44 protein-coding genes (1 of these 44 only partly in view) are annotated in these 42,078 nt (G+C 63.7%); 14 read left to right on the top strand and 30 right to left on the bottom strand.

The window, feature by feature from the left end:
* A protein-coding gene (locus ACODTJ_RS19810; RefSeq protein WP_488849694.1) for a hypothetical protein crosses the window boundary here: on the bottom strand, nt 1-471 show its beginning. Its footprint begins 528 nt before the window's first position; 471 of the gene's 999 nt are visible here — the first part of the coding sequence; it begins with the start codon at nt 469-471; its stop codon lies off the left edge, out of view.
* 185 nt (nt 472-656) lie between these two features.
* Here ACODTJ_RS19810 and ndk point away from each other — a divergent pair, with 185 nt between their 5' ends.
* The 3 genes from ndk to ACODTJ_RS19825 all read left to right on the top strand — a co-directional run bounded on the left by ndk (nt 657) and on the right by ACODTJ_RS19825 (nt 3,427).
* Entirely contained in the window at nt 657-1,076 is a 420-nt protein-coding gene (gene ndk, locus ACODTJ_RS19815) for a nucleoside-diphosphate kinase (RefSeq protein WP_488849695.1), read from the top strand.
* 142 nt (nt 1,077-1,218) lie between these two features.
* Complete coding sequence (locus tag ACODTJ_RS19820; protein ID WP_488849696.1) at nt 1,219-1,857, top strand: hypothetical protein; 639 nt, start codon at nt 1,219-1,221, stop codon at nt 1,855-1,857.
* Between the two features lie 670 nt (nt 1,858-2,527).
* Nucleotides 2,528-3,427 (top strand): OmpA family protein, encoded by a 900-nt coding sequence (locus tag ACODTJ_RS19825; RefSeq protein ID WP_488849697.1) that lies wholly within the window; start codon nt 2,528-2,530, stop codon nt 3,425-3,427.
* 2 nt (nt 3,428-3,429) lie between these two features.
* Here the strand turns inward: ACODTJ_RS19825 and ACODTJ_RS19830 are convergent, their stop codons facing one another.
* The 4 genes from ACODTJ_RS19830 to ACODTJ_RS19845 all read right to left on the bottom strand — a co-directional run bounded on the left by ACODTJ_RS19830 (nt 3,430) and on the right by ACODTJ_RS19845 (nt 6,276).
* On the bottom strand, nt 3,430-4,473 hold the full coding sequence (locus ACODTJ_RS19830) for a hypothetical protein (RefSeq protein WP_488849698.1): 1,044 nt from the start codon (nt 4,471-4,473) through the stop codon (nt 3,430-3,432).
* Between the two features lie 55 nt (nt 4,474-4,528).
* Nucleotides 4,529-5,248: a hypothetical protein gene (locus tag ACODTJ_RS19835; RefSeq protein WP_488849699.1), complete on the bottom strand. Its 720-nt coding sequence runs from the start codon at nt 5,246-5,248 to the stop codon at nt 4,529-4,531.
* A gap of 334 nt (nt 5,249-5,582) precedes the next feature.
* Entirely contained in the window at nt 5,583-6,131 is a 549-nt protein-coding gene (locus tag ACODTJ_RS19840) for a hypothetical protein (RefSeq protein WP_488849700.1), read from the bottom strand.
* Nucleotide 6,132: 1 nt separating this feature from the next.
* Nucleotides 6,133-6,276 (bottom strand): hypothetical protein, encoded by a 144-nt coding sequence (locus tag ACODTJ_RS19845; RefSeq protein ID WP_488849701.1) that lies wholly within the window; start codon nt 6,274-6,276, stop codon nt 6,133-6,135.
* Between the two features lie 242 nt (nt 6,277-6,518).
* Between ACODTJ_RS19845 and ACODTJ_RS19850 the strand changes: the two genes are divergently transcribed.
* Together ACODTJ_RS19850 and ACODTJ_RS19855 are read left to right on the top strand one after the other, a co-directional pair.
* Nucleotides 6,519-6,890, top strand: a complete 372-nt coding sequence (locus ACODTJ_RS19850) for a hypothetical protein (protein ID WP_488849702.1) — start codon at nt 6,519-6,521, stop codon at nt 6,888-6,890.
* Between the two features lie 19 nt (nt 6,891-6,909).
* Entirely contained in the window at nt 6,910-7,677 is a 768-nt protein-coding gene (locus ACODTJ_RS19855; protein ID WP_488849703.1) for a metallophosphoesterase, read from the top strand.
* Here the strand turns inward: ACODTJ_RS19855 and ACODTJ_RS19860 are convergent.
* The 4 genes from ACODTJ_RS19860 to ACODTJ_RS19875 all read right to left on the bottom strand — a co-directional run bounded on the left by ACODTJ_RS19860 (nt 7,674) and on the right by ACODTJ_RS19875 (nt 10,446).
* Complete coding sequence (locus ACODTJ_RS19860) at nt 7,674-7,889, bottom strand: hypothetical protein (RefSeq protein WP_488849704.1); 216 nt, start codon at nt 7,887-7,889, stop codon at nt 7,674-7,676. The genes ACODTJ_RS19855 and ACODTJ_RS19860 overlap by 4 nt on opposite strands.
* 30 nt (nt 7,890-7,919) lie before the next feature.
* Nucleotides 7,920-8,825, bottom strand: coding sequence for a hypothetical protein (locus tag ACODTJ_RS19865; protein WP_488849705.1), 906 nt, complete (start codon nt 8,823-8,825; stop codon nt 7,920-7,922).
* A gap of 51 nt (nt 8,826-8,876) precedes the next feature.
* Nucleotides 8,877-9,167 carry a hypothetical protein gene (locus ACODTJ_RS19870; protein ID WP_488849706.1) on the bottom strand — a complete coding sequence of 97 codons (291 nt, stop codon included), beginning with the start codon at nt 9,165-9,167 and terminating at the stop codon, nt 8,877-8,879.
* A 505-nt stretch (nt 9,168-9,672) separates the two neighbouring features.
* On the bottom strand, nt 9,673-10,446 hold the full coding sequence (locus ACODTJ_RS19875; protein ID WP_488849707.1) for an HD-GYP domain-containing protein: 774 nt from the start codon (nt 10,444-10,446) through the stop codon (nt 9,673-9,675).
* A gap of 138 nt (nt 10,447-10,584) precedes the next feature.
* On the opposite strand from ACODTJ_RS19875, the gene ACODTJ_RS19880 reads away from it, so the two are divergent.
* Complete coding sequence (locus ACODTJ_RS19880; protein ID WP_488849708.1) at nt 10,585-11,541, top strand: ATPase, T2SS/T4P/T4SS family; 957 nt, start codon at nt 10,585-10,587, stop codon at nt 11,539-11,541.
* On the opposite strand, the gene ACODTJ_RS19885 is transcribed toward ACODTJ_RS19880, so the two are convergent.
* The 6 genes from ACODTJ_RS19885 to ACODTJ_RS19910 all read right to left on the bottom strand — a co-directional run bounded on the left by ACODTJ_RS19885 (nt 11,504) and on the right by ACODTJ_RS19910 (nt 17,557).
* Nucleotides 11,504-12,625, bottom strand: a complete 1,122-nt coding sequence (locus tag ACODTJ_RS19885) for a hypothetical protein (RefSeq protein WP_488849709.1) — start codon at nt 12,623-12,625, stop codon at nt 11,504-11,506. The genes ACODTJ_RS19880 and ACODTJ_RS19885 overlap by 38 nt on opposite strands.
* A gap of 1 nt (nt 12,626) precedes the next feature.
* The gene (locus tag ACODTJ_RS19890) at nt 12,627-13,391 is read right to left on the bottom strand and encodes a hypothetical protein (protein WP_488849710.1); all 765 of its coding nucleotides are present in this window, start codon (nt 13,389-13,391) and stop codon (nt 12,627-12,629) included.
* A gap of 177 nt (nt 13,392-13,568) precedes the next feature.
* Complete coding sequence (gene dnaQ / locus ACODTJ_RS19895; protein WP_488849711.1) at nt 13,569-14,291, bottom strand: DNA polymerase III subunit epsilon; 723 nt, start codon at nt 14,289-14,291, stop codon at nt 13,569-13,571.
* Between the two features lie 95 nt (nt 14,292-14,386).
* Nucleotides 14,387-14,779 carry a RusA family crossover junction endodeoxyribonuclease gene (locus tag ACODTJ_RS19900; RefSeq protein ID WP_488849712.1) on the bottom strand — a complete coding sequence of 131 codons (393 nt, stop codon included), beginning with the start codon at nt 14,777-14,779 and terminating at the stop codon, nt 14,387-14,389.
* Nucleotides 14,780-15,003: 224 nt separating this feature from the next.
* Nucleotides 15,004-15,399: a hypothetical protein gene (locus ACODTJ_RS19905; RefSeq protein WP_488849713.1), complete on the bottom strand. Its 396-nt coding sequence runs from the start codon at nt 15,397-15,399 to the stop codon at nt 15,004-15,006.
* Between the two features lie 40 nt (nt 15,400-15,439).
* Nucleotides 15,440-17,557, bottom strand: coding sequence for an ATP-dependent helicase (locus tag ACODTJ_RS19910; protein WP_488849714.1), 2,118 nt, complete (start codon nt 17,555-17,557; stop codon nt 15,440-15,442).
* Nucleotides 17,558-17,649: 92 nt separating this feature from the next.
* Between ACODTJ_RS19910 and dnaE the strand changes: the two genes are divergently transcribed.
* Entirely contained in the window at nt 17,650-21,354 is a 3,705-nt protein-coding gene (dnaE, locus tag ACODTJ_RS19915; protein WP_488849715.1) for a DNA polymerase III subunit alpha, read from the top strand.
* A gap of 227 nt (nt 21,355-21,581) precedes the next feature.
* Here the strand turns inward: dnaE and ACODTJ_RS19920 are convergent, their stop codons facing one another.
* From ACODTJ_RS19920 to ACODTJ_RS19945, 6 genes are read right to left on the bottom strand one after another with little or no spacing between them, the layout of a single operon-like run.
* Complete coding sequence (locus tag ACODTJ_RS19920; RefSeq protein ID WP_488849716.1) at nt 21,582-22,997, bottom strand: hypothetical protein; 1,416 nt, start codon at nt 22,995-22,997, stop codon at nt 21,582-21,584.
* Between the two features lie 7 nt (nt 22,998-23,004).
* Nucleotides 23,005-23,754: an HNH endonuclease gene (locus ACODTJ_RS19925; RefSeq protein WP_488849717.1), complete on the bottom strand. Its 750-nt coding sequence runs from the start codon at nt 23,752-23,754 to the stop codon at nt 23,005-23,007.
* Between the two features lie 5 nt (nt 23,755-23,759).
* Nucleotides 23,760-24,971: a hypothetical protein gene (locus ACODTJ_RS19930; protein ID WP_488849718.1), complete on the bottom strand. Its 1,212-nt coding sequence runs from the start codon at nt 24,969-24,971 to the stop codon at nt 23,760-23,762.
* Between the two features lie 2 nt (nt 24,972-24,973).
* A complete protein-coding gene (locus ACODTJ_RS19935; RefSeq protein ID WP_488849719.1) occupies nt 24,974-26,173 on the bottom strand; it encodes a DotG/IcmE/VirB10 family type IV secretion system protein in 1,200 nt (399 codons plus the stop codon).
* A gap of 12 nt (nt 26,174-26,185) precedes the next feature.
* Entirely contained in the window at nt 26,186-27,139 is a 954-nt protein-coding gene (locus ACODTJ_RS19940) for a DotH/IcmK family type IV secretion protein (RefSeq protein WP_488849720.1), read from the bottom strand.
* Nucleotides 27,140-27,145: 6 nt separating this feature from the next.
* Entirely contained in the window at nt 27,146-27,853 is a 708-nt protein-coding gene (locus ACODTJ_RS19945) for a DotI/IcmL/TraM family protein (protein WP_173049854.1), read from the bottom strand.
* Between the two features lie 120 nt (nt 27,854-27,973).
* On the opposite strand from ACODTJ_RS19945, the gene ACODTJ_RS19950 reads away from it, so the two are divergent.
* The gene (locus ACODTJ_RS19950) at nt 27,974-28,528 is read left to right on the top strand and encodes a hypothetical protein (protein WP_488849721.1); all 555 of its coding nucleotides are present in this window, start codon (nt 27,974-27,976) and stop codon (nt 28,526-28,528) included.
* An 11-nt stretch (nt 28,529-28,539) separates the two neighbouring features.
* Here ACODTJ_RS19950 and ACODTJ_RS19955 read toward each other — a convergent pair whose 3' ends face one another.
* Complete coding sequence (locus tag ACODTJ_RS19955) at nt 28,540-29,268, bottom strand: hypothetical protein (protein ID WP_488849722.1); 729 nt, start codon at nt 29,266-29,268, stop codon at nt 28,540-28,542.
* 149 nt (nt 29,269-29,417) lie between these two features.
* Between ACODTJ_RS19955 and ACODTJ_RS19960 the strand changes: the two genes are divergently transcribed.
* Nucleotides 29,418-29,837, top strand: a complete 420-nt coding sequence (locus tag ACODTJ_RS19960; protein WP_488849723.1) for a DUF805 domain-containing protein — start codon at nt 29,418-29,420, stop codon at nt 29,835-29,837.
* 120 nt (nt 29,838-29,957) lie between these two features.
* On the top strand, nt 29,958-30,188 hold the full coding sequence (gene acpP / locus ACODTJ_RS19965; protein WP_488849736.1) for an acyl carrier protein: 231 nt from the start codon (nt 29,958-29,960) through the stop codon (nt 30,186-30,188).
* Between the two features lie 141 nt (nt 30,189-30,329).
* Here the strand turns inward: acpP and ACODTJ_RS19970 are convergent, their stop codons facing one another.
* The 7 genes from ACODTJ_RS19970 to ACODTJ_RS20000 form a co-directional block, all read right to left on the bottom strand.
* Nucleotides 30,330-30,872 (bottom strand): HNH endonuclease, encoded by a 543-nt coding sequence (locus tag ACODTJ_RS19970; RefSeq protein WP_488849724.1) that lies wholly within the window; start codon nt 30,870-30,872, stop codon nt 30,330-30,332.
* Nucleotides 30,873-30,929: 57 nt separating this feature from the next.
* Nucleotides 30,930-32,534, bottom strand: a complete 1,605-nt coding sequence (locus ACODTJ_RS19975; protein ID WP_488849725.1) for a hypothetical protein — start codon at nt 32,532-32,534, stop codon at nt 30,930-30,932.
* Between the two features lie 412 nt (nt 32,535-32,946).
* Complete coding sequence (locus tag ACODTJ_RS19980; protein ID WP_488849726.1) at nt 32,947-33,201, bottom strand: hypothetical protein; 255 nt, start codon at nt 33,199-33,201, stop codon at nt 32,947-32,949.
* 9 nt (nt 33,202-33,210) lie between these two features.
* Nucleotides 33,211-33,810 carry a hypothetical protein gene (locus ACODTJ_RS19985; RefSeq protein ID WP_488849727.1) on the bottom strand — a complete coding sequence of 200 codons (600 nt, stop codon included), beginning with the start codon at nt 33,808-33,810 and terminating at the stop codon, nt 33,211-33,213.
* 42 nt (nt 33,811-33,852) lie between these two features.
* Complete coding sequence (locus ACODTJ_RS19990) at nt 33,853-34,968, bottom strand: hypothetical protein (RefSeq protein ID WP_488849728.1); 1,116 nt, start codon at nt 34,966-34,968, stop codon at nt 33,853-33,855.
* On the bottom strand, nt 34,968-35,978 hold the full coding sequence (locus ACODTJ_RS19995; RefSeq protein WP_488849729.1) for a hypothetical protein: 1,011 nt from the start codon (nt 35,976-35,978) through the stop codon (nt 34,968-34,970). Before ACODTJ_RS19995 ends, ACODTJ_RS19990 begins: the two co-directional genes overlap by 1 nt.
* 357 nt (nt 35,979-36,335) lie before the next feature.
* Nucleotides 36,336-36,869, bottom strand: coding sequence for a cold-shock protein (locus ACODTJ_RS20000; protein WP_488849730.1), 534 nt, complete (start codon nt 36,867-36,869; stop codon nt 36,336-36,338).
* Between the two features lie 208 nt (nt 36,870-37,077).
* Here ACODTJ_RS20000 and ACODTJ_RS20005 point away from each other — a divergent pair, with 208 nt between their 5' ends.
* Nucleotides 37,078-37,500 (top strand): hypothetical protein, encoded by a 423-nt coding sequence (locus ACODTJ_RS20005; RefSeq protein WP_488849731.1) that lies wholly within the window; start codon nt 37,078-37,080, stop codon nt 37,498-37,500.
* Here the strand turns inward: ACODTJ_RS20005 and ACODTJ_RS20010 are convergent.
* Nucleotides 37,490-38,620 (bottom strand): DNA cytosine methyltransferase, encoded by a 1,131-nt coding sequence (locus ACODTJ_RS20010; RefSeq protein WP_488849732.1) that lies wholly within the window; start codon nt 38,618-38,620, stop codon nt 37,490-37,492. The genes ACODTJ_RS20005 and ACODTJ_RS20010 overlap by 11 nt on opposite strands.
* A 52-nt stretch (nt 38,621-38,672) precedes the next feature.
* Between ACODTJ_RS20010 and ACODTJ_RS20015 the strand changes: the two genes are divergently transcribed.
* From ACODTJ_RS20015 to ACODTJ_RS20025, 3 genes are read left to right on the top strand one after another with little or no spacing between them, the layout of a single operon-like run.
* Nucleotides 38,673-39,767 (top strand): hypothetical protein, encoded by a 1,095-nt coding sequence (locus ACODTJ_RS20015; protein WP_488849733.1) that lies wholly within the window; start codon nt 38,673-38,675, stop codon nt 39,765-39,767.
* Between the two features lies 1 nt (nt 39,768).
* Nucleotides 39,769-40,791 carry a hypothetical protein gene (locus tag ACODTJ_RS20020; protein WP_488849734.1) on the top strand — a complete coding sequence of 341 codons (1,023 nt, stop codon included), beginning with the start codon at nt 39,769-39,771 and terminating at the stop codon, nt 40,789-40,791.
* Entirely contained in the window at nt 40,788-41,912 is a 1,125-nt protein-coding gene (locus tag ACODTJ_RS20025; RefSeq protein WP_488849735.1) for a hypothetical protein, read from the top strand. The genes ACODTJ_RS20020 and ACODTJ_RS20025 overlap by 4 nt, the downstream gene beginning before the upstream one ends.
* Nucleotides 41,913-42,078 lie beyond the last annotated feature (166 nt).

Below are 42,078 nucleotides of genomic sequence, written 5' to 3' on the forward strand. Positions count from 1 at the left end.
GAAAACCGGCGCGCTCTCCGAGCAAACCAACTGCCCGGCGACGATCGCGACGTTCTCCCGTACATGCTTCAGGGCCGTCGCTCTCGCGCTCTCACGATTTGTCTCGACCCACTCGATACCCGGCTTGTCGGCTTGGAATTGAGCGAGCGTAGGCGCCTTCAGGCTACCGAAAAGGCTCGCTACCGGCTCCTCCAAGCCCAAGATGTATCCCGGGTCCGCGAACTCGACTTGACCGTGGCGCTTGATATGGGGCTGAGCCCACAGCTTCCCAGCCACTCCATTCAGGATCAGCTCGCTGAACTCCGGCCGGCGGTACTGGGCGTACTGGATATGGAGCGCGCCTGGATCATCAAAGCGGGCGAAGCTCGGGAGATCGACCTCCTCGACCTCTGCCACCTCGACATGCTGGGGGTTGCGCGCCCGCTTCGCGCGATACGCGGCACCATAGACGTACCTGATGAAGGTCTTCACGCCAGCCATCCACCTTTGCTCATGTCTTCAGAGAAGCCGCCGCTTCCGAAAGTCGCAAATCGCACCCCCGCGTCGCCGCTCGAACGCCTTGCCCCATCCACACTCTGGCGCCGGCGAGCGCAAGAAAATGCATGCGCGATCCATGAATCGAGATATCATTCCTTGTAAATTCGGAGAATCGAGCTTTGTCGACTGAACGCACTTTCGCGATGATCAAGCCGGACGCGACACGCCGGCACCTGGTCGGCCAGATCCTGGAGATGGCAGGAGCAGCGGGGCTTCATGTCCGTGCGATGAAACGACTGAGGCTCGACGATCAGGACGCCTCCCTCATGTATGCCGAGCACGAGGGCAAGCCGTGGCTTCCCGAACAGATCGCCTACATGACCTCCGGGGCAGTCGTGGCGATCGTCTTCGAGGGCCAGGACGCCATCACCCGCTGGCGGTCCCTGATGGGACCCACCGACCACACCAAGGCGCCGGCCGGTACGATCCGGAACAAGTTCGCGATCTCCTATCGTGAGAACAGCGTGCACGGCTCTGACTCGCCGGAGGCGGCGAAGCGCGAGATTCCGTTGTTCTTCGCCAGCTCCGAGATCGCGTGAGCTCCACGAGCCGATGCAAGATGCCTTGAACATCCTGACCGACCCCGCCGACAACTGGCCGTGGCTGCTCGCCCTCATCCTCGTGGTCTCGGCGGGCGGCTCTCTCGTCATCATCCTGTCCGCCAAGTTCGCGATGCAGGGCATGGCGAAGGAGGCTGCGCGCGCGATTACGCAGCTGACGAAGACGCCGGTCGCTACCGATTCCAAGCCGAGCATTATCACGGTCGGCGAGGGGCTCTCGCGCTGGCGACCGGGCGCTTTCACGATGCTTCTCCAGCGTCGTGAAGCTGCAGCCGATATCGACAGCGCCTACAGCGCCGGCGAAGAGGCAATCGAGCGCCTCTCCCTACATCTCGTCGACCATCTTGGCGAAATCGGGCTGGCCGAAACCGATATCACCGGGAAGACCTCCGCGGCCGACGCGGCAGATGGCGGTTGCGCAGCGACGGTCGAAGTTCAGGTCGCGCTGATGGATCCATCCCTCCAGCCGAAGATCGCGCAGCTCGCTCTGGCCATCGGCTTCACCGAAAACCGCCGTGGGCAACGGGAGGAAGTCACGCTCGATGATGCCCACGAGCGCGCCGGTCGCCTGGCCTTTGACGAGGCCACCATCAACATGCGGGCGGCGGCCGCGAGCCTCTCCCGTGCCGAGAAGGTGAACTTCGAGGAGATGGCGCTCGTCGACGTCAAGATCGAGAGCGTCTCGTCGCTGCCTGGTGAAGACATTCGCAAGCGAGCGACGCTTGGTTGGCGTTCGACTGCACCCGCTCCGGCGGCCTGATCACCCGATCTTGCCTTCTTCGGGCGATCAGACCAGGCTCTGGGCCCAATTCGGAGTCCGAATGAGACCTCTGATTGTCGCTGTAAGCCTGCTGGCATTGAGCACTGCCCAGGTCGCTGCGCAAACATCCGTTCCTGCGTGGCAACTCCCGTTGCGCGGTCGGGAACAGCCGCAACCGGCTCCGGCTGATCCGGCCCCGCCTCCTGTGGCCCCAGCGCCCCCCTCCGCACCCGTCGCTCGTCCACCAGCGCCTCAGGTCGTCCCGCCATCGGCGCCGATCCAGACCGCTCCATCCCCGGCGCCGCGGCAGCCGCCTCCGGGGCTCAATTGGCAGCCGGGGCAGGGGACCGTCATCGTCACGCCGCCTGCACCTACCATCCATGTCGCGCCCCAGCCAATGCCTGAGGCACCGCGTGTGTCGCCGCAGACGCCGGTTCCGCGGGTCTCCCCGCAAAGCGTCGTGCCGCGGGTCTCCGCTCAGCCTGATTACAGCGCGCCCCCGCCTCCGCAGCAGCAGCCATCTCCGGGCCTGAACTGGTATCCAGCACCGAACCAAGCGCAGCGATGGGTGCCCCCGCCTGCGCAGACTGCTCCCGCACCGGCCCCGAGCACGGCGCCACGCGCGCCTCGTCAGATGAATCCGGCTCCCGCCGGAGGAACGAGCGTCTTCATGCCCGGCGCTGGCGTTCGCCGGATCGAGGATGTTCGAGCGCGACGCCAGCGCTTCGAGGAAGCCGGGACGACCATCATCCGCGAGCCAGGACGCGTCATCACGCGCGAGCGCGGCCAAACCGTTCTCCGCCATGACGAGAATGCTCGCTTCCAAAGGTTCGGCGCGCCGATCTCGCAGGAGAGACGGGGAGGGGAGATCTGGACGACATGGGCCCGCCCGGGCGGGGGGCAGCTCGTCTCGATCACGGATTTAGACGGACGTCTCCTGCGCAGGATCCGCCGCCCAGCCAATGGCGGCGAACACATTATCGTCGACAACGGGTGGCGCCGGCCGCGCCATGGAGTACGCCCCGCCATCGTGATCCTGCCGCCGATCGAGATGCTCAATCCGGGAGAGCTGACCATCCTGAACGATGGCCGCGAGGCCGAGACTTTGAGCTCGACCTGGTCGCTTGGTCCAGTGGTGCCACTTGATCAGCTCTACGAACTCGATCAGGTCCGCTTCAGCCCAACCTTACGGTCAAGGATGCGCGCGGTCGAGCTGGGCGGTGTAAGCTTCGACACCGGCAGCTGGGCGCTCGACCAGACCGATCTCAACGCACTCTCCCTGGTCGCCTCTGCGATCCAGAGCGTGCTCGGAGCAAGCCCCAACGAGATTTTCCTCGTTGAAGGCCATACGGGGAGGAGCGGTAATGAGATCGACAACCTCTCGCTGTCCGACCGGCGAGCGGAAGCCGTCGCGGAGGCGCTGACCCAGATGGGCGTCCCGCCGGAGAACCTCGTCGTTCAGGGTTATGGCGATGCGGTGCCTCGGGATGAGGGTCGCAGTCGTTCAGCGCGCGACGACAATCGTATCCTCGTCCGCCGGATCACGCCGCTGCTCGCTCCGGCCGGCTGACGTCAGAGCTTCAGCTCGCTCAGCTCCGGCGCTTCTATGCCGGCATCCATAGCGACCGTGGACGCTTCCAGCTGAGCGTAGGGCCTGCTGAGCCAGACGCGGGCGTGATCCGGTAGCGAGCTTCTCAGCCGCATTGCTGCCTGCGTACCGGCCTCGACGTCGATATTGTCGGGATTGAGCGACTGGGCCAGGAGCCCGAGGCTGATGATCATCGAAACGGGGACGTCGTCCAGCGCCAGGTGAGCGATCGAGGACCCCATGTATTCATACAGGTGCTTGACGACTGAGAACCGTGGATCATCGACGCATTCACGGGACACATCGATCTCGCCAACGACCTCGACATCAAGCTTGTCGATGTCCAGATCTCGCAGGGACTCGTGCGTCGAGGCGAATGTGTCCGCATAGGCGAGCGCGCCCGCCAAGTCATCGGCCCGAAACGCAGCATGTTGGGCGGTGTAGTGGTGCTCCGGAATGCTGGCTTCGACAACGATCCGTGGCGGGCCGAAGGTATAGCGCACCATCCATATCGGCTCTCGGGCGGGAACGAGCAACGCGCCGTTCAGCTCGCGCAGGCGGCCGGCCATGGCTTGCAGGCTTGCGACCTCAATCGCGCGCTCGTCGTCGACGAAAGCCTGGAACTCGCGCCCTTGCAGTGTCCGGTACCCGGGCACGGCATCTTGCCGCCTCATCGCCGTCCCTGCGGTGCGAACCCGGCGGCTCTGCCGGGCCGCAACCTTGAGAGCCTGGAGATGATCCGGCGGCCATTCCGCGTTGAAGAGGCTTGCGCCGGCCAGGGAGAGTCCGTCGTCGCCGGGGCTGCCGTCCTTGCAAAGGGGAGCACGTTTGAGACCGCCGTCGATATCGAAGAACTCGATGCGCTCGCCGTGGCAGACCGCAGTGAAAGCCGGCTCTGGCTTGGTTTCGAGAACAGCAATGCGCACCGGCTCTGTATCGGTGACGAAGCCCGTCTGGATGTGGCGATTCTTCCGCTCGCGAAAACGCGCCTCGTAGATCAGATCCATCCAGCGAATGACGTCGGCCATATCCGCACCCTTTCCTGCTCACAGCTTAGGGCCGGAGATCGCAAGAGAGGATAGGCTAGGCGGCCTTGTCGAGCGGCAGGAAGGGCAGGAGCGCCGCTTGCGCACCGGGGACGAGGGAGAACCCTTTCATCATCGCCCCTGCTATGACTGGGTCTTCCGCCCGACTGGCAGAGAGCAGGACCGGGTTGGCGGCGGGCAAGCGCCCGAAGATGATCGATGCGAAGGTCGGCGATTTAGACACTGCCTGCTGGATCGCGAGCTTTGGAGACCGGAATGAAGCGCAGACTTCGAGAACGCCTGACCAGGCTAACTCAACTCCGAAGTCGATGGCGCTTCGAGACGCGAGACGGACCATTGCAGGCGACGGCCGCGAGCCGACCGCCCAGCCCGCTCCGAGCCCCAGGCGCGCCGCAGAAGCGATAAGCGCAGGCGCTGCCTGATCCGCCTGCCAGACGCACGCCTCAAGCCTCTCCAGGGCCCTGTGGGGCCGGCCAGCACAGTGATCCACGAGCGTCGCCACAAGGAGCCGAAGCGGCGTGTTCATCATTTCTCCACGAAGCGTCGCCTTTCTGGCAGCGAGGCGGGCGAGATAAACGGCGTCGCTGAACTCATCAGCGAGAACGGCTCGAAGCGCGATAACGTCGGGATGATCGGGCGCCGCGTTTTCCGCGTTTTCAACCAACGCATTCCTGCGGCTGTCGCTCGGACACCAGAGCGCCGCGAGAACGTGCTCGATCGCGTGGCGGGCGCCGTCTGATACAGAGTGCTCCATCATAGGCCGGAGCATTGCGCAAAACTCTTAAGGTTCGATTGAGTCGACTGAAGGATTCGTACGGACCCGCAGACGAGAAGGTTTGTGAGTCCGTTCCTTAGAGCGTGGGAAAGTCGTTCGTCCTGAACTCGGGGAACCGGTCTCGAACGCTGGCACACCACTGCGCCTTCGTGGGCACCTCAGCAGGGTCCCTGACCTCGGAGCAGCTCAGACAGACCGCCACGTCCTTCGGCGCGTACCAGTACCCGGTGGGACGAAAGCAGAAGCAACAATGCTCCCTGACGCGGCCAGGGGCGTTATCGGGATCCGGCGTGAGCTTGATAGCCATAATCGAGATTTACATACGCAGGACGGGGGCGAAAGAGGCTAGTTCCACCTCTTTTCCATTGAGGATCACGCGCTCGAAGAGCGGCCCATCGATGAAGGGCGGATCAGGCTCTTGGGCGGAGCGCTGCCGCCGCGCTCCGGAGGCCATCCGCGCCACGTTTTCAATGCGGACATGACGGGCCCGATCGCCCCGAGAAAGCAGGACAGCGACCGGCATCTCGGCATCGTTGGTGATGCTGCGGACACAGTGCGCCCTGTGCCGGCCCTCGTGAGAGCGAATCTGGATGGTCTCATCCTCCTGATTGATCGCCAGGAAAGGCATCCCGATCGGATCGCCGGCGCGCAGCTTCGCTTCCATGCCGTTGAATTCGAGCTTCAGGGGAGGGCAGAGGTCGAGGTAGACCGACGGCCGCATCAAAACCACGAACCCGGTATAGGCGATTTGGGCCACATCCGGCACGGCTCCCATCCCGTCCCTTTGGTGGTAGATCACGCCATTCAGTGCGAAGTACCCGAGGCTCTTCGGCGAAAATGCTGGGACGTCGCGCGCGCCGGTCATCTCAGGCTGCCCGACCGATGTGGCAGGCGAGCTCGAAGGGGACCGTTGTCGGGCGCGTGATGATGACCGGCACTTCGTCCGCCGACTGGCACCCGCGAAGGATCTCAGCGAACACCTCGCGCTCGTCGCTGCGGCGCGCGGTCATGGAACGGCGCCTGCCACCCTGGTCCTGCCACTCAACGGCAACCGCTGCGATCTTGATAATCCTATGGCTCTGCATTTCAGCAGCCTCTTGTTCAACAACTGCTCACCCATCACAAGGAGCGCAGCACGATGCAAGGATCTAGAGGGAATCAATCCTTGGCCGTCCACCGTCAATCCTTAATACTGGCAGCGGCAGAAGCGAAACTGCTCATCTGATGCATCGGAAGGATTTTCGCCGTGCCCATGCCGACCTACCGCAACCTTCACGGAACAATCTTCTTCGGGAAGGACGGGGAATTCCGGCACGTCTGCGACGAAGGGCAAATGCTTAGTCTGGTCTTCGACAGCGAGAACGGAACCGTTCACAAGCACGGCGTCGCTGATCGGATGAGGGCTTGGCTTGATGCGACCCAGGCAAAATTGCGGGCGAGTGGTGATTTCGGAGAGTTGATGGCGAACAACCTGGAGATCGCGAGCTTTCCCGCTTGCGACGCCACGCTCAAGGTGCTGAATGAGCGGGTGATCGATCAGACTCCGGCTCTGCCCAGCCTGCTCGAAGCCCTTGCCGAAGCGAGCGCCGAAGCTCCCGCCTCAAAGGTTCTTCCCGGCCTTTGAGCCTCTTGGTTTGATTTTCTTGAAGCTCTGGATCCTGTCTGACCTTCATTTTGAATCGGTGCCGTTCCCGGGCGCGTTTCGCCCAACGGCGCCAGATTTCGACGTGCTTGTTTCGGCCGGCGATATCTGGTCTGGCGACCCGAAGCGTGGCTTCGAGACACTGCGAAAGCTCGCAGGCGACAAGCCCGTCGTCACCGTCCTCGGCAATCACGAGTTTTTCAAGGGCGAGGTCGAGAGCACGATCGCCTCGGCGCGCCTTGCGGCCAAGGCGTCCCGTGTCTTCCTCCTTGAAGGAGATGCGATCGAAATCCGCGGCGTGCGCTTTGTCGGTTGCACGCTCTGGACCGACTACGCGCTCGGCGGCGACCTCAACCTGGATGCACCAACCGGCGAGGCGGTCACAGTCTGCGTCGACGGCGTCCTGCGTCCGCTCCGGATCAGCGACGTCCAGGTCCTGCATCGTCCCGCGCGTGAGCGCCTCTCAGCCCTGCTCGACGCACATAAGAGCGCTCCTAAGGTCGTCGTGACGCACCACGCGCCGCATCCAGCCTGCTTGACACCCGCAGAGCTCGGGACCTGGGCCGCCGGAAACTGCGCGTCGGATCTCTCTGAGCTGACAGACTCCGGACGCGCTGCGCTCTGGATCTATGGTCACATCCATCGAAGCGCTGGCGGAAGGCGCCCAGGCGGCACGCGCCTCCTATCGAATCCAGCTGGCACTCGCTTCTCGAACCAAGCCTTCGATGAACACCTAGTCGTCGAGTTGGATCGAGCTCAGACTGCCTAGGGCGTCATCGACTGCGAAGGCTGCGAGGCGAGATGTTCGAGCGCATCGGCAAGCGCAGTTGCCTCGTCGCATTTCCCGATCAGCAGGCCCTCTCCAGGCTCGCTGTAGAGGATGACATCCGGGGGTCCCATGAGGACCCAATCGCCGTCGCCGTCCTGCTCAAGCGAATAGCCGACAGGAAGCGCCCCCGGCCGATCGTTTTCAGTGCTCATTGGATCCAATTGCATTCTCCGGATTGAGCCTCAGGGAGATGGAGAAGGACCGGCCGGGACCGGCGCGAAGTGCTCGGCTCGATCGATCGCCTTCGTCGCCGTCTGCCTGACCCAGCCGCGGTCAATCCAATTTCCCTCGGAAGCCAGCTTCTCCTCGATCGCGGTCAGGCCGGCGCGGAGCGCGACATTGCGATTGAACTCTACCAGCACGGCATCGCGGTCGTGCTCGCTGATCACGTCGTCACCCGCGATGGCATAGCTCACCATCTGCCTCAGCAGCGAAGACGAGGTCGCATGGCGATCGAAGCCGCCCTCAACGGCGAGAAGTGCCAAGTCCTCGATGCTGGTGCCTCGATGATCGTTGGCGACTTTTTCGATCTCCTCAAGTGCCTCCCGGTGGACCGAGTTCGCCTTGGCGAGCTCCTCGACGAGCGAACCGAAAGCGAAAGCAGAGAGATCGACGCCGAGCTCGCTGGCCATGTCCCGGGCCCTTCGCTGAACGCTCTGCGCGTCGTCGCCGGGCCTGAACCCATTGAAGAACCCGGAGACGGCCTCGAGGCCCGGCACGGCCGAGGGGCCGAAGTTCAGCTCGCCGCGGGAGGGCGCGTTCGCCAGGGTATCGGATGCCATCTGCTGAAGAGTGCGCAGGGCCGTCCCGGCAGGCATCTTCGAAAGATCGGCAGCTGCCATCGCGCGGATCGCGCCCTGGTAATAGTTCAGCGCGACCCGATCGATCTCGACCTGCATCTCGGCCATTCGCTCGACCGACGTGGTGGCAACCGCGGCTGGGCGCACGGCGTCCAGCGTCTCAGCGCGGGCTACCGCCATTCCGGTGACCACAAGCCCGCACACCAGGGCGCCGGGCAGGACGCCCCGTGCCATCACATCCTTGAGACTGGCGACTTGCCTGACGAGATCTGCAAAGCGCGTGGTCATAAATGCCTCCTGAAGCTGACCTGGAAACGTACCGAGTCGGGATGCAACCGACTAATGTCCGCCCAAGGACCTCTGGATGTCGCGGACACGCGACTGGGTCAGCCGTCCAGAGCTGGCCTTCACGACTTCCTCCACCCGCTTGCGCGCGGCCAACTCCGCATCCTTCGACGCGGCTTCATCGACCCGCTCATCAAGCGCCAGGAGAAACTGGGCGTACCCTTCGGCATCTGTTCGGCCCGCAAGCTCCATGGTTTCGAGGAAATCCTCTGCCTCCTTGGGCGTCACGCCTTCATGGATCACGAGGTGATGCTTTCGACGCTCGCGAATGGACTGGTCTGACATCTGCTCCGGCCAAGTGGTTTGGATTCGGTAGAATAGGATTGCTCGAATGCCACGACGGGTCGAGGCCCGAACGCCTCATTCAGCCTTCAGAGTCCAGGAGCGGAGTTTACTCGTCGGGTTGGCCAGACTTCGTCGATGGGAACGACCTCGATCTCCTCCCAGATCAGTCGAACCTCGCGCATCGGTGTCAACAGAGGGTGTTGGCAGGAGGGATCGAATTGACGGGCCGTCAGGTCAATGGCCTGACCATCAACCTCCACGACGTAGTGGATCCACCACGACGGTTTACCGAGCTTCAGCCATCGAGGATCTGCATCAGGGAAGCTCTTCGCAGCCTCCGTGAGGCGTAGCACCTTGAAATCGACTCCGGCGCGCTCAAGCTGCGTCCCTAACGCAGCCGCTACCTGCTTACATTTGCTGAAGGCGCCTCGTGGGGTAGCGAGCCCGCGGTGCGCGCGAAGGACAGCGTCGATCGCGGCCTGAACCTTTTCTGAAGGAGCTCCCATTACAGCCTCAGGCTCGGCCCAGCGGCTACAAATTCAGGCAAATCAGGCGTGACCGTATCCTGCCGGGCGTTCGGCTGATCCAGCCTCGGCTCGGTGGCAACGAAAGCCTCGATCTCAGCCCGCTCGGGCGCCGTTGCCGCGAAATCAGGGTCCGCCAAACGGAGTTTCGAGAACAGGCGGAGGAAGAAGGGGTCGAACTGCGCGCGCCCCAGCCCGCTGCGGGACGGTCGGATCATCGCACAGATGATCTTCCCTTCAGGCTCGCCCGGCTTGTAGACCCGCCGGGAGCAGAGCGCATCGTGAACATCCGCGATCTGAACGATCCGGGCTACCGCCGGGATAGCGTCGCCCTGCAGCCCCTCGTAGCCCTTGCCGTCGAAGCTCTCATGGTGGAAGCGCGCGACCAGCGTGAAGACGGCCGGCAGATCTGGGATCGCTCGGAGAGCCAGAAAGCCATAATGCGCGTGCTTTCGCATCTCGGAACGCTCGATGTCGGTCAAGATGCCGGGCTTGTTGAGAATGGAACTCCCAACATCGAGCTTGCCAATGTCGTGCGTCAGGCATGCCGCGCCGAGCTCTAATACGTCCCGCTGGGCAAATCCGGCCTGACGGGCGATCGCCATGGCGCTCCTGGCAACGCGACGAGAATGCCCGGTTAGGTCGCTGTCTGGAAACGCCGCGTCGAAGCCGACGATTTTCGCCCAGGCACTTTCGATCGCCGGGAGAAAGGCTTCGTCATCGTCTACCAGGTCTCGCGGGCTCAGAAGGCTCATGGGTGCTCAGTTTCAACCCAACTCTCCCGGCGGGACATGAAAGCGACAAGGACCGCTATCGAAAATCTTGCTGGATCCCAAAAACCATAGGATCGTCTACTTGAACCCTTTAAGCGATCGAATCTCTGCGACGGCGGAATGAAAGCTGATCTCGTCGACCTGAACTTCTCGGACCTCTACCTGCGCCTCGATAAGGACGGGCAGGCGATCTACCGGATCGGTCCCAACAACGAGGGCAAGTCGGGTCTGGCTGCCGTGCCGGATGGCCATGACAGCGACCTCGCTGCCGTCCGGAACGCGATCAATGACGACGGAACGAACTCCGGCACGGTCACGTACGACGAGATGAGGCTTCGCTTCGTGCGGATGCCCACCGTCGAGGATCAGGTTTGGGCGGCCATTCGTCGTATCCCTTTGTCACCACCGACGCTCGACGAGCTTGGGCTGCACCCGGACGCGGTGACGATGATGCGCGGCTTCGCGGCCAGGCGAGGACTTGTGCTTGTCGGCGGCGCGACCGGAGCCGGAAAGACGACCACAGTGTTCGGCGCACTCCACGACTACCTGAAGATCCGCGGAGGCGTCGCCATCACTCTGGAGGACCCGCCCGAGCTGCTGCTGCAGGGACCCGTCGGTGCCGGCATCTGCTTCCAGATGGGTATCTCGGAAACCTACACTTGGCAGATGGCTGTAATGGCTGCGCTCAGGTCGCGGCCGCGATACATCCTCATCGGTGAGATCCGAACACCGGAGGCGGCGCAGCAGGCTCTCATTGCGTCGCAAAGTGGCCACCTCGTTCTCACGACCGCTCACGGCGGCTCGGTGGAGGAAGCTGTCGAAACCATTATCGGCTTGGCCGAGGTCCGGCTCGGCGAACAGGCGGCACGCCGGCTCATGGCCGGAAATCTGCTCGCCGCCATCCATCAATCACTCGGCCACTACGGGCCGAGCCTGGAGGTCGTTCAGACCAAGTCTGGCGGCACGCGCGCCCAGGATCCCGTGCGCTCGGGGATCATCGACAATCGCCCCGACGTGCTGCGCCAGAACTTGGTGAAGTTCACTGCGCCGCCGCCGAGAGCAGCGGCAGCTGAATAACCTTGGCGCTGCGCAGGGGCATCGCCGGGATGTCCTCCGGCTCGCCCGAGTTCAGCTGACGCATCGAAGCCATCTGCCCGATCTGACGAAGAGCGCCGAGATCGTTTCTGGCCACTTCGATCAGCCGGTTCATGGATTCGTTGAGACGTGCAACGCTCCGCTCGCTGTCCGCGAGCTTCTGACGCAGCACGGCGTTTTCGTCCTGGCTCGCGCGCAGCAGACCCTCCTGGTCGTCGAACCGCTTCTGGATCTGCAGAGCGAGGTCGCGCCGGCGCTCGGCATGTGCCGCGTTATTGGCTTCCAGCTCCTGCTGGTGGCGCACCTCGGCTGCTGCGAGAGCATCACGTCCGCCGATCAGCGTGCTTTCCAGCTCCGAAGTCAGCGAACTGACCTGCTGCTCATGTGCCTGCACGAGTGCGACGCGGTCCACACGGGCCGTCTCGATGACGCGGGCGAGCTCCGCCTCCAGGGTGGCGATGCGATCGCTAAAGGTCGCCGCCGTTTCGGAGCGAACCTGTTCGGTCACCGCGACGAGGCTCTGTCTCTCCGTCTCGTGTCCTTCGATGAGAGCGGATCGCTCCGCCTCGAAGGCCGAGATCAGGCCGCGTTTGTCGGCTTCCACACGCTCCAACAGCGCGTTCTGAGCCGCAGACGACTCTTGCTGGACGCGAAGAACTTCCGCGTCGCAACGGTTGCGCTCGGCTTCGAGTTCGTCCCGGACCTTCTTCATCAGGCCGGCGAAGCGTTCCTGCAGGCCCTTCAGCTCGTCGCTATGCGCGCTGCCGAGGCGACGAACCTCGTCCGCGTGGAGCTGATTGAGGCGCTCGGTCAGAGCCGCGATTTGCTCGTTGTGCTGGGTATGGATCGTGGTCAGGTGGCGACGGGCATCGTGCCCTTCCACCTTTGCCATCATCAGGTCCTTCTCCAGCTCGACGATCCGCTCACTTTTGGTCTGGATGGTCGCTTCGAGCTGCTGGAGGATCGAGGACAGCGCCCCGCGCTGGCGCTCAACAGCCGCTTCCATGATCGCCTCGGTCAGGCCGCGCGCGTCATGGAGGAGCTGGTTCGTGTCGGTATCGCTCATGTCAGGCTCCAGTCGCGGTCATCGGTTGGGCGCCGACCCGCTGCGTAAGGGTGCGCAGCGAGGCTGCAAGATGTTGTTCTGAGGTTTGCTCGCCACCTCGGCCGCCACGCTGAAGGGAGAAGTCGGGCATCGGCTCGAAAGCGTCAGCCGGCTCTGCGGGCGGAACGATCGCCGTCTGGGACGAGGTCATGACAGGCCGCGGCGCGGGGCCGACTTCGACGATCGTGCTGTTGGTGCCGGGGGCGGCTGGGAGATTGGCGGCAACCTCCGGCTCGGCGGCAGAGCGGAAACCGCGGAAGTTCCGGAGCATGGTTTCCGTCGCCACCTGGAGTTCGCCATGGGCGCTGACAGCGTTATCCCGCTCAGCCGTCAGCAAAGCGTTTGCCTGCAGTGCGGCAGCCAACGAAGCAGTCGTCTGCTCAAGCTCTGCCTGCAGCGCCTCCGAGAGACGCGTGGTCTCGCGCAGCTGGACGAGAATGTTGTGCGCACGCTGCTCGGCCTGGTGCAGTTCTGCAGAAAGCCGCTTCACGTCAGCCTCACGCTGAGCCGAAAGCTGCTGCAAGGCATCCGTCAGCCTGGCATGGTCGACATTCTTGTCGCAGGTCACCTGTCGGAGGTCCGCAGCAACCGCGTCGCGCTCTCCCTCGACGCGGGCCACTCTCTGGCTGAGCTGCCCGATCTGGTCGTCTTTCCGCGCGACGAGCTCCTGAAGCTCGGCGATCTGCCGGTCTCGCTGGGAGATTGAATCCATCACGGCATCGACCATCGCCTGCCGGCGCTCGTGGATGTGATCACACAGCGCACCGACACGCGAAAGCGTGTCCGCAGCGGCGGCATCCCCTGTCGGGTTCGGATCGGGATTGGGCGTCACAGTCACTGGCACGATCACCACATCAAGAACAGCATCAAGGATTGAAACTCAAAACCATCACAAGGTCGGCGGTCAAGCGTTCAATCCTTGATCCACCGTGCTCGCCCACCGTTTCCACACTGCCTCGTCGCCGAGCTTCCCGATGAAGGCCTTGTGCTGCTCCATCTCCTCCGGCGACGGCTGGATGACGCCTCGCCGCGGAAACCACGATTGAAGGGCGCCGGCGGCCGCGACGATCTTGCGCTGCTCGGGCTCAGCCTTCTCGGCCGTGAGCTGAAGCTGATCGAGGCCGAGAAGCTTGAAGTAGACAGGAATAAGCAGCTGGCTGTCGAGCAGGGCCCCGTGAAGCGTGCGGGAGGACCGGTCGATATTAAACCGATCGAGAAGTGCATTCAGGCTGGCAGGGCTGCCAGGAAAGCGTTCGCGCGCGAGGAGTAGTGTGTCCACAGTCCCGCTCCAGGGCACATCACCGATGCCGCATCGACGCAGCTCCGCCAGGATGAACTCGACGTCGAACTTGGCGTTGTGGGCGACAACCTTGGCGCCGCCGATGAACTCGACGAGATCCAGGGCGATCTCGTTAAAAAGGGGCTTGTCGGCGAGGAACTCATCGCTCAACCCGTGAATTTCCTGGGCCTCAGCGGGCATCTTCATCTGGGGATTGATGTAGCGATGGAAGACGTTCCCGGTTTCGACCAGGCCGACGGTCTCGATGAGGCCAACCTCGCAGATGCGGTCGACATTCTTGTTCACGCCGGTCGTCTCGGTATCAAAAAAGATCAGCCGTTCGTTCATCACTGGCCCGCGGAAGCGAATTAAGGATTGATTGCGCAATCCTTATCACCCGCACTCGCATGCCGAAATGAAGATGCGGCGCCCGTCCCCGCTTTTCAGGCAGGCGTCACAATGACCGTCGTACGGGGCGTCCGCGAGCAGATTTTCGAGACGACGGCGCGGCAGACAAGGCGGTCATCCTTCCAGACGATGCGGTTGCAGCCATCGAGGATCGCCTTCTTGGCGTTGTCGAGGTCCGGATCGGTGACGTCGGTCGGCCATGTGTCGGGATCGCCTTCCATCTCGAAGGCGATCTCAACGCAGACGGGCCGCTCGATAGGAGCTGTGCTCCGCATTGCAGCCTTCGCAATCTGTGCGACCAGGTCCTCGTACTCCTTCGTCTCCTTCGGAGTGAAGCTACGGCTCGGCACCGCCTTCAGAAGCCTTTCGAACTCGGAATACGACCCTCTTGCCCGGCTGAACGCCTCGAGGATCGCGCGGCTCGACATTTGTGTCCTCGCGCGCTGCTTCGTTCGCGGTTCACAATCGATGACGAACCTGATTTCGAACGGCTCTGCCGCCCCGATCACGCCACGCTTGGCTCGCCCGCCCTTGTGGGCGCGCCGCGGCGCGGACGGAACACCGGTGAGATGCCGCGGAGCGGGGCGCCGCGGGGCCTCGCCATCCTTGATGATCCCGAGCCTGCGGGCTTCTGCGAGAGAAAGGCGACTGGTCACCTGGCTGCCCTCGCGACGCGGCTGGAGCGGTCACCCTCGGCCTTGTCGGCGACAGACTGTCGGACCGCGAGAAAGGCGCCGGCAGGGCATTGCTCGTCGAAGTAGTCCTGACCCGCCTTCTCACGCCCTTCGGCAAACCGCCCATGGGTGAAGAGCCCGCGCGCGAACTGTTCGCGCATCATCGCGTCGCCCAGGCTGTGGAGAGCGGTGAGGCATGCTTCCGACAGGCCGGCGCCCTCTCGTTCAACGATTGCCCCGGCGGGGCTCTCGATGGCAGAGCGCCCCGAGAACGAGGAATGCGGCCACAGAGAAGTGACGATCCAGAGATCGCAGCCTGCAGCCACCAGCAACAGCGCGCCACCGACCCAGGTTCGAAATCTCTGCGTTCCCATCTTTCCAGGCTCGACGCCTGATCCGAAAGTCACAACGCCCTCACAGAACCGGAGCAATCGGCTTCGCGCGCGAGAACCCTTTGCCCCGCATCCCCGCCTTCGGCTTGTCGTCAACGAAGGGGTCGAAGAAGCTGTCGATGGTGAGGCCGCTCTCGGCAAAGAACGGCGACGGGTTCACCGCCCGCCCATTGCGGATCGACGCGCCCGATACCCAGAGCGACTTGCGCGCACGGGTGAAGGCGACGTGAACAAGCCTGCGCTCCTCTTCCATGCCGCCCGCGGACGGCCCGAACCACCGATCGCCGGCCTTGCCCCTTACAGGCTCGCGCAGCGCTCTCGGGCTCGGCACGACGGCCGAGTCCACGCCAACGCAGAGCACATGGTCCCACTCCAGCCCCTTGCTCGCATGCATGGTCGAGATCGTGACCGCACCGCGCTTGCTGCGCTCGATGGCGATCTCTCCACCAAGGACCAGCCTTTCCAGGAAAAGCGGCGCGGAGGGCTCCTCGTTGGCGATCCGGCGCAGGACGTTCAGGTTCTCGACCCGGCGCTTTGCAGCCCGGTTCCCTGCCTTGCCAGCAAAATCCTCGTAACCGACGCCCTCAGGGCGAAGCACGAATTCCAAAATCGTGGCCGTGTCTTCCTCAGCGTGCGCGTGGGCGCGATGGAGCGCCTCCAGAAGGTTGGAGAGTCGCTTGAGCGCCTCTACGGCTTCCGGAACGATCCGCCCCTGGGGATTTGCTGCAATGCGAGCGCAGACCTCGTGGAAAGGCTCTCCGGTGGCCAGGTGCTGATCAACGAGCGCGTGCTCAGCGACAGGTCCGAGCTGACGCGTCGGCCGGTTGACGATCCGCTGGAAGGCAAGGTCGTCCCATGGGTTCACCGCCAGGCGCATGTACGCCGCGATATCGCGAACCTCCTCGCGGTCGACAAGGCTCGCACCACCCGCCAGCTCGTAAGGGATCTTGGCCTTGAGGAGGCCCTCCTCGATTGTCGGGATCACGAAGGCCGATCGAACGAGAACGGCGATGTCGTCGTATTTCTGTCCTGCCTTCGCAAGTTCGGCGAGACGCGCGGCGACAGCCCAGGCCTCTTCCCGCTCGCCCCCATAAAGGCCGTGCTGGACACGTTCTCCGGACGTCCCGGATGCCAGGCTTTTCGGGAACTTGCGGCGGTTCCAGCCCACAAGCTTGACCGCAGGGGCGAGGATCTCGTCCGTGCAACGACGATTGATCGTGAGCGGATAGACCCGCGCGTTCTCTCCGGCGATGTGGTCCATCGCCTCGGGATACCCACCCTGAAACGAATAGATGCTCTGGTCGACGTCGCCAACGACCATGACGCATGCGCCACGAGAGGCCAAAAGCCTCGCAAGCTCCACCTGGGCTTGATTGGCATCCTGTGCCTCGTCGACGAGTAGATGACCAATTCCACCGATCTCGACATCAGCGACTTCCGGATGGTCCCGCAATAACGCCGAGGCGCGCACGACGAGATCGCCAAAGTCCATTACGCCGCGGCGATCGAGCTCGAACTGGTAGGCGACGTAGAACTGGGCCAGACGCTCCTCTTCCTCCGATCGGCGGGGGCGCTCGGCATCTTCGATCTCAGCGACCGTCAGGCCCCAGCATTTCCAGCGACGGATTACCGTCGGCAGCGCTGAGATATAGCGGTCCACCTTGTCGGCGCGCCCGGGCGTGCCTTCCGGGAAATGGCGCTCAACACAGCTCTTGATCAGCCGGAGGGCGTCATCGTCGTCGATGATGGTGAAGTGCTTGGGCAGTCCCGCTGTCTTGTGATGCCGCCTGAGGATCCGCGCCGCCAGCGAATGAAACGTGCCCATCTGGATGCGTGAGGCGCTGCCGATATCCAGGAAATGCGCTATGCGCTCTCGGATCTCTTTCGCCGCCTTGTTGGTGAAGGTCGCGATCGTGATCGCCTCAGGTTTCACGCCTCGTTTCGCGATCAGATGAGAGACCCTCGCAACCAGCGTCCTCGTCTTGCCCGTGCCGGCGCCGGCCATGACGATAACGCTCGCCTCGGTCGCATTGACGACAGCAGCCTGGTCCTCCGAAAGGGCCGGCTCCGTCTTCGCTGATTCATGCTGTGAGAAAAGATCCAACGCACACACCGATTCTCTATCCACTGCCGTGACCATGGATTGATCGAATGGTCCTTGTCCATTTCACATGGATTGTGGAACTGGTTCTATCAACCAGTTTGTGATTCAGCCTTGCTGACGAGGCCCTAGTGACCCAGCCGTTCGTTCATTTCCGAGTCCAATCCGTCTTTTCATTCGGACGCACCGCTTCGGCGGTCGAGGATCTGGTGAAGCAGGCGGCGAAACTCGGCCAGCCCGCCTTGGGTATTGCCGACGAGCACAATCTGCACGGTGCGATGGCGCTGGCGGACAAGGCGAGCGGGAACAAGGTTCAAGCGATCGTCGGTGTGAAGCTCTATATGCCGACGGCGTCGAAGGACGTCACCGGCTCGGTTCTGCTCTTCGCGCAAAGCGAGATCGGCTACATCAATCTCTGCCGGCTGCACAATCTCGCCGTCGCTCCCGGTCGGACGGAGGGACTCCTCTCCTCAGACCTGCTGGGTGTCATCCGACAGCGGAACCTCGGTGAAGGCGTGATCGCGATCACCGGGTGCGGCTCCGATAGCCTCATCGGACGCATGATCACGGCTGCCAAGCCAGCCGAGGCCGATCTGCAAGCGCAACAGATGCTCGGCTTCCTGAAGATCCTCTTTCCGGAGCGCCTCTACATCGAGGTCTGCAGGAACGTCCCGCCGTCCGCAGAGCAGGCCGCCATCGAGAAGCGCGTGCTGAATCTCGCCCTGCAGGCGCAGCTACCCATCATCGCGACCAGCGAGGTGCTCTACGCCACCCCTGATCGGCATGACGCGCTCCTCGTGTCCAAGGCGGTCGCGTCGTCGGAGAAGGTCAAGGCCCTCGACGACGGCTCGATCATCGATCACTCCGAGGAACGCTTTCACCTCCGGTCGGAAGAGGAGATGTCCGGGCTCTTTGGTGATCTGCCGGAGGCGATCGAGCAGACCGCCGCCCTGGCGAAGCGCTGTGGCTTTGCCCCAGGCAAGCGCAAGGAGATCCTTCCTCCGTTCAAAACCGAAGGCGGCCGGACCGAGGCCGAGGAGATTGCCTTTCAGGCAGCGGAAGGGCTGGAGCGGCGACTGCGCGCCCATGGCATCTCGGAGGACGACGCGCCGCGGTATCGGGAGAGACTGGATTACGAAGTCCGCATCATCAACCAGATGGGCTTCCCGGGCTACTTCCTGATCGTGTCGGACTTCATCCGATGGGCGAAGGCACGCGATATCCCGGTCGGACCGGGCCGCGGCTCGGGCGCCGGCTCGGTCGTCGCCTGGTCGCTCGAAATCACCGACCTCGATCCCATCAAGTTCGGGCTGCTGTTCGAGCGCTTCCTCAACCCCGAGCGCGTCTCGATGCCGGACTTCGACGTCGACTTCTGCCCTCAGCGGGTGGAAGAGGTGATGGCTTATGTCGGCGAGCGCTACGGGCGCGAATGCGTCGCCCGCATCGCGACCTTCACGCTGACCAAGTCGAAATCCGCGATCAAGGATGCGGCGCGCGTCGTCATGCATCATGAAGAGCTCGGCCTGACGGTTCACCAGTCGAACGAGCTCTCGTCGCTCATCATCGAGGATCCGACCAAGCCCACGCCGCTGACCGAGGTCTACAAGAACTCCCCCGACTTCAAGGAGCGGGTCGACAACGACCGCCGCGCCCTCGCGGTCTTCCGAAACGCGGTCAAGATCCAGGGTCTCTATCGGACGTCGTCGATGCATGCCGCGGGCGTGATCATCGCCGACCGGCCCCTGACGGAATTCGTCCCGGTCGGCTTCGACGCAAAGACCGGCAGCCAGGTCGCTCAGTTCAACATGAAGGAGGTCGAGAAGGCCGGGATGGTCAAGTTCGACTTCCTGGCCCTCAAGAACCTCACCACGATCAACGATGCCATCGGGCATATCGCCAACACGCGTGGCATCAAGATCGATCTGGCCACGCTGCCGCTCGACGACGCCGGCGTCTATGCCATGCTTGCCACAGGTCGCACGAACGGCGTCTTCCAGTTCGAAAGCGATGGCATGAAGGACGTGCTCGTGAAGATGCGCGTCAGCCGCTTCGAAGACCTGATCGCAGCGGTTTCGCTCTTCCGTCCGGGTCCGATGGAGATGATCCCGTCCTACTGCAAGCGCAAGCTCGGCCAGGAAGAGCCTGTCTATCCGGAGCCGGCCGAGCGAACGAAGCCGTTCCTCGAAGAGACCTTCGGTATCATGGTCTACCAGGAGCAGGTCATGCGCGTCGCGCAGGAGGTCGCCGGCTACAGCCTCGGCCAGGCCGACCTGCTTCGCCGGGCCATGGGCAAGAAGATCCCCGAGGAGATGGCCAAGGAGAAGGGCCGCTTCGTCGAGGGCGCCGTCAGCAATGGCACCCCGCAGCGGAAGGCGGAGGAGCTCTTCGATCTCATCGAGAAATTCGCTGGCTACGGCTTCAACAAGTCGCACGCCGCGGCCTACGCCTTGATCGCCTACCAGACGGCCTGGCTGAAGCACCACTACCCCGTCGAGTATTACTCAGCGCTGCTTACCCACACCCCGAAGGTGGACAAGGCGAAGAACGACAAGCGTGGTCTCATCAAGATGGAGATGGATGCGGTCGGCGTCACCTTCCTGCCGCCAGACATCAACCGGTCGTTTGATTGCTTCGTTCCCGAGCAGGATGCCGAGGGTAAGTGGTGCATCCGCTTCGGCCTGACGGCTATCTCCAACGTCTCCGAAATCGGCGACTTCCTGGCCGAGCGTGAGGCTAACGGCCCCTACGAGAACATTCCGGCGTTCTTCGAGCGTGCGATCGCGATGTTCAACTCGGCCCAGCTCACGAACCTGGCGCATGCCGGCGCCTTCGACTGCCTGCAATCGGTGAACAACCGCCGGCGCATCTGCGACTCTCTCCTGTTCCTGGCCAAGAATGCCCGCAAGTCGGCGGACAAGAAGACCGGGGACCTGTTCGCCGGCGCGGCGACGGTGTCGGTTCCCAAGGACATCGAAGACGTCGACGATTGGAGCGATCGCCTGGACAAGGAATTCGAGGCGGTCGGCTTCTACTTCCAGAAGCACCCGCTCGATGACCTGGAACCCGAGATGCGCGTCCGCAAATACCGCCGGCGCAGCGCGGTGCTGGCCGCGCTCCGTGCCAAGGGCCTGGCTCAGTACAAGGATGTCCTGCTTTACGGCACTATCGAGCGCGTGGGCGTGTTCGAGACCCGGCGGAAGGACACCTATGTCCGCTTCGACCTCGTGGAGAAGAACGACCGCTACAGCGTAAGCGTATTCCCCAGCGCGTCCGGTCACGAGTCGATCGAGAGCACTCTCGTCGCCCAGCAGCTTCTGGAATCGGCCGCTCGCAACAAAACGCCGTTCGCGGTCAAGGCAGACTTCGTGCTGCGTGAGAACGGCGACGCCGCGATCTACGGGCGCGCCCTTGTCTCGGCACCCAAACTGATCGACGACAACCCACTGCCTGCGAAGTACGAGATCATCATCGATCCGAGGCTGGCGCGGCTCAGCCCCGATGTGACCGATAAGCTGGCTCAGCTCGACGCAGAAGCCATCGAAGCCAAGAGGCCGGAGGAGGACACCTTCGGCGAGTCGGTGCTTCTCACGAAGTCGGTTACGCACGACATCCTGGACTCGCTCAAGGATGTGATCTCGAACTGCCCTGAGAACCCCAATGGCGAGGACCGGTTCGAGTTCGTACTGCAGTTCAGGTGCGGCAATTACGAGCGCCATATCTCCGTGGTCGACGACGAAATCCCCACCGATCGTATCGTCAACATGGCGGCGATCAAGGCGATGACCATGACCTCAGGCGTGCTGTCGGTGAGAAAAACCGAGATCCCGCGGCACTGAGTTCCGAACTACCAACGAGAAAGGGCCGCCCGAGGGCGGCCCTTTCTGTTTCTGGCTTTCGGATTGGACCCCTCACCAGCCTAGTCGGCCAACGAGCAGCCCCAAGGTGAAGCTGGTCAGCACGAGCTGGACCCCGGCCAGGAGAATGATGAGGGGCGGGCGTCGTTTCAGAAGGACCATCATGGCTCCGCTATGCCACCGGCAGGGAAGCCCGCCGGCCCGCGGGCTCAAGCTGCCATGAAACGCTGGCGAAGCGAAGCGAGGTATGGCCCCTTCGCCTTGTTGGGCAGCAGCGGCACCTTGTCGAGGTTCCACAACATGTTCTGGTTCCGGGTCGCCACCAGAACGGCCAGATCCTTGGTCTTGTCGTCTCCGCCCCAAGGCAAATTGCGCGCGTTGAAGACGCCCTCAGGCACATCGTTGAAGACCGGGACAAGGCCCTGCTGCAATCCGTCAGCAATGAGCTGGGAGACATCCTCCTCGGGCACGGTGCACTTGACCCACCCGATGCCATAGCCGGTCACCGCATGGCCCTTCTGGGTCAGCTGGTGGGCGTGCTGGAACATCAGGACCTTGTCCATCGACCGTATCCACAAGCCCTGCCACGAGGTCTGCGCCTTCTCCTCGCCGTCACGGATCGGGCCAGCCTTCGACTTGTCCTCGCCGAGCATCGACGCGCGCCACAGGCACTCCGACACGATGCCGACGGACCAGGAGTATTCGGCCAGGCGATCGCTGAGGAAGTCCTTCACCGGCTCGGGCAGATTGGGCATGATCACCCAGTATTCCCGTCCGATCCAAAGCTGGCGGACATCGACCTCGGCCATGTCGGCCAGGTGTTTGAATTCGGGGTGCGCAACCCACTCGCGCTGCGTGCGCTGTTCCTTCTGGGTGGCGCTGCCGAATACGTAGATCTCCGAGACCTCAGGCTTGATCGCCTTCAGCGCGACGTTCGCCACACACGGCCGATCGCTGTTCAGAACGAACGCAGCCTTGTCTGAGGCCTTCGAAAGCATGTCGCCTCGCGAAACCCACTCGAACGGCGCGCGCGGGACTGGCGTCTGCAGGAGATGGTTGGCGTAGGAAATACGGGGCCAACGCAGCGTGATCCGGCGCCCGCCGCGTGGCGGCTTGACCAGAGTGGGGCTGAACTCCTCCCAGGCCTTGCCGGACTGGAACACCTCCGCCGCGGGTCCCTTGGGGTATTCCAGATCAGGAAGAAGGCAGCGGACGTCCTCGCGCAGCGTGCGTCCGCGGAACGCCGAGCGAATGTCGGTCTTCGGAAAGACGTCGCGGATCAGGCGCCATGCATTGCGCATCACGCGATCAAAGGCGCCCGAGCAGAAGCGGCAGACGAAATCAGGGTCGGCCGATTCCGGGTCGTAGCCCCACTCGCGAAGGGTGTCGACATGGCTGACCACGAGATACTTGTCGTGCTTCAGGCTCGGGATGCGCCAGATCTCTGTCTGTCCGCGGAAGAAGTGCTCATAGGCGACGTTCGTCCACCAGATGGTGTCCGTCGACAGCTCGTGCGCGCCCGAGAAGCGGTCCGCGTCACCACCGGCGACCGCGTACCACCCCGAACGTGGGTCCTGTGGCTCGTCGAAGACCACAACACCGAATTTGCAGTCCTCGCTCTGCATTTCGCCTTCAATGCTGATGGAGATTCTGAACCAGGTTCTTCCAGACCGCGGGCTTGATGTTCCCGTAAGGTCCGCCAGGGCCCAGCCAATCGTCGACGATCTGAGGCATCATGTCCGTGCCGCGCTCCTTGCAGTGCGGCCCGAGCAAAAGAAGCCTGTAGGGCGACAGGGACTCGATGCGACGCTCATAGTGCTCGTCGTTGAGCTTGAGCAGCGCATTCGCAAGGTCGACCGGATCCGATGAGCCCAAGCGAGCCTCGGCGAGCGCTTCCCTGGAACGGAACCGATCCATAAGGACGTCTGCGGACTCGGCGATCAATCGAGCTGATTGCTTCCGATCCTCCATTTCCTTGGGATCCGCGACCACCTTCTCGCAGTAGCGGCGCGCGACCAGAATCGTGCGGCACAGATGCGAAAGGTGAGCCTGGGAAATCTCAGGCAAATAGATGATCGACGCCTCCCGGCCCGCTCCGCGGTCTTGCCCCCAGAAGCCGATGTGGTGGACCGCATGGCAGTGCATGCAGGTCGTCACGAGGTTGTCCGGACGGTTGTCCGAATGATCATCGTTCCGGTGGTGGACCTGCATGTAATAGCCGCCCTTGGGGGAGCGGAAGCCGCAGAAGCGGCAGCTATCGTTGTCGCGGGCCCGAACCTGCGGCTTGACCATCTGGAACTCGGCGTCGGCGCCCCCGGACTCAGGGTCCGTGCCGCGCCAGTTCTTCGCCTTGACCGAGATGATGAGGGGCAGCGTCTTCATGCCGCTCACCGCTGAACGATGACGCCACGGTCGGTGATGACGATGAAGTTCTTCTCGTACTTCGAGACCTGCTTCACGACACCGCCGTTGTCCGGCAGCACGTCACCAGCCTTCACCTGCAGGGTGCTCCCGGACGGAGCCTTGACCCAGGCCACACCGCGCGAGACGCCTTGCAGCGCCCAGCCAGAGAGGACCTCGGGCTTCAGTGGCACCTCGGTCGTGGGCTTGGGCATCTGGGAGACGCCACGGGCTTCAAGAGCCCCCAGGCGCTCTTCCAGCCCCTTGGCGCGCTGCTCCAGATCGGTGCGAGCGGTCGCCGCGGCGCGCAACTGCTCCTCGAGGCGGTTGATCCGCTCGATCGTCGCAGCATCGGGCTTCGCAGCAACAGGAGCGACCTGGGGCACGGGAGCGGGCAAAGAGTTGGCGGCAGGCAGCGACGGCGGCGGCAGGCTCGGCGCTCCACCAGCGGGCTGCATGCCCTGAAGCGGCGGCAACTGCCCCTGCTGCTGCACAGGCCGCTGGCCAAACTGCTGACCCACCGGCTGCGGCGCGCCAACCTGGACGACTGCCGGCTTGTCGAGGCCGATCAGCGGACCGATGTACGGCTGGATGACCTGCGTGAAGCTGAAATACAGCAGCGCGAGGCCACCGACGCCGATGCCGGCATAGGTCGCGAGCTGGATCAGCCGTGCCTTCTTGTCAACGGCCCCTTCCTCGCCCTCGTCGCCTTCCTCTTCGTCGCCGTCGTCCTCTTGATCACCATCCTCGTGGTCACCGGCATTGTCGCCTTCGTCGTCGGAATGCGAGCCAGCGCCACGGTGATCCTCGCCGCGGCCCTCGTCCTCATCGTCATCACCGCCGAAGCTGACGCGCTCGTGCTCCTGGCGAGCCGGCGCGCGGCTGGCGGTCGCAACCTCCGCCTCTTCGTCGCCACCAAAATCGGAAGCCTTCAGCGGACGCGCAGCGGTAGCGCCGCCGACATCCTCGAAAGAGGGCTTGTCGTCATCGCCGCCTCCGAAGCCGCCGAACGCATCCTCGGGCACGGCAGCGGGCTTGCTGGTCGGGCGCGAGGGCTTCCCTTGGACGGGGGCCTCGTCGATGGAAAGATCGATATCGGGCTCGAATTCCGGGCCAGACTTGGGGTCGTTGCCGAAGCCGCCGAAATCGATGTCCTGGCCGAACGTGTCGTCCCCGCCGCCCTTTTTCTCTGTGCTCATGATCACTGGTTCCCGTTCGGCAGGAAGAGGATGCCCACAGGCGTCCCGGACGCGACCTTCACGGTCGTCGGGCGGTTGCCGTAGGTCTGATTGAGGATCTGACCAGCCGCGCCAGCTGCGACGCCACCGGCGACGTACAACTGCTGGCGGGTGCTCAGCGCCGGGTTGGAGACGGTAACGCCTCCGAGCCCGATGTTCGTGGTTTGGCCGGACTGACCGATCGCCTGCCCGAAGCCCTGGGCGAACGCAGCCGCCGCGGTGAAGCCGAGGTTCGTCAGGATGTGCCGGTCGATGTCAGTGGCCAGCGCCGTGCCGATTTCCTTGGTATCGACGGCGACCGCGTTGATCGTGACGCTCTTGTTCACCTCGGTGCCATCGCGAAGGTTCTGCACCGTCATCGTCTTGAACGACAGAACGAGCGCATCACGCTTGGTCTCGAACGACCCGATCAGCGTGGCTCCAGCAAACTCGCCTTGGGCAATGCGGGCCAGAATGGGGCCCGGCGCATCCGAGTTCGCGGTCGACACCATCTCGGCGTAAAGGATCGTGCCGGCCAGCGGGAGCTTCAGCCCGCTCAGCGGATCCACGAGCGAGGCAGCGCCGGCGGCGGCGGCCTGCGCCTGCGACGGTCCCGACTGGCCGGCGCCAGCGAGCACATTCTCCTTCGCGTAGTATTTGACGTCGGCCGGCCCAAACTGGATGCGGGCGATCTGCTCCATCTGGCGCTTCATCAGCTCGGCGAGGCCGTCGTCAACCTGGTTCACCGGGACAGCTGCAACGACCGGAGCAACCGGCAGAACCGGCGGCGCGATCACCGGGCGCACGACCGGAGGATCCGGACGCTCGATGCCGTCGCCGTTCCCTTGGCGGTTGCGATCCTCATTGGGCATGTCCACCGGCGCCATCGGCTGCGCGACCACGGTCGGGAGCGCGCTGCGCCCCTCGTTCGCCGCACGCTGCTGGCGATCGCGGTCGGCGTCGTCGATCATCCGGCGCATGTCTGCGGTCGGGGCAGCCGAGCCCGGCACGTTGCGAACGGTGTTCGACGGCGAGCGGATGTCGGACGCCGGCGGAAGATCCCCACCAGAGCTCACGAAATACCCGACGATCGCGACTGTCGCGACAGCGCCGATGACGATGAGGAACCGGCCGCCCCCCTTGACGGAGGAAGAGAGGCGCTGCCCGAGGCTTGCTCGCTCCATGACAGTCGTTCCTTAGCGGCTGATGCGAACGTGGGCCGCCCGGCCGCCGGCCGAGACGATCACGACAGGTGAATCGACGAGGGTGAACACGTTCACGCCAGACACGTTCGAGCTGCGCGACGTGTAGGCGGGCGAGAGAATGTCGCCGCGGGTCCGGACGTAGAGCATGTCCTCAAAGCGCCAGGCCTCGACATCGGGCGAGGTCGTCTTCATCCGGCGGGATCCCTGCGGAGGGACGCCGTCGAGAAACTTGATCATCGTCGAGTCGTTGGTCGGCGCCAGACTGGTGGTGCCGACGATGTCCTGCGCGGCGTTCGGGCCGCGGGCATCGAGACGCACGTCCAGTCGGTAATCGACCTCGGGCTCGCCCTGCCGGATAGCCAGGGTGATCGGAACGGGGTGCCCGACCAGGGTCACGGCGAGATTGCCTGGAACCCACTCCTGGATGGCGTTGACGACAATGATGTTCGTCTTCCCTTCCTCACCGGCGGACTGCGCGGCATAGGCCTGCGGATTGCCCGTCGTGACAGACAGGACCGGCCAGGGCTGGCCCGTGATGTCCGAGAAGGTCATCGTCGAAACGATCCCAGGCTGCACGCGCAGCACAGGAGGCTCCTCACCGGGCCGGAGCGTCAGGCGGATTGCGCGGGAGACAGGCTTCCCTGGATTGAGCGGGGTCGCGATGCCCCGGCGGGTGTCATCCAGCCCCCTGCGATAGGTCTGGATCTGACCCGGCGACATCGGCAGCGTCTCGCGGATCGCGCGATCAAAAGCTTGATCCCGCCGGTTCTGCGGGCTCGGCTGCGCGGGCTGGACAGGCGCAGGCGCGACACCCTGACCAGGCGCAGGCGGCGGCGACGCCAGCAGGAGCTGATCGACACCCTGCGCGAGGCCGGGGGCGATCGCTGCCACGAAGGCAAGCGCATGGGCCATGCCCCGGAATGAATGAGCAATGAAGCGGGTCACGGAGACTTACCTCGCGAAGATCTGCGCGATGCCGAGCCCGCGGGGGTTCTCGACCTCAGGACGACGGACAACAACAAGCTCGACGACGCGCGGCTCGCTGTTGCGCCCAGACACGTTTTCGTAGGTGAGAAGGAGCGGCAGCTCGATGCGCCAGCCATAGCGGCCGCCCTCGACGATGCCTTGGCTGACGATAACGGGAGCCCCCTGGGGGACGGCGGTGCTCGCCAGCTGCTCCTTGATGATGGTCGCGAGCACCTTCGAGCGTTCAAGAGCGTTCTGATAGCTCTTCCATCCGGAGTCGGTGAACAGCAGGCGATGCTCGTTCAGCTGCGACTGGTAGTTCGCGAAGTTCAACGTGAAGGACCGAACGACCGAGTCGGTCGCCCAGTTCAGCACTTCGTTCGTCGTCTGGATCGGACGCTCCAGAGGAATGACCTCCCGAATGCCGCCCTCCGGGTCCGTGGCGAAATAGCGAACCGGAACCGGCCGCATCCCAAAGAACACGTTGGCGACCACCGACAGCGCGAGAACGCCGAAGGTGATGAAGAGCACGCGCAGCAGAAACTCATACCGCTCACGCGAAAACGCGTTGCGCGCGATTTCAGTCGCAGCCGCCTCATCGTGATGCGGGCGTGCGGCGGACGCGTGGAAAGGAGCCGGGGCCTTGCGACCACCCGACTTCCCTTTTCCTTTATGCGATTCGTCGCGGTTCATGCTCGTCCTTCCATGTCATCAAGGTCTGACGGATTGGTCGTTGAAGGCAAGAGGCCTTATTCCTTGACGCACCAAAAGTTCTCGATCACGTTCCTTCGATAGTCAATGAAAGTTGGGCGTATGACGCTGCAGGAAATTGCCCGCCGCCCCTGGACCGAGAGCGACAAGCGCGATCTGATCCGTTTCTGGGATTCGGTAGGGAGTATCTTCTTGATTTCGTTACTAATGGATCGCCCTGAAGGGGCGATCCAGACGGAAGCAAGTCGCCTGAATCTGCCTCGCCGCAGCGAGGAAAAGGGTCGCCACAGAAAGAAGTGGACGAGCGACGAAGAATCGCGCCTGGAACAGGCCGTTGCGCAGTTCAAGGATCCGGATGGAAGGATTCGAATCGTAGAGGTTTCCGAATCCCTCGGGCGCAGCGTCGACGCGATCGCGTCACGACTCGCAGACGGCTTCCACGACATCCGCGATTTCAGGAAGACGATCGCGTTCGATCGCGACGCTTTGCTGGAGAAGGCGGCTCAGCCTGCGGCCGCTGCGAAGCCTGTCGCGGATCGCCGAAAGCTTTCGATGATCCGCACCTGCCTTTCCTGCTCGAAGCCCTTCCATTCTTCCGGCGCCGGCAACCGAATCTGCAAGCGCTGCTCGTCCATGGACGAGTCGGACTGGTACTGACGCCAGCGAGCTCAGCCCGCCAGCGCCATCTGTGGGGCCGTCATCGGCCCTTCCAAGTTCATCCCGTGCGCTACGGCGCTCGCTTCTCCGAGCAGGAGTACACGCGTCATCGAGCCGACACGCCACGCCAGGCTCATATTCCGAGGCCGGTAGTGCAGCTCTGACTGCGCGGCGCGGGCGAGATAGCCGATCGCCGGATCAGTGGCCTCCGCAAGCGATCCAGCCAGCCGCATGAGCGCCATGGCGCCGGTACGATCGAACTTCGACACCAGCTCCCGAGCCGTTCTTACGATCTCTGTCGAAGCCGCAGAGCGCGAGCGGAAACGAGGCCCAGCGCCCTCGCCGAGGCGAAAGGCCACGTCCCCGCAGCACGGCGCCTTGAGGCGCTCACGAGCCAGCGGAACAGATGCCGCGCGGCCGAGCCAGCGCTGGAGCCCGTAATCGGTCACGACCTCTGCCTCGGGCAGCCGGTCCACCTCGACAAGCCACGCGCGCAGGCAAAGCTCGAACTCGGCCGCGGCTTCAGCGATCAGAGTTCGATCATCCAGCCGGAGCGACTGGGAGAGAAGGATCTGCCCCGGATGGGAGGCCGGCCAAAGCGTCGTGAAAACGCGATCGCCCGCGGTCTCGATGTCGAAAGTCCCAACACGGGTGCCAGCGTGCTTGATCTCACCCGCTGCGAGGCAAAAGCCGAGCGCCTGGGCGATTGTCGCGTAGCGATTGATGACGTTGCTGCTCATGTTCAAGCTCCTGGCCTGAGCGTGGCCGCCGGCGATGAAAGGCACAAAATGCGGGGCAAACAGTGGACGGCCGGCAGAAGCCGGAGCGCCGATCCTTGAGGCAACGGCGTCCTTGCAGGAGAATGTCGCATTCCTTTCCGAGGCGCTCGATGCTCAAGCAACTCTTCGATTTCAAAGCCAGGATCCACCGCGGCGAATTCGCGGCCCGGATGGCCTGCGCTCTCCTGGCCATTGGCGTCGGCAACTGGTCCGTCGGATACGGCATGGCCCAACTGCAGGCTTCTGGATCCCAGAACGTGAACATCCCGGGGTTCCTCGGAGCTGCGCTGCTTTGCGCCGGCCTGACAGGCGCGCTTGCGGCAACATTCTGCCGAGGCCGGGATATCGGCCTGAACGCGCTGCAGACCATCGCCCTCGCGATGCTGCTCCCCGCTCTCCCACTCGTTCTGTTGGGCGAAAAGGGCGAAGCGGCCGGCGCGCTCATTCAGGCTGCAGTGCTGTGCATCTTGCTCGCGATGCCTCCTCGCAAGGGCAGCGGTTCCCTGACGAGCGCAGCAAACGAAAATTGATGCGGCGCAAAATCCCGGATTGACTTCGAGGATAGCTCAAAGGATCGTCTCCACTGTTCTTGCTACGTCGGCGCCGCCGGCGCCACCAATGGAGATTCAAGCGTGTCCACCACTGCCGAAATGACCGTCTCTGACCGCGTCAAGAAGGTCATCATCGAGAGCCTCGGCGTAGAAGCCGACCTCGTGAAGCCCGAGGCTCGCTTCAAGGAAGAGCTCGGTGCCGACTCGCTCGATCAGGTCGAGTTCGTGATGGCGCTCGAAGAAGAGTTCGACATCACGATCCCGGATGACCTCGCGGCCGAGACGGTCGGCGAGCTGACGAAGCAGATCGAGACCATCCGCGGTCACTGATGGCTCTAGCATATTGATTTTACATCATGATATCGCCCGCTACTCCAAGGTAGCGGGCGATATCATTTGGGATGCTGGGTAGCCTCGCGCGCGCCGTCTATGTGGCGGAGCGAAGTGTCTTATGGCGGCGAAAGTCCGCGCCTAGGCCTCAAGCGGCACATCCCAATAGAGCCAATCCAGCCAGGTCTTATGAAGATCCGGCACCGGGTAGCTCCTTCCGATTTCCCGAATCTGGGCGACCGTCGGCGCATACGGCTTGCGCCGCAGAACCATCCCTGCCTCTTCAGGTGTCCGGTTCCGCTTCCGCGAGTTGCACGGACTGCAGGCGAGAACAATGTTCTCGGCTGTCATCGGCCCGCCACGCGAACGCGGCTGGACATGGTCGAAGGTCAGTTCGTCCTTGGCGCCACAGTAGCAGCACTCGAATCGATCCCGGACCGAGATATTCCAGCGCGAGAAGGCCGCCGGGCGGTCAAGGTCGACATACTGCCGAAGCATCAGCACTGACGGCAGATGCATCTCGAAGGATGGACTGCGCGCGACCTCGTCGTAGTGCGCGAGCACCTGAACGCGATCGGCGATGACGGCACTCACAGCGTCCTGCCATGACCAGAGCGACAGCGGATGGTAGCTGAGCGGTCTGGCATCGGCGTTGAGGACGAGGGCCGGGAAATGGATGGCCATGGTCGTTCTCTCTCAGGAATCTCGGGGGAGGGGTGCCGGCCAACCGGCTCCCCTCGACTACTCAGCCGCCTGCATCGCCGGCGGGACGCGCAGGCCGCGGGCCTCGGCGAATGCGAACAGAGCATCGCTCCCGGCGAGTCGATGGCGGGCGTCGATCACGAACACGCCGTCCTCACGGATCACCGAGTAGCCACGGGCACGGATTGCCGCGATCGTGGCTTCCAGCGGATCGGCCTCAGGCCGCTTCGCCCCTCGCTCCGCGAGGAAGCGCGCCACCTGGTCGGCCATGCCAGCGCTCAGCGCCAAAGCTGCGTCGCGTCCGGTGTCCTTCCCGCGCGGAGCGGGAGCGACCCAGCCGAAGTTGCTCTTGCCCGGCTTGCGGACGAACTTCGCCGGCGCCGGCGCCACTGCCTGGACGGGCACAGGGGCCTGGACGGGCTTCGGGACAGGCGCAGGCGCGACACGGACTGCGGGAGCAGCCACACGAGGCTCCACAGGCCGCGGCGCCGCCTTCGGCACGATGCGGGGCTTCGCAGGAGCTGCTCGGGGAGCCGGCTCCTTCACCACGACCGCCTCGATGCGTCGCACGGGCACCGTCGAAGCTGCCGCGAGCCGCACCATCTCCGCCTTGAGCTCGCGCTGAGTGGGCGCACGAGGCGCAGGCGCAACGGCTTCAACCAACCGCGGAGCTGCCACGGGGAGCGGAACACGCATCGGCTTGGCGGGCTTCGGCTTGGCGACGGGCCCGCGCACAGCGGCAGCGAACGCAACTCCCGCCTGGTCAGCGACCTGACGGAGGATGCGGACGTCTCGCCCAAGCGTCTTCGCGGCAACCGTGATGGACATGCCACCGGTCGCCGCGGCGACGATCTCCGCGCGCCCATCTGCATCGAGCGCTCGACGACGGCGCTTGGGAGCCATCATCGCATGCTTCCGCGCCTGCACCTGGATTGCCCGAACCGTGCGCCCGATCTCGGCCGCGATGGACACAAGCGCGTTCCCGCCGTCACCACGCTCCTCGATCAGAGCCCGCAGCTGCGCGAGCGCCTCCTCGGTCCAGGCCTTGTCGACGGCGTCCGGGAAGCGGATCCCGAGCGCGTAGACCTTGGCAAGGACCGAGCCGCGATCGCGACCGGTCGTCTCGACTGCCTCATCAAGGCTCGCCGCGGCGCGCAGCTTGTCGACGTCCGCCTCGCTCCAATGGCGAGGCGGACGCAGCGCGAGCTCCACGACCTTGGCGCCCACCCCGGACTCGGGGCGGCCAAGGAGAGCTGCAAGCTCGGCGTTCGAGATCTTCGGATCGCGCGTGAAAGCTTCGCGGAGGCGCGCAAGCTGCTCCGGCGTCCAGTCGTGACGACGGTTCGGCTTGATGCCGAGGTGCTCCAGCTTCCAGCGGACAGAGGTCTCCGTGCGCCCCAACTCCTCTGCGACAGCGCGGATCGTCAGCTCGCCGGCCCCGACGAGCGCAACGAGGCTCTCCACCTCATCGGCCGCCCATTCACGGCGATCCATGATGAGAGCGTCGATGTTGCGGAAGCGCGCGTAGACGGCGCCGGTGGTGCGTCCGACGCGCGACGCGATCTGGGGCGTGCTGAGCCGCTCGTCGCGACGGAGGCGGACGATCTCGGCGTCGAGTTCAGGGGTCCAATCTGCGCCGTGCATGGGCTCGGCTCCTCGCTTCGGGATATTCGTCCCGGGCGAGGATCTCGAACGTGCTGACGTTCAGGGATCTGGTGCGACCGGAACTTGGGGGTCCGGTCGTGGTGTCCTCAATCGGCTATAGGCTCGATCGGGTTTCACTCATGATCCGGGAAAAGGTGCCTTCGGTGACCACTGGGGACTGCGGCTGCAGACCCAAGCTTGACGGCGAAAGGCAATAGGCTTCACGTCCCCGCCAATTTCTTTTGGCGAAGTCCGACATCGACGTACCGATGTGGAATGTGTGGCCCACTTTTCCAGAATCCTTTGAGGATCAACGAGAGCGAGAAATACGCGTAATCCTTGCGTCCGACAAGCCGCTTCCTGCCGAATGGTCAGGTCCGTGGTTCGAGCGCAACAGCCGGGCAGCGTGCTATCAGGCCAGCGCCGAGCGAATGGCGGCGTCGAAGTGCTGCTGGCAGAAGGCGAGAGCATCCTCGATCGCGGCGCCGACATGCCGCCGGTTTTGCATCTCGGCACGAGGCAGGGCCGGCAGGATCGCGTAGGCCTTCCCTCTCTCTTCCCACGCAACGAAGCGACCGATCACGCTATCGGCGAACCTGGTTTCCTGCCCGTTCTCGACCTCCAACTGCCAGGGAAGGCTCTTGATCTGGATTTCGGCTGCGGACATCGTGCGCCTTCAGAAGCTCGGCATCGGAGCCAGGGCCTCTTCAGGCTCTGCAAGCTCCTCAAGCTCGGATTTCAACGCCGCGACCTGCTCGTCGAAGAAGCTGACCTCGGTTCCCCGGCGGCTTTTCAGCTGCTTCAGCTTCTCCTTCCGACGAGAGATTTCCAGCTCGACCTGGGCGATTTCTTCGTCGATCCGGCGACGGCTGAGGCCGACAGCGACGAACTCAGCCTCGATGGAGAGACGGCGCCTCGGCCCGACCACATCGCGAAGCAGCAATTGAGCGGCTTGCACGATCGTCGGCGGAACCGCCTCCTTGCGGGCGTCGGCATTGATCGTGTCGACCGTCACCCATGCAAACCGGTCGCGTGACCAACGTCCTGTGAAGTCGACGCGCAGACGCATGCCGTTCACGTTCAGCGGAGGAAGCGCCGGCCCACCATCGACGAGGTTCGTCACCCGAACCAGGCGCTGTGCCTTCGCGGTGAAGATAACGGTCCCTTCGGGAAGTTCCACGCGATGAACGAATGGATTCGCGCGGCGGGGCGAGGGCGTTTCTCCCAACGCGGCGAGGATCTTCTGAACCGATGAAGGATTGCGTGCTCGTTCCATTACCAAGTTATGGATCACAGGGCAAACAGGCACAAGGACCTTCTAGAGCGACAACGTCGCCAATCCCTCGTCATATGCAGGCTCGATGAACAGGTGTGGATAAGCCAACCTGGTGGCCGCGATCTGCAATGCCAAATGATCCGCAAGCTGCTCTGAGCTGGCGTCCTGTGCGTGGACGCGGGAATGCTCCTCCATCTCGGCTTCCAATCTGGTTACCGCGCTCGTGAATTCCTCAAGCGCCACGGTGTCATCAAGGAAGCCGCGAGCAGCCCGCAAAGCATCGAGTCGCGCGCGGGCGGCCTTCGCAGTCATTCCGCCTTCACCGGTGGCGGTCACATTGCCGGGCAGGCCCAGCTTCTGGATTTCCTGAACAGGGGAGGGCGCCAGGATGAGGATCGCAAGCACGCGCGCCGCCATTGTGTCATCATTCGGCTTTGGCTGGTCACCTATCAGCTCCGGCAGCAGCGGAGAGACTTCGATCTCGACAGTCTTCTCGGGCTTGAAGGGATGGAGTTCAAACGGATTGCGCGGAACGCGCTGACGGCGCTCCGCCACCATAAGCGCGAGCTCGCGCGCGAATTCGAGCGCATCAGCCTTGGCTGCGAGCGGAAACGGAACGGCCAGGCTCACCCCCTGGCGATGCGGCGCCAGCTCGCGATGCGACCTGGCTCGCTGCGCGCTGAAGTCTAGGCTGACGCTGATGTGCTTGTGCTCGCCGGGCGCTCCGAGGCTGACGAGCAGTACCGGCGGGTCGCACGGTACAAGGACGGCTCGACGATCCACGTCGACGAACGCGCCGCGAAACGTCATCTCCAAAGCCGCAGCGATGCGATCTCGATCGGAGCGCAACACCGTGCCTTCCGGCTTGCCGCGCTCCTCTGCAGGCGACGTCGTGAAGGCGAGCGGCGAGTAGGCCCAGTCGTCTCCGACCAATTCACCAGCCTCGTTGACATCGCCTGACCAGAAGAGCTGTCCGTCGATCAGGTTGTAACGCGAGAGCTCGAACCGTCCGCCTTTGAAAGCGGGTTCTCTAGAGATATCACTGCGCTCATCGAGCCGCAGTGCGATCCGGTCCGAGGCCTTGAACGGGACCGGATGCTTTGCCCGCTTGCGAAGCAGATCCAGGGAATAGGTGAAGTCGACCCAAATCGCGCCCATTAGATCAAGCCTCTGGGCTGGAGCTTCACGGCAGCGTCGAGCTCACGGCGCAAGGCGATAACTGCACTCGCCCTGCCAGCTCGCTCGATCAGCTCTCCGATCCCGGGAATTCGACCGACGGCGTCGCGCAAGGATGCCGCGAACTCAGCTCCAGTCGCGAATATGCCTTCCGGGTGCTCCGCCTCGTCCGCCTCGAGGAAAGCGATCCAAGCGTGGGCCGACCGGTCGTCGAGCGAGATCATCTCGACTTGGCCGACGAGCTTTCGCAACTCGTCGGCATAAATCTGGGCCGTCACCGCGATCTCATCGACCAGGAACGGCATCGAGCCGAAGCGTTCGATTTGGTCCTCGGGGCTCGCAATCGGCTCGAACCGCTGGCCCGCGGCTGTAGCGAAGGCCTGTGCTGCCTCGTAGGCATCGGCGAGCTGGTTTACGTCGAAGAAGGTGCCCAGGCGCCCGTCTACGAGCATGCCCGAGGTCATGTTGTTGCTCTCGTCGCTCGTCCGGAGATCCGGCGCCCGCGGCGTCACCCAGCATCGGCGGACGCACCATGTCCCGGCCCGGACGCCAACGTGCCAACCGAGTGTGCCCCTGGAAAAGTAGACCTCGTCCCCCATGACCAGAAATCGCCGCTTGGTCATTTCGCGAATTCGGTCTTCTGCGCCACGAAGCAGCGATGGGTCGATCCCGGGCTTCGAGCGGGCCTGCATGTAGATGCGCCCCCGCTCGGGCTCGTGGAACGGTGAGAAGAAGAGATCCTTCTTGTTGTCGACATCGCCGAACCGGCTGTTGAAGCCGCCCAGTGTCGGCGAAGCGAGCGAATACCAACGCCCATTCCAGGCGATGAGCGCTGGCCCACCGGGAACCTCTCCCTGGAGCTCGCGGCGATCGATCCGCGGCACCTCGACCTCAAGCGGATGACGCGCCCAGCGCGCGGTCACAGCGCCACGCGGGGCGCGATTCTGCGCGTAGATCGATGACTGAGTGTGCAGGATGGCGGTCGAAGGCATCTCTCATCATTGCCAGGCTGGCCGAAAACGACAAAGCCCTAGGAGGAAGCGTTCATCCACTCGGCGACGCCGCCGGCGGCCGCGACAAGCGGCGCGATGAGTCGCGGGGGCTGAAGCGCCGGCTGCTTCCGACATTCTGCTGCGAAAACTGCGGACGAGTCGCGGATACGGCGCTCAAGGCGTGCGCATGCTGCAGCGAACCGCTCCGCACGTCCGGGCTCGGCGGCCACCCATTCGGAAGGCGCTATTGGGCCTCCCCTCAGTTCCCGGGGGACTGAGGGATCGACGAGGCCGAAGCGACGAGCATGCGCCAGCTGTCCGAGATAGGCGGCCTCGATGGGGCCGCCCTCGGCGCTGTCACGGGCCGTATTGTGCGATGTTGACGACATGCTGCCCCTTCGGGGTCTTGATGGTCGCGATCAACCAGGTCTGGTTCTCCAGCACATGGTCGACGCCGCAGCGGGCCAGGGTCTCGTAGTGAATGAAGATGTCGTCGCCGCCCTGCGGATCGAAGAAGAAGCCGAAGCCCTTTTCCCATTTGAAGAACTTCAGCATCGCCGGAAACATCGGCGACACCGCGCGCTGCTCTTCAGGCTCGGCCGTCGAGGCGTCGAGCGAGTGGATGCGGGCAACCCGCAACCCACGATTCGTCCCCATCACCTCGCAATCGAGCGTCACCCCCGGCAGGAGCGAGTCGAACGGAATCGAGTCGGGGACGACGTTCCCATGGAGCATCGCGTCGACATTGCGGCCGGAGATCGTGACGAAGCCATAGCCGCGAACAAGGTCATACCACTTGATCCGGCCAGCCACGCGCTCACCGCAAGGCATCGGGAAAGCCCCCGGTGCCTTTGCGGAGTCGTGCTCCTCTGAGGCGACTGCGTAGTTCATGCTGTCGTAGACTCGTTAGCTGGGTCGCGATCGGGTTCGAACGCGTTCACAAGGATGGTTAGTCAGAGGTCGGGAGGCAGGCAAGGTCCGTCGTCACAATCCTTGTCTCAATCCACTGACCTGTGCCCTTTTTAATTTCTCCCTCAACGGTGTGGCGCATTCCCCGCTTCCGCGTAGGATGGATGGACGATTCCAAGAAAGCGGTCCGATGAAGGTCATCACCACCCTGTTCTGCGAGAAGGCCCTGAAGCTCCACAACGGGCGCAGCCAACTCGTGGGCGTGATCCCCGGACGCGCCGAGATGACCTCCGCTCCCATCGGAGAAATCCTCCCCCTGGACGCCGTGATCTGGCTGGATCGTACCGAGAAAGGCGACGTGAAAAGTGAGCTCCGCATCGAGTCGCTTGCAGGCGACATCCTGGCGGTAAAGCAGGTTTCCCTTTCCTTCAGCGGCCACAGCTGGAGCGAGCTCGTCATCACCAACATTCCCCTCGAACGGGTCAGGCACGGTGGTGTAGTCGTGAAGCTCAAGGAAGCCGGCGGTCAATGGGTCGAGGCTGGGCGGCTGGAGGTGACGATCACCGCGCCCCTCATCGACGTCGAGCCGCTGGCGCGTCGACTCAGCGCGTAACGGCCATCGCGTCGCGATGGCGTTCGAGCCGATCGAGGAAGCCTGAGCGGAAATTGAGATTTTTCGACATGCTCGCGCGCCGGAGGAACCCGGCGGTCGCGCGGGCCGATAGCGGCTTTCCAGGGTGCTCCAGGAAGCGGGAGAGCGGCGGACGCGCAACCCAATGCGGGAATGAGGAGATATCCACCTGCATGCGGCCGCCGGCGCTACCGTAGGCTGCTTTCGGCCATCGGTCCTGAAAGGGACGGCAACGTGAGCGATCGAGCGCGCCCGGGTTTACGATGCGGCTCCCGACCCAGCCGGCGACAGGCACGCACATTGCGTTGCCGATGGCAAACCATCGAGAGGCCTCTCCCCCAACCGCTTCCGCAGGCTTCGTCCAATCGACAGGGAAGCCCTGGAAACGCTCGGCGTCTCGAATATCCGGGGTCACGACATTGCCATCTGGCATGATGACGGCCGGGGCCGAGCAGAGACCGATCGTCGATCCGCTCTTGAGCGTGGGAATTGCATCGCGCACCAGGCCAAGGCCATTCCTGCCCTCGGTCCAGTAGAAGCCGTGCGCCGCCGCGGTGAAATCGGGCAGGTCCTCGGGCGCCTGCGCTTCATCAGCGAGAAGGATGTCAGCGGGATCTGGCCCTTCCCGCGTCGCGAACAGGATCACCCTTTCGCGCCTCTGAGGGACGAAGGACCTGGCGTCGACCACTCTATAGGCCCAGCGATAGCCTCTTTCCTCGAAGGCTTCGGCAAGCCTCGCGATCGCTTCCCCTCGCTGCAGCTTCAGCATAAACGCGACGTTTTCCAGCAGAACAGCACGCGGCCCGGCCTCATCGATCAAACGAAAGACGTGGGAAACTAGGCCGGAGCGCTCACCCTGGATCCCAGCCTTCTTGCCGGGGGCTGAAAGGTCCTGGCACGGAAAACCGGCGCAGAGGAGATCGGTCCGAGGGATAGAGGGGAGGGTGGTGACGTCATCGTGGAACGCTATGCCCGGAAACCTCGACTTCAGGACAGCCGCCGGCGCGGCTGCCTTCTCGCAGAGAAGCTCCACCTCAATCCCAGACCGCGCGAGGCCGAGATCGAAGCCACCAATTCCGGCAAAGAGGGAGACAGCCTTCACAGTGAGGCCCGGCGATCCGTATCCATCCAGAAACGATCCGACGAACCAAGGATTGCCACAACGATTCTTGTGGCGGGGTTGCGCAGAATGCGGGGATAGCCCGCTTGTCTCATGCCAGCGCGAGGCTCATCCTGGCGCGAGAGGTTTATTCATGTCCGGCCAAACGCTCGTCATTGACGTCCCGCTGACCTATGGGGTCGTGCTCACTCCGAAGCGGCATCGCTCCGAGAAGGAGTTCCATGTCGTCGAGCTGGTGCCGGTTGCCTTCGCCGTGTTCGACGACGAGACAGCCCCCGTCTCAGTCACGTTTGAGGGCATCCACGGTCTGACCGCCTCTCCGGACGGCGGGATGCTCTCAATGCGCTCGACCGAGTCGGCGCATTATCGTCCCGCAGGTGTGGATGATGGCGTCCCAAGCAAGCTCGATGCCTTCTGCGCCTATCTCGGTGGCGGATCCCACTACGCCTCGGGCGGCTCGCACATCCTGGAACGCTCAAAGCCCTTCGGTGAGCTCCCCGAGGGCAAGGTTTCTCGCGACAATCGAGATGAGCGCCTCGCGGATCTGCGGCGGAAACTTTCTCGCTATGCCGTGATCGCTGGGACCGTGCATGAAGTGATGCCGGAACCGGTCTTCCACATCAGGCATCGCGAGCGGGGACAGCCATTCCGCGCTGACGTCGTCCTGCCCGGACAAATTCAGGGACAGCTTCGTTCGGACCGGACGTTCGGCCTCCTCGATGCGGAGCGCGCGCGGGACCAGCTCCGCCTGATGAACAATGGCGACAGCGCCGAGATCGTCGGCACCGTCGTGATCATGAGGCCCGACTTGCTGAGGTATCGGCACGACGAGGAGCCGCGGATGCGGAGCTACATCACGAGCTTCGTCTCCTCGATGAAGCTGAGTTTGGAGCGATCCGTCGACACCGCTCCTCTCGAATGGTTTCAAGGGTACCGAAACCTCAAGGCGGTCGCCGATGGCCCAATCGAGGAAGCCGTCGAAGCGCTGCGCGGCCTCGCCACCATGATGCAGGAGACCGAGGCCGGCCGTTCCTTGAACTCCACGTCCCTCCAGCGGCTCGACGATTGGGATCGCTTTGTCGCGTCGCGTTCGGCCGTAGACGACCTCTCGCGCGCTTTCGGAGCCTGATATGAGCCTGGCCCCTCGAATCATCGACATCCCTGTCGTCTACGAAGTCGAGCACCTCCCCCCTCGGCACCGCAATGCCCAGCGCAGGTTCATCCGCGAGAGCGTTCAGATCGCGATCCGGGTTCTGGATGACGAAACTGCTCCAGTTTCGTTCAAGGTCAGCCCCAACGCCTACGGCCTCCATGCGGCAAAGACCGATGTCACGGAAATTCGCACCGTCGATAGGACGCATTGGCGGCCGCTGACCAAAGGCTGGTCTGGAGACGACTCCGAGCTCACGGCCGACTACGTCATCGCCGAGATGATCGAGGGTCGCCGGGAGATCAATCGCCCCGGGCTAACTGACTGGGCGCCCAACTCGGCGGTCGGGCCCGAAGAAATCGCAACCGGGCGCGTGATCGAGTCGGGACGGGAAGCTGCCATCGCCAACGTCATGGCGATGGCTTCCAAGCTGATCGTCGTCGGCGACCGCATTTTCAAGCCGACGTCCGAGCCGGTTTGGGAAATCGTCGAGTTTCACGGCGGCGCCTTCCTCAAGGCGACCAATATCGGTGCCGTGAAGGGCACCCCGTCGGCCGAATCGGTTTTCCCGGCGTTCTTCTACGACCGCGCTGTCGAGCAGCTATTGGCGTCTGGTGTGAGGCGGCGAAACATCGACAACGGCGACGCAATTTCCGGCAAGATCGAGGTTCTGCGACCCGACCTGGTTTTCTACCGACACGACGAGACGCCGCGCTTTCTGGGCGATGCGAAATATGCGTTCACCGACGCACGCCGGAAGATGGGCGAGCAGATCGACACCATTACGGCGCTCCAGCTCGAAACATATCAGGCATTCTCCGCGACGATCCGTGACAACGCCGACCCGCACGAAATCGCTACGCGCTGGCGGGTTCTTGTTGACACCGTGACCGACACGGAGGGGTGGAGCCAATTCTGCAAGAGCGCCAATCGCTCTCTCGAAGCCTGGGATCGCTACGTGGCGGATGTGGCGGCCGAGCAGTCCCTGGGGATGCTCACATGAACTCTGAGACCCCATCTCACCCGAAGACCGTCGTGTGGCTTCCTGCTCCCAGCAAGATCGAGGTCATCAGGCGCGGCTGCCGGGTGTCGAGCGAGCACACTGTCGTCGACCTGAAACCGATTGCGCTCCCTGACCTCAGCGAAGCAGAAGCTCCGCTGGTAGTGGAGATCCAGAGGTTCGCGCGCTACGAACATGTCGAGCCTTATCGCCGCTGGAATGGTGATGCCTGGCGCCCCCTGCTGTCTTCGCAGGCCGAGCACCTCACCGTCGACACCGCCGCCGCGGCCATCGTGGCCTCGATCAAGGAGGTCGCGACGAACGTCTACAATGCGAAGCGCACCTCCCCAGAGTTCCCCTTCGACGAAGAGACACTCGCGATCGACTCCAAGGGGAGGTTCGGAGAGCCGATTGAGCTTGAAAAGGCCCAACTGCGTGAGACGACCAAGGAGAACCTGGACGCGGCGAAGGACGCAGCGGCCCGGGTTCGCCAATCGTTGATCGTCATCGACGGACGCCTCTATATCCGCGCACCGGAACCGCTCTATGTGTACAACCCAACGACCTCTGGAGGAGCACTGCGCGTCGATTATCCGACGTATCACAGCATCAAGGAGGGCAGCGTCCGCTCAGATTACAAGCCGTGGCTGACTTTCCGCACGAATGAGATGCCTCAGATCAAGGCTCTTGCCCACGCGCTTCGCTGCCCCGTGGAGCCGCATTTCGGCGCAGTCCGCAGCGCCGATGGGGATTTCGAAGATCGCGGATTCTTCGGCTGCAGCATGGAGACGGGCCTGATCGAGATCGGCCATGGCCTGGTCAACGCCGGACGCATGACGATTGGCTTTTTCCCGGATGCGTCGCTCGACGCGTATAAAGCCCTCCGCAAGGCAATCGAGGGCACCTCCGCGCGTCCCACCTCGCGGGAGGTTCTGGCGGTGCCACCGGAGAAAATCGCGAGCATTTCCGATGCGATCATCGAGCTGGGGATGTCGACGAGGGGCTTCACTCCTCAGTCTCTGACGACAACAGAGATGCTTGGCGCGGCCCGCATGGCTCTGCGACGCGAACGCGTCCGCCTTGAGATGGTCAATGCACCGGAGCTCGCTGACCTTTCAATCTGAGGCTCAGCGCGCCTCGCCGTCGGCGTCGTGTTTAGCTCGCCAAGCCACCCGACCGGAGCGGAAAGCGTAAGCGGCGGCCACGACATCTTCGGCCGCCTCCAGAGCCTTCTTGGGGTCAGAACAAGAGCTGTTCAAAATCGTACGTTAAGGTCGAACGGAGCGTGAA

The organism is Allobosea sp. FG18 (assembly GCF_057809495.1).

Coding starts and splice junctions, on each gene's coding strand:
- ACODTJ_RS19820 (WP_488849696.1), top strand. CDS start 1,219: ATGGCGAAGGAGGCTGCGCGCGCGATTACGCAGCTGACGAAGACGCCG.
- ACODTJ_RS19825 (WP_488849697.1), top strand. CDS start 2,528: ATGCCCGGCGCTGGCGTTCGCCGGATCGAGGATGTTCGAGCGCGACGC.
- ACODTJ_RS19830 (WP_488849698.1), bottom strand. CDS start 4,473: ATGGCCGACGTCATTCGCTGGATGGATCTGATCTACGAGGCGCGTTTT.
- ACODTJ_RS19835 (WP_488849699.1), bottom strand. CDS start 5,248: ATGATGGAGCACTCTGTATCAGACGGCGCCCGCCACGCGATCGAGCAC.
- ACODTJ_RS19840 (WP_488849700.1), bottom strand. CDS start 6,131: ATGACCGGCGCGCGCGACGTCCCAGCATTTTCGCCGAAGAGCCTCGGG.
- ACODTJ_RS19845 (WP_488849701.1), bottom strand. CDS start 6,276: ATGACCGCGCGCCGCAGCGACGAGCGCGAGGTGTTCGCTGAGATCCTT.
- ACODTJ_RS19850 (WP_488849702.1), top strand. CDS start 6,519: ATGCCGACCTACCGCAACCTTCACGGAACAATCTTCTTCGGGAAGGAC.
- ACODTJ_RS19860 (WP_488849704.1), bottom strand. CDS start 7,889: ATGAGCACTGAAAACGATCGGCCGGGGGCGCTTCCTGTCGGCTATTCG.
- ACODTJ_RS19865 (WP_488849705.1), bottom strand. CDS start 8,825: ATGACCACGCGCTTTGCAGATCTCGTCAGGCAAGTCGCCAGTCTCAAG.
- ACODTJ_RS19870 (WP_488849706.1), bottom strand. CDS start 9,167: ATGTCAGACCAGTCCATTCGCGAGCGTCGAAAGCATCACCTCGTGATC.
- ACODTJ_RS19875 (WP_488849707.1), bottom strand. CDS start 10,446: ATGAGCCTTCTGAGCCCGCGAGACCTGGTAGACGATGACGAAGCCTTT.
- ACODTJ_RS19880 (WP_488849708.1), top strand. CDS start 10,585: ATGAAAGCTGATCTCGTCGACCTGAACTTCTCGGACCTCTACCTGCGC.
- ACODTJ_RS19885 (WP_488849709.1), bottom strand. CDS start 12,625: ATGAGCGATACCGACACGAACCAGCTCCTCCATGACGCGCGCGGCCTG.
- ACODTJ_RS19890 (WP_488849710.1), bottom strand. CDS start 13,391: ATGGTCGATGCCGTGATGGATTCAATCTCCCAGCGAGACCGGCAGATC.
- dnaQ (WP_488849711.1), bottom strand. CDS start 14,291: ATGAACGAACGGCTGATCTTTTTTGATACCGAGACGACCGGCGTGAAC.
- ACODTJ_RS19900 (WP_488849712.1), bottom strand. CDS start 14,779: ATGTCGAGCCGCGCGATCCTCGAGGCGTTCAGCCGGGCAAGAGGGTCG.
- ACODTJ_RS19905 (WP_488849713.1), bottom strand. CDS start 15,399: ATGGGAACGCAGAGATTTCGAACCTGGGTCGGTGGCGCGCTGTTGCTG.
- ACODTJ_RS19910 (WP_488849714.1), bottom strand. CDS start 17,557: ATGGTCACGGCAGTGGATAGAGAATCGGTGTGTGCGTTGGATCTTTTC.
- ACODTJ_RS19920 (WP_488849716.1), bottom strand. CDS start 22,997: ATGCAGAGCGAGGACTGCAAATTCGGTGTTGTGGTCTTCGACGAGCCA.
- ACODTJ_RS19925 (WP_488849717.1), bottom strand. CDS start 23,754: ATGAAGACGCTGCCCCTCATCATCTCGGTCAAGGCGAAGAACTGGCGC.
- ACODTJ_RS19930 (WP_488849718.1), bottom strand. CDS start 24,971: ATGAGCACAGAGAAAAAGGGCGGCGGGGACGACACGTTCGGCCAGGAC.
- ACODTJ_RS19935 (WP_488849719.1), bottom strand. CDS start 26,173: ATGGAGCGAGCAAGCCTCGGGCAGCGCCTCTCTTCCTCCGTCAAGGGG.
- ACODTJ_RS19945 (WP_173049854.1), bottom strand. CDS start 27,853: ATGAACCGCGACGAATCGCATAAAGGAAAAGGGAAGTCGGGTGGTCGC.
- ACODTJ_RS19950 (WP_488849721.1), top strand. CDS start 27,974: ATGACGCTGCAGGAAATTGCCCGCCGCCCCTGGACCGAGAGCGACAAG.
- ACODTJ_RS19955 (WP_488849722.1), bottom strand. CDS start 29,268: ATGAGCAGCAACGTCATCAATCGCTACGCGACAATCGCCCAGGCGCTC.
- ACODTJ_RS19960 (WP_488849723.1), top strand. CDS start 29,418: ATGCTCAAGCAACTCTTCGATTTCAAAGCCAGGATCCACCGCGGCGAA.
- acpP (WP_488849736.1), top strand. CDS start 29,958: ATGACCGTCTCTGACCGCGTCAAGAAGGTCATCATCGAGAGCCTCGGC.
- ACODTJ_RS19970 (WP_488849724.1), bottom strand. CDS start 30,872: ATGGCCATCCATTTCCCGGCCCTCGTCCTCAACGCCGATGCCAGACCG.
- ACODTJ_RS19975 (WP_488849725.1), bottom strand. CDS start 32,534: ATGCACGGCGCAGATTGGACCCCTGAACTCGACGCCGAGATCGTCCGC.
- ACODTJ_RS19980 (WP_488849726.1), bottom strand. CDS start 33,201: ATGTCCGCAGCCGAAATCCAGATCAAGAGCCTTCCCTGGCAGTTGGAG.
- ACODTJ_RS19985 (WP_488849727.1), bottom strand. CDS start 33,810: ATGGAACGAGCACGCAATCCTTCATCGGTTCAGAAGATCCTCGCCGCG.
- ACODTJ_RS19990 (WP_488849728.1), bottom strand. CDS start 34,968: ATGGGCGCGATTTGGGTCGACTTCACCTATTCCCTGGATCTGCTTCGC.
- ACODTJ_RS19995 (WP_488849729.1), bottom strand. CDS start 35,978: ATGCCTTCGACCGCCATCCTGCACACTCAGTCATCGATCTACGCGCAG.
- ACODTJ_RS20000 (WP_488849730.1), bottom strand. CDS start 36,869: ATGAACTACGCAGTCGCCTCAGAGGAGCACGACTCCGCAAAGGCACCG.
- ACODTJ_RS20005 (WP_488849731.1), top strand. CDS start 37,078: ATGAAGGTCATCACCACCCTGTTCTGCGAGAAGGCCCTGAAGCTCCAC.
- ACODTJ_RS20020 (WP_488849734.1), top strand. CDS start 39,769: ATGAGCCTGGCCCCTCGAATCATCGACATCCCTGTCGTCTACGAAGTC.
- ACODTJ_RS20025 (WP_488849735.1), top strand. CDS start 40,788: ATGAACTCTGAGACCCCATCTCACCCGAAGACCGTCGTGTGGCTTCCT.